This window comes from Tsuneonella troitsensis, from assembly GCF_001441535.1.
GTDB lineage: Bacteria > Pseudomonadota > Alphaproteobacteria > Sphingomonadales > Sphingomonadaceae > Tsuneonella > Tsuneonella troitsensis.
The window spans coordinates 281,560-339,230 of the sequence record NZ_LMAU01000002.1 but is presented as its reverse complement, the minus strand read 5'-3'; the positions used below and the strand labels follow the sequence as shown (position 1 = coordinate 339,230).

49 protein-coding genes (2 of these 49 only partly in view) are annotated in these 57,671 nt (G+C 63.3%); 27 read left to right on the top strand and 22 right to left on the bottom strand.

Annotated features, from left to right (window positions below):
• From AR323_RS05235 to AR323_RS05210, 6 genes are all read left to right on the top strand, one after another.
• Positions 1-659: the 3' portion of a lipoprotein-releasing ABC transporter permease subunit gene (locus AR323_RS05235; RefSeq protein WP_057882897.1), read on the top strand. 583 nt of this gene lie to the left of the window's left edge; only the last 659 of its 1,242 coding nucleotides appear in the window; the start codon falls outside the window, past its left edge; it ends in the stop codon at positions 657-659.
• Positions 652-1,329, top strand: coding sequence for an ABC transporter ATP-binding protein (locus tag AR323_RS05230; protein ID WP_057882896.1), 678 nt, complete (start codon positions 652-654; stop codon positions 1,327-1,329). Before AR323_RS05235 ends, AR323_RS05230 begins: the two co-directional genes overlap by 8 nt.
• Before the next feature lie 59 nt (positions 1,330-1,388).
• Complete coding sequence (locus AR323_RS05225; RefSeq protein ID WP_057882895.1) at positions 1,389-1,868, top strand: glutathione peroxidase; 480 nt, start codon at positions 1,389-1,391, stop codon at positions 1,866-1,868.
• A 66-nt stretch (positions 1,869-1,934) separates the two neighbouring features.
• A complete protein-coding gene (gene dnaE, locus AR323_RS05220) occupies positions 1,935-5,405 on the top strand; it encodes a DNA polymerase III subunit alpha (protein WP_057882894.1) in 3,471 nt (1,156 codons plus the stop codon).
• A 42-nt stretch (positions 5,406-5,447) separates the two neighbouring features.
• Positions 5,448-7,073 (top strand): long-chain fatty acid--CoA ligase, encoded by a 1,626-nt coding sequence (locus AR323_RS05215; protein WP_235510460.1) that lies wholly within the window; start codon positions 5,448-5,450, stop codon positions 7,071-7,073.
• Positions 7,070-7,294: a hypothetical protein gene (locus tag AR323_RS05210; RefSeq protein WP_057882893.1), complete on the top strand. Its 225-nt coding sequence runs from the start codon at positions 7,070-7,072 to the stop codon at positions 7,292-7,294. The genes AR323_RS05215 and AR323_RS05210 overlap by 4 nt, the downstream gene beginning before the upstream one ends.
• On the opposite strand, the gene AR323_RS05205 is transcribed toward AR323_RS05210, so the two are convergent.
• The 5 genes from AR323_RS05205 to tyrS all read right to left on the bottom strand — a co-directional run bounded on the left by AR323_RS05205 (position 7,291) and on the right by tyrS (position 11,880).
• Positions 7,291-7,986: a dienelactone hydrolase family protein gene (locus AR323_RS05205; protein WP_057882892.1), complete on the bottom strand. Its 696-nt coding sequence runs from the start codon at positions 7,984-7,986 to the stop codon at positions 7,291-7,293. The two genes, AR323_RS05210 and AR323_RS05205, sit on opposite strands and share 4 nt — an antisense overlap.
• Positions 7,983-8,903: a cysteine synthase A gene (gene cysK, locus AR323_RS05200; RefSeq protein ID WP_057882891.1), complete on the bottom strand. Its 921-nt coding sequence runs from the start codon at positions 8,901-8,903 to the stop codon at positions 7,983-7,985. The genes AR323_RS05205 and cysK overlap by 4 nt, the downstream gene beginning before the upstream one ends.
• Positions 8,900-10,189, bottom strand: a complete 1,290-nt coding sequence (locus AR323_RS05195; RefSeq protein ID WP_057882890.1) for an MFS transporter — start codon at positions 10,187-10,189, stop codon at positions 8,900-8,902. The genes cysK and AR323_RS05195 overlap by 4 nt, the downstream gene beginning before the upstream one ends.
• Before the next feature lie 64 nt (positions 10,190-10,253).
• A complete protein-coding gene (locus AR323_RS05190; protein WP_057882889.1) occupies positions 10,254-10,592 on the bottom strand; it encodes a PilZ domain-containing protein in 339 nt (112 codons plus the stop codon).
• 79 nt (positions 10,593-10,671) lie between these two features.
• The gene (tyrS, locus tag AR323_RS05185; protein WP_057882888.1) at positions 10,672-11,880 is read right to left on the bottom strand and encodes a tyrosine--tRNA ligase; all 1,209 of its coding nucleotides are present in this window, start codon (positions 11,878-11,880) and stop codon (positions 10,672-10,674) included.
• Between the two features lie 32 nt (positions 11,881-11,912).
• Between tyrS and AR323_RS05180 the strand changes: the two genes are divergently transcribed.
• From AR323_RS05180 to AR323_RS05170, 3 genes are all read left to right on the top strand, one after another.
• Positions 11,913-12,455: a DOMON-like domain-containing protein gene (locus tag AR323_RS05180; protein WP_057882887.1), complete on the top strand. Its 543-nt coding sequence runs from the start codon at positions 11,913-11,915 to the stop codon at positions 12,453-12,455.
• Complete coding sequence (locus AR323_RS05175) at positions 12,452-13,651, top strand: exo-beta-N-acetylmuramidase NamZ family protein (RefSeq protein WP_057882886.1); 1,200 nt, start codon at positions 12,452-12,454, stop codon at positions 13,649-13,651. Before AR323_RS05180 ends, AR323_RS05175 begins: the two co-directional genes overlap by 4 nt.
• Before the next feature lie 101 nt (positions 13,652-13,752).
• Positions 13,753-15,042, top strand: a complete 1,290-nt coding sequence (locus AR323_RS05170) for a spinster family MFS transporter (protein WP_057882885.1) — start codon at positions 13,753-13,755, stop codon at positions 15,040-15,042.
• Here AR323_RS05170 and AR323_RS05165 read toward each other — a convergent pair.
• On the bottom strand, positions 15,039-15,317 hold the full coding sequence (locus tag AR323_RS05165; protein ID WP_057882884.1) for a hypothetical protein: 279 nt from the start codon (positions 15,315-15,317) through the stop codon (positions 15,039-15,041). The genes AR323_RS05170 and AR323_RS05165 overlap by 4 nt on opposite strands.
• A gap of 86 nt (positions 15,318-15,403) precedes the next feature.
• Positions 15,404-16,585, bottom strand: coding sequence for a vWA domain-containing protein (locus AR323_RS05160; protein ID WP_057883180.1), 1,182 nt, complete (start codon positions 16,583-16,585; stop codon positions 15,404-15,406).
• Positions 16,586-16,716: 131 nt separating this feature from the next.
• On the opposite strand from AR323_RS05160, the gene AR323_RS05155 reads away from it, so the two are divergent.
• On the top strand, positions 16,717-18,114 hold the full coding sequence (locus tag AR323_RS05155) for a methyl-accepting chemotaxis protein (protein WP_057882883.1): 1,398 nt from the start codon (positions 16,717-16,719) through the stop codon (positions 18,112-18,114).
• A 9-nt stretch (positions 18,115-18,123) separates the two neighbouring features.
• Here the strand turns inward: AR323_RS05155 and AR323_RS05150 are convergent, their stop codons facing one another.
• From AR323_RS05150 to AR323_RS05130, 5 genes are all read right to left on the bottom strand, one after another.
• Complete coding sequence (locus AR323_RS05150; RefSeq protein WP_057882882.1) at positions 18,124-18,417, bottom strand: PilZ domain-containing protein; 294 nt, start codon at positions 18,415-18,417, stop codon at positions 18,124-18,126.
• A 78-nt stretch (positions 18,418-18,495) separates the two neighbouring features.
• Positions 18,496-19,347: an AAA family ATPase gene (locus AR323_RS05145; RefSeq protein WP_057882881.1), complete on the bottom strand. Its 852-nt coding sequence runs from the start codon at positions 19,345-19,347 to the stop codon at positions 18,496-18,498.
• Between the two features lie 97 nt (positions 19,348-19,444).
• Entirely contained in the window at positions 19,445-20,686 is a 1,242-nt protein-coding gene (locus tag AR323_RS05140; RefSeq protein ID WP_057882880.1) for a DUF3422 domain-containing protein, read from the bottom strand.
• 82 nt (positions 20,687-20,768) lie between these two features.
• The gene (parE, locus tag AR323_RS05135) at positions 20,769-22,745 is read right to left on the bottom strand and encodes a DNA topoisomerase IV subunit B (RefSeq protein ID WP_057882879.1); all 1,977 of its coding nucleotides are present in this window, start codon (positions 22,743-22,745) and stop codon (positions 20,769-20,771) included.
• Positions 22,746-22,801: 56 nt separating this feature from the next.
• Entirely contained in the window at positions 22,802-23,971 is a 1,170-nt protein-coding gene (locus AR323_RS05130; RefSeq protein ID WP_057882878.1) for a penicillin-binding protein activator, read from the bottom strand.
• A 39-nt stretch (positions 23,972-24,010) separates the two neighbouring features.
• On the opposite strand from AR323_RS05130, the gene rsmI reads away from it, so the two are divergent.
• From rsmI to AR323_RS05110, 4 genes are read left to right on the top strand one after another with little or no spacing between them, the layout of a single operon-like run.
• Positions 24,011-24,856, top strand: a complete 846-nt coding sequence (rsmI, locus tag AR323_RS05125; RefSeq protein WP_407701069.1) for a 16S rRNA (cytidine(1402)-2'-O)-methyltransferase — start codon at positions 24,011-24,013, stop codon at positions 24,854-24,856.
• The gene (locus AR323_RS05120) at positions 24,853-25,203 is read left to right on the top strand and encodes a YraN family protein (RefSeq protein WP_057882876.1); all 351 of its coding nucleotides are present in this window, start codon (positions 24,853-24,855) and stop codon (positions 25,201-25,203) included. Before rsmI ends, AR323_RS05120 begins: the two co-directional genes overlap by 4 nt.
• 10 nt (positions 25,204-25,213) lie before the next feature.
• Entirely contained in the window at positions 25,214-26,167 is a 954-nt protein-coding gene (gshB, locus tag AR323_RS05115; protein ID WP_057882875.1) for a glutathione synthase, read from the top strand.
• Between the two features lie 13 nt (positions 26,168-26,180).
• The gene (locus AR323_RS05110; RefSeq protein ID WP_057882874.1) at positions 26,181-27,683 is read left to right on the top strand and encodes a serine hydrolase domain-containing protein; all 1,503 of its coding nucleotides are present in this window, start codon (positions 26,181-26,183) and stop codon (positions 27,681-27,683) included.
• A 60-nt stretch (positions 27,684-27,743) separates the two neighbouring features.
• Here the strand turns inward: AR323_RS05110 and rplI are convergent, their stop codons facing one another.
• Genes rplI through rpsF form a run of 3 tightly spaced genes read right to left on the bottom strand, consistent with a single transcriptional unit; the run spans position 27,744 to position 28,958 of the window.
• Complete coding sequence (gene rplI / locus AR323_RS05105) at positions 27,744-28,355, bottom strand: 50S ribosomal protein L9 (protein WP_057882873.1); 612 nt, start codon at positions 28,353-28,355, stop codon at positions 27,744-27,746.
• 13 nt (positions 28,356-28,368) lie between these two features.
• Entirely contained in the window at positions 28,369-28,593 is a 225-nt protein-coding gene (rpsR, locus tag AR323_RS05100; protein ID WP_057882872.1) for a 30S ribosomal protein S18, read from the bottom strand.
• The gene (rpsF, locus tag AR323_RS05095; RefSeq protein WP_057882871.1) at positions 28,593-28,958 is read right to left on the bottom strand and encodes a 30S ribosomal protein S6; all 366 of its coding nucleotides are present in this window, start codon (positions 28,956-28,958) and stop codon (positions 28,593-28,595) included. The genes rpsR and rpsF overlap by 1 nt, the downstream gene beginning before the upstream one ends.
• Positions 28,959-29,156: 198 nt before the next feature.
• On the opposite strand from rpsF, the gene AR323_RS05090 reads away from it, so the two are divergent.
• A complete protein-coding gene (locus AR323_RS05090; RefSeq protein ID WP_057882870.1) occupies positions 29,157-30,125 on the top strand; it encodes a DUF808 domain-containing protein in 969 nt (322 codons plus the stop codon).
• Positions 30,126-30,129: 4 nt separating this feature from the next.
• Here AR323_RS05090 and AR323_RS05085 read toward each other — a convergent pair whose 3' ends face one another.
• Positions 30,130-31,548 carry a glutamate ligase domain-containing protein gene (locus tag AR323_RS05085; protein WP_057882869.1) on the bottom strand — a complete coding sequence of 473 codons (1,419 nt, stop codon included), beginning with the start codon at positions 31,546-31,548 and terminating at the stop codon, positions 30,130-30,132.
• Between the two features lie 59 nt (positions 31,549-31,607).
• On the opposite strand from AR323_RS05085, the gene AR323_RS05080 reads away from it, so the two are divergent.
• From AR323_RS05080 to dnaN, 4 genes are all read left to right on the top strand, one after another.
• Positions 31,608-32,441 carry an LD-carboxypeptidase gene (locus AR323_RS05080; RefSeq protein ID WP_057882868.1) on the top strand — a complete coding sequence of 278 codons (834 nt, stop codon included), beginning with the start codon at positions 31,608-31,610 and terminating at the stop codon, positions 32,439-32,441.
• 29 nt (positions 32,442-32,470) lie between these two features.
• Positions 32,471-33,409, top strand: coding sequence for an ACP S-malonyltransferase (gene fabD / locus AR323_RS05075; protein ID WP_057882867.1), 939 nt, complete (start codon positions 32,471-32,473; stop codon positions 33,407-33,409).
• Positions 33,409-34,161 carry a 3-oxoacyl-[acyl-carrier-protein] reductase gene (gene fabG / locus AR323_RS05070; protein WP_057883179.1) on the top strand — a complete coding sequence of 251 codons (753 nt, stop codon included), beginning with the start codon at positions 33,409-33,411 and terminating at the stop codon, positions 34,159-34,161. Before fabD ends, fabG begins: the two co-directional genes overlap by 1 nt.
• A 153-nt stretch (positions 34,162-34,314) precedes the next feature.
• Entirely contained in the window at positions 34,315-35,442 is a 1,128-nt protein-coding gene (gene dnaN / locus AR323_RS05065; protein WP_057882866.1) for a DNA polymerase III subunit beta, read from the top strand.
• 230 nt (positions 35,443-35,672) lie between these two features.
• Here dnaN and AR323_RS05060 read toward each other — a convergent pair whose 3' ends face one another.
• From AR323_RS05060 to AR323_RS05045, 4 genes are read right to left on the bottom strand one after another with little or no spacing between them, the layout of a single operon-like run.
• The gene (locus tag AR323_RS05060) at positions 35,673-37,427 is read right to left on the bottom strand and encodes an N-acyl-D-amino-acid deacylase family protein (RefSeq protein ID WP_057882865.1); all 1,755 of its coding nucleotides are present in this window, start codon (positions 37,425-37,427) and stop codon (positions 35,673-35,675) included.
• A 60-nt stretch (positions 37,428-37,487) separates the two neighbouring features.
• Entirely contained in the window at positions 37,488-38,807 is a 1,320-nt protein-coding gene (locus AR323_RS05055) for an FAD-dependent oxidoreductase (RefSeq protein ID WP_057882864.1), read from the bottom strand.
• A complete protein-coding gene (locus AR323_RS05050) occupies positions 38,804-39,622 on the bottom strand; it encodes an alpha/beta fold hydrolase (protein WP_123321819.1) in 819 nt (272 codons plus the stop codon). Before AR323_RS05050 ends, AR323_RS05055 begins: the two co-directional genes overlap by 4 nt.
• A gap of 44 nt (positions 39,623-39,666) precedes the next feature.
• Positions 39,667-41,397 (bottom strand): PHA/PHB synthase family protein, encoded by a 1,731-nt coding sequence (locus tag AR323_RS05045; RefSeq protein WP_235510459.1) that lies wholly within the window; start codon positions 41,395-41,397, stop codon positions 39,667-39,669.
• Positions 41,398-41,661: 264 nt separating this feature from the next.
• On the opposite strand from AR323_RS05045, the gene AR323_RS05040 reads away from it, so the two are divergent.
• The 5 genes from AR323_RS05040 (at position 41,662) to AR323_RS05020 (ending at position 50,176) form a co-directional block, all read left to right on the top strand.
• Positions 41,662-43,761: a putative bifunctional diguanylate cyclase/phosphodiesterase gene (locus AR323_RS05040; RefSeq protein ID WP_235510458.1), complete on the top strand. Its 2,100-nt coding sequence runs from the start codon at positions 41,662-41,664 to the stop codon at positions 43,759-43,761.
• A 39-nt stretch (positions 43,762-43,800) separates the two neighbouring features.
• A complete protein-coding gene (lepA, locus tag AR323_RS05035; protein ID WP_057882861.1) occupies positions 43,801-45,618 on the top strand; it encodes a translation elongation factor 4 in 1,818 nt (605 codons plus the stop codon).
• A gap of 10 nt (positions 45,619-45,628) precedes the next feature.
• A complete protein-coding gene (locus AR323_RS05030) occupies positions 45,629-46,357 on the top strand; it encodes a hypothetical protein (RefSeq protein WP_235510457.1) in 729 nt (242 codons plus the stop codon).
• 97 nt (positions 46,358-46,454) lie between these two features.
• On the top strand, positions 46,455-47,258 hold the full coding sequence (locus AR323_RS05025) for an outer membrane protein assembly factor BamD (protein WP_057882860.1): 804 nt from the start codon (positions 46,455-46,457) through the stop codon (positions 47,256-47,258).
• Positions 47,259-47,929: 671 nt separating this feature from the next.
• Positions 47,930-50,176 (top strand): EAL domain-containing protein, encoded by a 2,247-nt coding sequence (locus AR323_RS05020; RefSeq protein ID WP_057882859.1) that lies wholly within the window; start codon positions 47,930-47,932, stop codon positions 50,174-50,176.
• Between the two features lie 278 nt (positions 50,177-50,454).
• Here the strand turns inward: AR323_RS05020 and mfd are convergent, their stop codons facing one another.
• A complete protein-coding gene (gene mfd, locus AR323_RS05015) occupies positions 50,455-53,922 on the bottom strand; it encodes a transcription-repair coupling factor (protein WP_057883176.1) in 3,468 nt (1,155 codons plus the stop codon).
• A 350-nt stretch (positions 53,923-54,272) separates the two neighbouring features.
• Here mfd and AR323_RS05010 point away from each other — a divergent pair, with 350 nt between their 5' ends.
• Positions 54,273-54,842, top strand: coding sequence for a TMEM165/GDT1 family protein (locus AR323_RS05010; protein ID WP_057882858.1), 570 nt, complete (start codon positions 54,273-54,275; stop codon positions 54,840-54,842).
• Between the two features lie 16 nt (positions 54,843-54,858).
• Here the strand turns inward: AR323_RS05010 and AR323_RS05005 are convergent, their stop codons facing one another.
• Positions 54,859-55,128 carry an FAD assembly factor SdhE gene (locus AR323_RS05005; RefSeq protein WP_057882857.1) on the bottom strand — a complete coding sequence of 90 codons (270 nt, stop codon included), beginning with the start codon at positions 55,126-55,128 and terminating at the stop codon, positions 54,859-54,861.
• Between the two features lie 52 nt (positions 55,129-55,180).
• Between AR323_RS05005 and recG the strand changes: the two genes are divergently transcribed.
• Both recG and AR323_RS04995 read left to right on the top strand, forming a co-directional pair.
• Positions 55,181-57,241: an ATP-dependent DNA helicase RecG gene (recG, locus tag AR323_RS05000; RefSeq protein ID WP_057882856.1), complete on the top strand. Its 2,061-nt coding sequence runs from the start codon at positions 55,181-55,183 to the stop codon at positions 57,239-57,241.
• A gap of 15 nt (positions 57,242-57,256) precedes the next feature.
• Positions 57,257-57,671, top strand: the 5' portion of a protein-coding gene (locus AR323_RS04995) for an energy transducer TonB (RefSeq protein ID WP_057882855.1). Its footprint extends 362 nt past the window's final position; the window shows 415 of its 777 coding nt (coding positions 1-415); the start codon lies at positions 57,257-57,259; the stop codon falls past the right edge of the window.

Genomic DNA, 57,671 nt, shown 5'->3' with positions numbered 1-57,671 from the left:
TCTACGATTACGACAAGGCCTTCGTCGTCATGCCGATTGCCGACGCGCAGACCCTGATGCTGATCGGCGATACGATCGGGATGATCGAGGTGACGACCGAGGATGCAGACCAAGCGGCCGAGTACCTTGCGCCAGTGGCCCGGAAGCTGTCCGGCCAGGCCGTGGTCAACGACTGGAAGCAGATCAACGGATCGCTATTCGAGGCACTCGAAGTGGAGCGTGTGGCGATGTTCTTCGCCCTTTCGATGATCGTGCTCGTGGCGGCGTTCAATATACTGTCCAGCCTGGTGATGCTCGTGCGGGCGAAGACCCGCGATATCGCCATCATGCGCACGATGGGTGCAACGCGGCGATCCCTGCTCAAGATATTCGTTACCGCGGGATTTACGGTTGGTGCAGTGGGCACCGGGGGTGGGCTGTTGCTGGGCTTCCTGATCCTGACCTTCCGGCAGGGGATCGTGAACGTCATCCAGGTCGTGACCGGGCAAAACCTGTGGGACCCTTCGGTCCGGTTCCTGACCACCTTGCCCTCGCGGCCCGACCCTGCCGAAATCATCGGGATCGCGGTCCTTGCCCTCGTGCTGAGTTTCCTTGCCACGCTTTATCCCGCCTACAAGGCCGCGAGCACCGATCCGGTGCAGGTGCTGCGCTATGAATAACGGTCCGGTAGTCCGCCTCACCAAGCTGGCGCGCTCGTTCGAGCAGGGCGGGGAACGTATCGACGTGCTGCGCGGAGTGGATCTCGAAATCGCCCCGGGCGAGATTGTCGCATTGCTGGGTCCTTCGGGCTCGGGCAAGTCGACGATGCTGCAAGCAGTCGGCCTGCTCGAGGGGGGCTTTCGTGGCAAGATCGAGATTGCCGGGATAGATGCGAGCGCTCTTCCGCCGGAAGGCCGTACGCAACTACGCCGCAACCATCTTGGCTTCGTATATCAGTTCCACCACTTGCTGCCCGATTTCAACGCGACCGAGAATGTCGTGATACCGCAGCTCGTGGCGGGCCGGGCCAAGGCAGATGCCGAAGAACGAGCCCGGTCGATACTGGCTTCGCTCGGCCTGGAGCACCGTCTGACCCATCGGCCCAGCCAGCTATCTGGTGGCGAGCAACAGCGGGTCGCTGTCGGTCGCGCGCTGGCCAATCGGCCCCAGCTCGTCCTGGCGGACGAGCCGACCGGCAACCTCGACGAGCATACCGCCGACATTGTCCTGGAACAGTTCCTCGCGCTGGTTCGCGGCGAGGGCAGCGCCGCGCTCGTCGCAACGCACAATGAACGGCTGGCCCGCCGTATGGACCGAGTGGTCCGTCTCCACGATGGCTTGCTGCAATAGCGTGAGCGCTGTCTAAGGGTGCCCGGGTCCGATCGATTGCGTCACGAGGAGCTAGCCGGATGACCACCATCGCCGATTTCACCGTCCAGAAGCCCGACGGGACCCCGCTCGACCTTTCGGAAAAGCTGGGCAAGGTTCTTCTGGTCGTGAATGTCGCCAGCAAGTGCGGTTTCACCCCCCAGTACGAAGGTCTGGAAGAGCTTCAGCGGACCTACGGGGACCGGGGGTTCGAAGTCCTCGGTTTTCCGTGCAACCAGTTCGGCGCTCAGGAACCGGGCAATGCCGACGAGATCGCGAGTTTCTGCAAGCTCACCTACGATGTGACGTTTCCGGTTCTCGCCAAGGTCGAAGTCAATGGCGCTGGTGCCAGCCCGCTTTTCGACTGGCTGAAAGGTGAGGCACCGGGCCTGATGGGCAGCAAGGCGATCAAGTGGAACTTCACGAAGTTCTTGGTCGACCGCGAGGGGCACGTCGTGAAGCGCTATGGCCCCGCCGACGCGCCGAAGAGCATCGAGAAAGATATCCAGAAGCTACTCTGACATCTGTGGACAAGTCGCGACTGGCTTCCCTTTGCGAATCGGGGCGCGGTCCACCATCTTCAGGGCATGGCTTTCGCTCCCTTCGTTCCCCTGCGCGTCATGTCGAGCTACTCGATGCTCGAAGGGGCGATCGATCCCAAAGCCATAGCGCGCCTCGCCAAGGACCGGGGTTTTCCGGCAATCGCGATTTGCGATCGCAACGGGCTGTACGGCGTCGTCGCGTTTGCGAAGGCCTGCTTCGACCTCGGCATTCAGCCGATCATCGGAACACTCCTTGGAATATGCCGCGACGGTAGTCCCGAGACCATCGACTATCTCCCGCTCTACGCGCAAGATGATCAAGGCTACGCGAACCTTTGCCATTTGGTCAGCCGCGCGCACCTCGCACGCCCGCTCGAGCTGCCCGCCCACGTCTCGATGGACGACTTGGAGGGGCGCACGCAGGGACTGATCGCGCTTACCGGTGCAGGGGAGGGGGCGGTAACTCGCCTGCTGGCTGACGCCCGATCGGATGACGCCGAGGCGCTGGCGGAGCGCCTAGAACGCCTGTTTCCAGGCAGACTGTATGTCGAACTGGCGCGTCGAAGCGCGGCAGCTTGCGACAATGCCGAGGACGCGCTGCTAGATTTTGCCTACGCACGAAACTTGCCTTTGGTGTCGACCAATCCGGCGAACTTCGCCGATCCGCATTTTCACCCTGCGCACGATGCCATGTTGTGCATCGCAAATTCGACCCACATCGACGCGGCGGAACGCCCGCGCTCCAACCCCGAGGCGTTCGTCAAGTCTGCCCCGATGATGGAAGAACTGTTCGTCGACCTTCCCGAGGCGACGGCCAACACCCTCGTGATCGCGCAGCGCTGCGCTTTCGCCCCGCCCAAACGCGATCCGATCCTGCCGAGCCTGGCGGGCGACCTCGAGGGCGAGGCTCGCATGCTGGCGGACGATTCGAGGCGCGGACTTGCTGCTCGTCTGGAGAAATACGACGATCTCTCCGACGACGAGCTCAAGGTCTACGTCGACCGGCTCGAATTCGAAATCGACATCATCAACCAGATGGGATTTCCCGGCTATTTCCTGATCGTGGCCGACTTCATCAAGTGGGCCAAGGATAACGGAATTCCGGTGGGTCCGGGGCGCGGATCGGGTGCGGGCAGTCTTGTTGCCTGGGCTTTGACGATCACCGATCTCGATCCTATCAAGCTGGGACTGCTGTTCGAACGCTTCCTCAATCCCGAACGCGTCTCGATGCCCGACTTCGACATCGACTTTTGCGAAACGCGTCGCGGCGAAGTGATCCGCTACGTGCAAGCCAAATATGGCGACGATCACGTCGCGCAGATCATCACCTTCGGCAAGCTCAAGGCGCGCGCCGTCCTGCGCGATGCAGGACGCATCCTCCAAATGAGCTACGGCCACGTCGATCGCCTGTGCAAGATGGTGCCGAACCATCCGACCGACCCGTGGACCCTGCCGCGAACGCTCAACGGGGTGTCCGAGTTCAAGCGGGAGTACGACAACGACGACGATGTGCGCCGCCTGATCGACTTGGCGATGCAGCTCGAAGGCTATCCGCGCAACAGTTCGACCCACGCGGCCGGCGTGGTGATAGGCGACAGGCCGCTGGCTCAACTCGTCCCGCTCTACCGAGACCCCCGGTCGGACATGCCGGTTACCCAATTCGACATGAAACACGTCGAAAGTGCCGGGCTGGTCAAGTTCGACTTCCTGGGCCTCAAGACGCTTTCGGTCCTGCAGAAGGCGGTCGAGCTCCTTGCCAAGCGGGGAATCGAGATCGACCTGAGCGCGCTGCCGCTCGACGATGCGCAGGTCTACGAATTGATGAAGAGCGGTAACACGGTGGGCGTGTTCCAGCTTGAATCGGAGGGGATGCGCCGCACGCTGACCGCGGTGAAACCGACGAACTTCGGCGACATCATCGCGCTCGTCTCGCTCTATCGGCCGGGCCCGATGGATAACATCCCGCTGTTCGGAAAGCGCAAGGCGGGGGAAGTGCCGATCGAATACCCGCACCCGAAGCTCGAGGGTATCCTTTCCGAGACCTACGGGATCTTCGTCTACCAGGAACAGGTCATGCAGGCCGCGCAGATCCTGGCCGGTTACTCGCTGGGCGATGCAGACCTTCTGCGCCGCGCGATGGGCAAGAAGGTGCAGGCAGAGATGGACGCCCAGCGGCAGCGGTTCGTCGACGGGTGCGCGCAAGTCTCCCAAATTCCTGCGAAACGAGCGAACGAGTTGTTCGACTTGATCGACAAGTTTGCGGGATACGGCTTCAATAAGAGCCACGCGGCGGCTTATGCACTGCTGGCCTACCAAACCGGTTGGCTGAAGGCGCATTATCCGGAAGAATTCTACGCCGCGTCGATGTGCTTCGACATGCACCAGTCGGACAAGCTGGCGGCTTTCGTCGACGACGCCCGGCGCGCAGGAGTCGAAGTCGCTCCGCCAGATGTGAACCGCTCCGAGGCCGAATTCACCGTCGAGCGCACGGACGAGGGCTATGCATTGCGCTATGCGCTCGCAGGCATCAAGAACGTCGGCGAAAAGGCGATGGAGGCGCTGGTCGAAGAGCGCGAGGCGAACGGATGGTTCGATACGCTCGAGAGCCTGTTCCAGCGCCTGCCGAAGGGCTCGATGAATTCGCGCCAGCTGGAAGGCCTGGTTGCCGCAGGAGCGCTCGATGCACTCGAACCCAACCGGGCCAAGCTCTTCGCCAACGTCGACCTGCTCCTGGCCGTGAGCGATGCCGCCAACCGCGAGCGCGAGAGCGGTCAGGCGGCGCTGTTCGGCGGAGAGACACAGCCCGATACCGCGCTTCGATTGAAAGAAACCGAGGAATGGACCCGTGCCGAACGCATGGCCCGCGAACGCGATAACTTCGGATTCTATTTTTCTGCCCATCCGGTCGAGCAGTTTCGCGCCATCGCTTCGGCCAACGGAGCGCGTAGCTTCGCCTCTTTGATGGTCTCGGGCGGGCCGAGCGGAGGACGGGCGCCGGCGGTGATGGCCGCGATGGTCGAGAAGGTGAACCGGGGCCGCACCCGCAAGGGCAAGGATTTCGTTCGCGCGGATTTCTCGGACAGCACTGGCCAGTTCTCGGCGGCCTGCTTCGAAGAGTCGCTGGTCGCCAATTTCGTCAAGTGGGCGGATGAGGGCACTTGTGTGCTGCTCAACGTAGAACTCGACAGCCCCAGCCCCGACGAACCTCCGCGTGTGACGGTGCGCGGCGCGCGTCCCCTGCGGGACGTGAAGGCGGCGGCGCGGATGATGTTGAGCCTCGAGGCGCACCTGCCGGAAGCCATCGAAGCCCTCAGGGCGGAGCTCGTGCCGGGGCCCGATGGACAAGGCGAAGTTCGGGTTACGCTGCGCACAGGTGGCGAGGGGGAACCGATTGTCCGTATCGGTCGCAGCTACCAGCTTGACGGAGAACTAGCCGAACGCTTGGCAAGCATCGAGGGACTTGCCAATGTGCAGCTCACAACCCAGCGCGGCCCGAATCTGCGACTGGCAGCCTGAGCGGTCTTCCCGACCGGCGTCAGGCCGGAAGAGGAGATCGAAATGCAATTGTCCGCCCTTGGTGCGATGCAGGACTGGGACCTAGTGGTCACTCACCTGATCGACCACGCAGCCCGCGAATACGGGCAGCGCGAGCACGTGACTTATTGGGCTGACGGAACCGAAACTCGCACGACCTGGGCAGGGGTCCGCCACGATGCCTTGCGAATGACGCAGGCGCTGCGCGCTGCCGGTGTCCGCAAGGGCGATCGGATCGCGACGCTGGCGATGAACCACAGCCGCCATCTCGTTACGTGGTACGGCGCCGTGGGCGTGGGCGGTGTGCTCCACACGATCAATCCGCGCCTGTTCGACGACCAGCTCGAATACATCGTCACCCACGCCGAAGACCGCGTGCTGCTGTACGATGCGATGTTCCAGCCCATCGTCGACCGCATGCGCGACAAGTGGCCCTGCGTCGAAACCTACATCTGCTTCGATTCCGGCGAACACGCCCCGTCCTTCGAAGACTGGATCGGGGCGTACGACGGTCAGACCGAATGGGAGCCCGTCGAGGAGCGCGACCCGTGCATGCTTTGCTACACCAGCGGAACGACCGGCAATCCCAAGGGCGTTCTGTACGAGCATCGTTCGACGCTGCTCCACGCGATGGCAGGGGTGCAGCCCAACCTTTTCGACGCGGATTCGCGGACGGTGGTCCTGCCGGTGGTTCCGATGTTCCATGCAGCCAGCTGGGGCTTGCCGTGGGCCGGGACGATCCCGGGGATCAAGTTCGTCTATTCGCAGGTCAACGACCCCAAGATCCTGTGCGATCTGATGGACCGCGAGAAGGTGACCCATTCGGCAGGCGTGCCGACCGTGTGGCTCGCGATGTTCAATTACCTCGATTCGATCGGCAAGGACGTGCGTGACGTCGGCAAGCTGCGCCGTGCGATCATCGGGGGATCTGCGGCTCCGAGGTTCATGATCGAGCGCCTGATGAAGAACGGGGTCAGCGTCGCCCACGCCTGGGGCATGACCGAAACCAGCCCAATCGGCACGACAGGCTCACCGCCGGCCAATTGGGACGAATTGTCGTTCGACGAACAGGTCGAGCTTGTCATGAAGCAGGGTAGGCCGGCTTTCGGCGTCCAACTGCGCTGTGTCGACCTGGGAGATCCCACTAAGGTCCTGCCCCGCGACGGCGAGACGTCGGGCGCCCTTCAGGTGCGCGGCCCATGGGTCATCAAGCGCTATTTCAAGGCAGAAGAGGACGCGACCGACGAATATCAGTGGTTCGACACCGGCGACGTTGCCGTGATCCATCCGGATGGCACGCTGCAGCTAACCGATCGCACGAAGGACGTGATCAAGTCCGGTGGCGAGTGGATCAGTTCGGTCGAGCTTGAAAATGCGGCGGTCGGTCACCCGGCGATTGCCGAGGCGGCGGCGATCGGCATATCCCATCCCAGGTGGGATGAACGACCGATCCTCGTCTGCGTTGCCAAGCCCGATATGGTGGTGAGCGCGGACGAAATCCTCGACCATCTCCGCGACAAGGTCGCCAAGTGGTGGATGCCCGACGCAATCGAGTTCGTCGACGAAATCCCCCACACGGGCACCGGCAAGATCAGCAAGAAGGACCTGCGCGAGCGGTTCCGGGATTACAGGCTGGAGAGGGTCGAATGAGAACATTGCTGCGGACGATCGTTGCCGTGATCATCGGTCTGGCAACCTTGCTTGTTGGGCAGGCGGTGATCGAGAATGCCGCATGGTGGTGGACCAGTTCGACCGCAACGTTCGACGATCCGCTTTTGAATGCGATCAAGTTCGGCGTGTCTGCCGCCGCGGCGCTTGGCTTGGCGCTGGCGGTCGGCATTCCATCGTCGCGCCGTAGGCGTCTGGTCTAGCCGAACACTTCCTTGAACAACGAGAGCATCGCCGCCCAGCTTTGCCTGTCTGCACTCGGGTCGAAAGCCACCGGTCCTCCAGCGGGAGGGCGATTGGGATTGGTGAAGCCGTGCACCACTCGCGCGTACGAATGGAAATGCCAGTCCGCGCCTGCTCGGTCCATTTCTTCCCAGAACGCCATGACCTGTTCGCGCGGAACGAGAGGGTCGGCATCGCCGTGGCAGACGAGAATGCGTGCAGTGATCGCCCCCTGATCTGCAGGGGCACGTGTGTCGAGCAGGCCGTGAAAGCTTGCGACCACCGCCAGATCGGCTCCGTCCCTAGCCAGTTCGAGGACGGCCTGTCCGCCCATGCAGAAGCCAATCGCTCCCCGGCCTAGGCCGGGTGCTTCGCGGGTCAGGGCATCAAATGCGCAATGGAGGCGCTGGCGGTATCTGCGTGCATCGGCCCGCAAGGCGGTCGACAGCGCAACAGACGCGGCGAAATCTGCCGGCGTCTCTCCATAAAAGTCACAAACCAACGCGAGGTAGCCAGCATCCGCGAGCGCGCGCGCCTTCGCCTCGACCGCTGGGGTCGGATTCAGGATAGTCGGGAATACGGCAATGGCGGCCTTTGGTGTGTCCGCAGGACGGAACAGGGTTCCGCCCAGCGGTAGATCGCCATCGCGATATGCGACAGGCTCTTGGGTCACGCTTCGGGCAGGAAGTCGGGCACCGACAGATAGCGCTCGCCGGTATCGTAGTTGAAACCCAGCACGCGCGATCCGGGTTCGAGATCGGGCAGTTTCTGCGCGATCGCGGCGAGTGTCGCTCCGCTGGAAATGCCGACCAGTAAACCTTCCTCGACCGCGCTGCGGCGCGCCATGTCCTTTGCGGCGTCGGCATCGACCTGGATTGCTCCGTCGATGGCACGGGTGTGCAGGTTGCCCGGGATGAAGCCCGCGCCGATCCCCTGGATCGGGTGGGGCCCCGGCTGTCCACCCGAAATCACGGGTGATAGGATTGGTTCGACCGCATAGGCTTTCATGTCAGGCCATTCCGCCTTGAGTACCTCGGCGCAGCCTGTCAGGTGCCCGCCGGTGCCGACGCCGGTGATCAACGCGTCGATCGGCGCATCGGCAAAGTCGGCGATGATCTCTCGCGCCGTCGTGCGCGCATGGACCGCGACGTTGGCCGGGTTCTCGAACTGCTGCGGCATCCATGCACCGGGCGTCGAGGCGACGAGCTCGGCGGCTCGCTCGAGCGCGCCCTTCATGCCCTTTTCGCGCGGGGTGAGGTCGAACGAGGCACCGTAGGCGAGCATCAGGCGCCGCCGTTCGAGGCTCATGCTCTCGGGCATGACGAGGACGAGCTTGTACCCCTTTACCGCGGCAACCATCGCGAGGCCGATGCCCGTGTTGCCGCTTGTGGGTTCGATGATCGTGCCGCCAGGCTTAAGTGCGCCCGACTTCTCGGCGTCCTCGACCATAGAGAGCGCGATGCGATCCTTGATCGAGCCGCCGGGATTGGTCCGCTCGCTCTTCACCCAGACCTCGTGGTCCGGGAAAAGGCGTCCGAGGCGGATGTGCGGGGTGTTGCCGATGGTGGCAAGGACGCTTTCGGCTTTCATGGCAGGGCCTCCTGGGGTTTGTTCGTGTCCGCTTGTGGGGGCGGGTCGAAGGTCTTGGCAAGCCTGAGTTCGGGGAACAGGCGCGCCCAGTACAATGTAACGAATATGGCGGCGATTCCGCCGGTCACAACAGCAGCGACCGGTCCGATGACGGCGGCCAGAAGGCCGGACTCGGTCTCGCCCAATTCGTTCGAGGCAGAAATTGTGAGTGCAGACACCGCGCCCACACGTCCGCGCATTTCGTCAGGCGTATGAAGCTGAATCAGCGATTGGCGGATGTAGACCGAGACCATGTCGGCCGCCCCGGCGACGACCAGTGCGACAAGGCTGAGCCAGAAAATCTTCGAAAGCCCGAACGTGACGATCGCCAGCGCGAACACAATCACCGCGCCCAGCATCTTGACCCCGACGTCGCTCTTCATCGGAAAGAACGAGAACCAGATCGATGCGGCGGTCGCGCCGATACCCATTCCTGCTGCGAGAAGGCCGAAGCCATCCGCGCCGACCTTCAATATATCGCGAGCAAAGACAGGCAGCAGGGCGGTTGCCCCTGCGAACAGCACAACGAACAGGTCGAGCGTGATCGTCGCCATCACCAGTCGGTTGTCACGCACATAGCGGAAACCGTCGACCATGCGCTGGATCGGCCGTCGATCCTTCTGCACGGGCGGCTGTGCCACCGGGGATATCAGGAAAATGAGGAGCAGCGCGGCCGCGAACATTCCGGCGATCGACCCATAGGCAAGGTTCGGGTCGATCGCATAGAGCACGCCGCCCACGCTCGGCCCGGCGATCGTGCCGACCTGCCAAGCCATCGAACTGACCGCGATCGCCGTCGGCAGTACGGCTCGGGGAATGAGATTGGGTGCAAGCGCCGAATAGGCCGGGCCGGAGAACGCCCGCGCGATCCCGACGAACATTGCGGCCACGAACAGGAAAGGCAGCGACAGGCTTTCGGTCCACGTGAGGTAGCCGAGCATCGCCGCGTTGAGGGTCAGCAGCAGGGTGGTCCATCGGACGATCCAGCGCCGGTCATACGTGTCGGCGATCAGGCCGACGACCGGCGTCAGCAGGAACAGCGGTACGAACTGCACCAGGCCGATGATGCCCAGCAACAACGCCGACTGCTTGATGTCCATCGTCTCTCGGGCGAGGCTGTAGACCTGCCATCCGATGATGATGCCCTGAGCACTGATCGCGATCGTGCCGAGGAGCCGCGACAGGAAATAGGCGCGGAAATTCGCAATCGATAAGGGGTGCTCCGCGGTATTCACGGCACGCGCCATGGCACCGGGCGCCGCGCCTGCCAAGCAAGCGCTGCGCCTGTGCTTCTAACGATTTCTTGTCGGCTTAGCGCGCGCGGCGCAGGCGGGGGTTGGGCTGCAACGCTTCGATGATCCGAACGAAATCGTCTAGCCGGATGATCCGCTCGAACTGGAAGCCGGCGCGCTCGTCACGCGTCCAGATCACGTACGCCTCGATCCGCCCGACTTCGGGCAGGCGGATGATCACGCGATCGCCGCGCTGAAGGCCTTGCGAATCGTCCACCATGAAGCCGTGCGCTGAGATGTTCGCGATATGCAGCTTCAGGTCGCCGTGCAGCTGGTGCTCGGCGATGACCGGGTAGTCTACCGGATGCCGCGCCGCGCGCCGCAGATCGGTGACAGAAAGCTGAGCTCCGACAGACACTGTACCACGGCCCTCCGTTGCGTGTGGACCGGGCCGTGATGAACGATAATCGCTGATATTGGGTTAAAGCAGCTATCCGTCAGCCGAGAATTCCATGGCGCTTTTTGCCTAAGCTAAGGCGACCGGGGCGCGCAGCGGCACCCGGATCGGTCACCGTTTGCCCATCCAGCTTCACTGCGCCCTCGGCGATCTTGCGCTTGGCCTCGCCATTAGAAGCGGTGAAGCCGATGGCGGTCAGGGCCGAGGCAAACGTCATGCCGGGCTCAAGCGGCAGGGTGGGCAAATCCTTGCCCGCGCCGCCGTCGGCGAACGTCGCCGCAGCGGTCGCTTCGGCCGAGCGCGCCGCATCGTCGCCGCGGACCAAGCGCGTTACCTCATTGGCGAGGACGACCTTCGCGGCGTTAATTTCGCCTCCCTCGAGCGCCTCGAGGCGCTGAATTTCATCGAGCGGCAAGTCGGTGAACAACCGCAGGAACCGTCCGACATCGCGGTCGTCGACATTGCGCCAATATTGCCAGAAGTCCCACGATGGCAGCTGCGCCTCGTTCAGCCAGACTGCCCCGGCAGCGGTTTTGCCCATCTTGGCGCCGTCGGCAGTGGTGAGAAGGGGGGTGGTCACGCCGAACAGCTCGGCACCATCCATCCTGCGGCCCAGTTCGACACCGTTGACGATGTTGCCCCACTGGTCGCTGCCGCCCATCTGCAACCGCACGCCCATGGTGTGCGACAGGTGACGGAAGTCGTAGCCCTGCAGGATCATGTAGTTGAATTCGAGGAAGGTCATCGGCTGCTCGCGCTCCAGGCGCAAGCGCACCGAATCGAAGGTCAGCATCCGGTTGACCGTGAAATGCGTGCCGACCTGCTGCAGCAACTCGATGTAGCCAAGCTTTCCGAGCCAGTCGTGGTTGTTCACCATCACGGCGTCGGTCGGCCCATCGCCGAACGTCAGCAGCTTGTCGAACACGGTAAAGATGCCGGCGATGTTCTGCTCGATAGCCTCGTCGGTGAGCATCTTGCGGCTCTCGTCGCGCCCGGTCGGATCGCCGATCCGCGTTGTCCCGCCGCCCATCACCACGATTGGCTTGTGGCCGGTCTGCTGCAGACGCCTCAGCATCATGATCTGAACCAGGCTGCCGATGTGCAGCGAAGGCGCGGTTGCATCGAAGCCGATATATCCCGGCACGACTTGGCGCGCGGCAAGGGCGTCCAAGCCTGCCGCATCGGTCATCTGGTGGACATAGCCCCGCTCGTCGAGCAGGCGCAGCAGATCGGATTTATAGTCGCTCATGGCGGGCGGGCGGTTAGCACGGGGGCGGTCACATGCAAACGTATCGGTTGAAGGCGCATCTGGCGCACCCTCCCGCGCGGGTTACCGGAGTTGAGGGGCGGGTCATCGGTCTCGCCGACGACTGGCTGCGCGTCCGCTGGCGCGTCGACGGCGCGCGGGATCTGATCGTGCCGGCCTTCGCTGGGCGTGGGCGAGCCGACGAGTTGTGGAAGACAACGTGCTTCGAGCTGTTTCTGCGCTCCGACGGGCAGGACGGGTATGTCGAATTGAACCTGTCGCCCTCGGAACGATGGGCGGCCTACGATTTCTCGGCGTACCGCGCGGGTATGACCCAGCGACCGGCTTCCCGCGAACCCGACTGCACGATGCGGCTCGGAAGCAACTTCGCCATCTTCGACGCTGCGATCCCGCGCGACGTGCTGCCGGCATTGCCTGCAGCAGCTAACTTTGCCTGCGTGCTGGAGGAAGCTGGCGGAGCGCTAAGCTACTGGGCGCTCGATCATCCGGAAACGAAGCCCGATTTCCACTCTCCGGCTTGCTTCGCCGCCGTGCTTGCGCCACCCAAGCACGCATGAAATTCGGTATCGACCGGCTGCTGAGCGAGCCGGAACTGCTCAGGTCGCTGTCGGGCCGCCGGGTCGCGCTGGTGGCCCATCCGGCATCGGTGACTAGCGACCTCGTCCACAGCCTCGACGCGTTGATCGCAGCGGGCGTGAACGTGACCAGCGCGTTCGGCCCGCAGCACGGGCTGAAGGGCGACAAGCAGGACAACATGGTCGAAACGGGAGACGAGACCGATCCCGCTTACGGCATCCCGATTTTCAGCCTTTATGGCGAAGTCCGGCGACCATCCGGTCAGATGATGAGCACGGCGGATTTGTTCCTGTTCGACCTTCAGGACCTCGGCTGCCGGATTTACACGTTCGTCACCACGCTCCTCTACCTGTTGGAAGCGGCTGCAGCGCACGGTAAAGAAGTCTGGGTCCTGGATCGGCCCAATCCCGCGGGTCGTCCCGTCGAGGGTACATTGCTTGTCGCGGGCCAGGAAAGCTTCGTCGGTGCGGCCGAGATGCCCATGCGGCACGGTCTTACGATGGGCGAAATGGGCAACTGGTTTATTAGTCGCTTCGGTATCGACGTAGCATACCGGGTCATCGACATGCATCACTGGCTGCCCGAAGCGGGGCCGGGTTTCGGGTGGCCCATTAACCGGGTGTGGATCAATCCGAGTCCGAATGCTGTCAGCCTCAACATGGCGCGCGCCTATGCTGGCACGGTCATGCTGGAAGGGACCAACTTGAGCGAGGGGAGGGGAACGACACGTCCTCTTGAAGTGCTGTTCGGCGCGCCCGACCTCGATGCTGGGCAGGTCCTGGCCGAAATGGACCGCTTCGCTCCGGATTGGCTGACCGGTTGCGCCATCCGTCCTTGCTGGTTCGAGCCGACTTTCCACAAGCACGCCAAGTCTCTGTGCAGCGGATTGATGGTGCACGCGGAGCAGCAATTCTACAATCACGACTCGTTTCGACCTTGGCGGTTGCAGGCGCTCGCGTTCAAGGCAATCCGACGCCTTTATCCAGGATACGACTTGTGGCGCGATTTTGCTTACGAGTACGAGTTCGACCGCCTGGCAATCGACGTGATCAATGGCGGTCCTGCGTTGCGCGAGTGGGTGGACAACGCGACTGCCTCGGCAGCGGACCTCGACGCACTGGCTGAAAGTGATGAAGTGAAGTGGCGCGAGGAGGTCGCTCCTCTGTTGCGATACTGATTATTCGAAAACGTAGTTCGGGGGTTGACGGGGGGAAGCTAGTCGCGGACGTTCGGTTCTGAGACGGACCCAAGTCCGCACGTGGAGAGGATGGTCGTAGGATGGCGAGCATACCGTCGCAAGGAACCGCCGATCGCAACGTCAGGGTGACGCTGTGGATTCTGCTGATCGTCTACATTTTCAATTTCCTCGACCGGCAAATTGTGAATATCCTTGCCGAGCCGATCAAGGGTGAACTTGGGCTTTCGGATACGCAATTGGGGCTGCTCGCGGGACCGGCATTCGCCGTTTTCTACGCGCTGCTCGGTATCCCAATTGCACGCTATGCCGACAAGGAAGGCACAAACCGGGTCCGGCTGATCGCCGCCTCTCTGGCGGTATGGTCGGCGATGACGGCCGTGTGCGGCCTGGCGCAGAACTTCGTTCAGCTTCTCCTGGCCCGCATCGGTGTGGGAGTGGGCGAAGCCGGGTGCACGCCGGCCGCGCACTCGTTGATTACCGACAGTGTGCCGCCAGAGAAGCGTTCATCCGCCATTGCCTTCTATGGCCTTGGCGTGCCGGTCGGTTCGCTGCTTGGCCTGATAATCGGCGGTGTCGTCAACGACCTGTACGGATGGCGCGTCGCCTTGATGATGGTCGGGGCCCCGGGCCTATTGCTCGCGCTGGTAGTGCTGTACGTCATGCGCGACCCGCGCCACAGCCGTTCGGAACAGGCAATCGCAGCTGCAAGGGCGGTAGTCCCCTTGTCGACAAAGCAGGCCCTGCGCGAAATCTTCAGTTCGCGGGCGTTCGTCTACATCCTGATCGCCTCCTCGGTGGTGGCGACCCTGGGGTATGGCAAGGCGCTGTGGACGATCAGCTTCTTCATCCGCAGCCACGGCCTGTCGACGACCGAAGCAGGGCTGTCGATGGCGGTCGCTCTCGGTCTGGCCGGGGCGTTGGGCACTTGGCTCGGCGGCAAGATGGCCGACAAGTACGGACGGACGGACAAGAGGCACCTCCTGACCTTCCCCGCCTATGGCATGGCCATCGCGGCGCCCATCCTGTTTCTTGGCTATTACATGTCGGACTGGCGTCTGGCCGTCGCGTTGCTCATCGTACCGAGCATCCTGAACTCTGCCTATTACGGGCCGGCTTACGCGTGTGTCCAGGGACTGGTGGAGCCGAGAGCGCGCGCGGTGGCGGCGTCGATCATGCTGTTCGGGCAGAATCTGATCGGGTTGGGCCTAGGGCCGTTTCTCTTCGGCGTCCTCTCGGACATGCTCCAGCCCACCTATGGACAGGAAAGTGTGCGGTGGGTGCTCTACGGAGCTGCCTGGCTAGGCCTGATCCCGGCTTTCTTCTTCTGGCGCGCCAGCTTGCGGCTCAATGCGGAACTGAAGACTGGCTAGTCAGCCGGTTGCAGGCGAGGAGGGCCGGACGGTCGGGAGGGCGAGGGTCGCAGGTCGTTGATGTCGTTATGCATCTGCAGAACGGCGCACCCGTCGATCCGCTTGTCCACCGCTGCGATCAGGAGCGGCTTGTCCGGGCTGGCGGTTTCTTGCTGGAGCTTCGGTTGATCAAGCTCCTCGCGCACCCACTCGATCCTGTCGTCGCAATGGTCCTGCGTGTGCGACTTGGCCTCATCTGCCGTCAGACCGATTGGCCGGGGCGTGGATTCCGCCACGAACGGCGCGATCTACACCGTCATCGCAGCGATGAAAGGCAGCAAAATAAAGCGCATGGCAAACTCTCTTAGGCGCTGACTTTACCTCAACCTTGCTTGCGGCTCAATTCGCGCATCGCATCGTCCAGCCCGTCCAGCGTCAGCGGGTACATCCGATCGTTGACGAGTTGACGGATCAGCTTGGTCGATTGCGAATAGCCCCACTGCTGCTCGGGCACAGGATTGAGCCACACGGTCGCCGGGTAGGTATTGGTCACGCGGTGCATCCAGGTGGCGCCGGCTTCCTCGTTCATATGCTCCACGCTGCCGCCGGGATGGGTAATCTCATATGGACTCATCGCGGCATCGCCCACGAACACGATCTTGTAGTCGTGGCCATATTTGTGGAGCACGTCCCAGGTTTTCGTCCGCTCTGCCCAGCGCCGGCGGTTATCTTTCCATACGCCTTCATAAAGGCAGTTGTGGAAGTAGAAGAACTCAAGATTCTTGAACTCGGCGGTGGCCGCGCTGAACAGTTCTTCCACCAACTTGATGAAGGGATCCATCGACCCACCTACATCGAGAAAGAGGAGCAGCTTGACCGCGTTGTGCCGCTCGGGTCGCATATGGATGTCGAGCCAGCCCTGTTTGGCCGTGCCCTCGATGGTGGCATCGAGGTCTAGTTCGTCGGCCGCCCCGTCGCGGGCGAAGCGGCGCAGACGGCGCAGGGCCATCTTGATGTTACGGGTGCCGAGTTCGCGCGTATTGTCGAGATTTTTGAATTCGCGCTTTTCCCAGACCTTCAGAGCGCGCTTGTGCTGGCTTTCGCCACCGATCCGCACTCCTTCCGGATTGTAGCCTCCGTTGCCGAAAGGCGATGTCCCGCCGGTGCCGATCCACTTGTTTCCGCCCTCGTGGCGCTTTTGCTGCTCCTCAAGCCGCTGTTTAAGCGTCTCCATGATCTCGTCCCACGATCCGAGCCCCTTGATCGCCTCCATCTCTTCCGGAGTAAGGAACTTCTCGGCGATAGCTTTCAGCCAGTCTTCGGGAATATCGACCTGCTGCTGACCGTAATCGGTAAGCACACCCTTGAAGACCTTCTGGAAGACCTGGTCGAACCGGTCAATCAGCCCTTCATCCTTCACGAACGTCGCGCGGCTGAGGTAATAGAACGCCTCGGGCGTCTGCTCGATAACGTCTTTGTCGAGTGCTTCGAGCAGCGTGAGATGCTCCTTGAAGCTTGCCGGGATTCCGGCGGCGCGCAGCTCGTCGACGAAGTTGAAGAACATGACCTGGTGCATATCGCGCACGTCGCCCTTTCGCCAGCGCGATCGTCCGCGATTTGCCTTCGCCTGCTTAAACCTTCGCTAACCATGCCAACGCTATGCCTGCGGCTCGCGAAGGTGCGCACAGGGGACGCATGGAACATACAGCCATCAACATCGCCACCGGTCACGGTATCGAACGCATCTCGGCCAGCTGCGGCGAGGTCACCGTAGGTTGTACCGATGTCGCCGGCATCATCGAAGCGGTGATGACTTCGTCGCAGCGGCTGCGTTCAGAGCACTCGGCGCTGCAGGAGACCGTAGCGGCACTGGAAACGGATCAGTTGCGCGTGGCGCAGGCCAGCGACGAAGCGCGCCTTCTGTCGGAGCGTGCAATCGATCGCCTGGGCGAGGGATCGGCGCTGATTCAGTCGTCGCTCGGGCAGATCACCGAGCTGCTGGAACTGGTCGAAACCTTGACCCAGCACGTCACCGGATTCGCTGCCGCGATGGCGCAGGTTCGCTCGAGCGCGTACGAAATCGACCAGATTGCAGAAACCACCAACATCCTCGCGCTCAACGCCACTATCGAGGCGATGCGGGCCGGCGACGCCGGGCGCACTTTCGCTGTGGTAGCAAACGAGGTGAAGAGCCTTGCCAGCAGCACGCGCCGTGCCACCGAAGAGATCGGCCGAACGATCGACACTCTTGGCCGCGAGGCGGACGAGGTGATCTCCAAGATCGAGCATGGCGGAAAGGCGAGTAGCGAAGCGAAGCTATCGGTCGGACAGATCCAGCATACGATGCGCTCGGTCAACGAACTGATCGTCGAGGTCGACGGGCAGAATGACCAGATAACCCGCGCGACCGCCACGATCAGCGATCACGTCCATGCGGTTCAGGACGTGCTCGAATCCTTCGACCGCGCCGCGATCGACAACGAACACAAGCTGGCGGCAGCGCATACTCGGATCGAAAATCTGGAATTGACCGCGAGCGCTATGTTCGACGAATTGGTTAAAGCCGGATTGTCACCCGAGGACAGCCTGATGGTCGACAAGGCCCAGGCATACGCTCGCGAGATCGTCGCGATCGCCGAAACGGCTATTGCTGACGGACGCTTGACCGGTGCCGCGCTCTTCGACCGCGATTACCGCGAAGTTCCAGGCAGCAATCCGCCGCGGTTTCGCACGGCGCTGAGCGATTGGGCCGATCTACACTGGCGTCCGATCAACGACCGCGTGACGGCGGAGGGCGGTCCGATCAAGATGTGCAGTCAGGCGGACATGAACGGTTTCCTGCCGACTCACGTGTCGGATCGATCGCGGCAACCCACCGGAGACCTCGCACACGATACCAAGTTTTGCCGAAACGGACGCATCCTGTTCGACGCGATCGACCGCAAGGCAAAGGCCAGCACTGCGCCATTCATGATGGCGGTCTATCGGCAGGAAGGCGATGGCACGACCTACGAAATCGTCCGCAACGTCTATGTTCCGCTGGTTATCAACGGACAGCGCTGGGGCGATTTTGAACTCGCCTACGTGCTCTGATTGCTGGTTTCAGCGGGCGAGGCGAAGACGAATGTGATCGAACGTCGGCCCGTAAAGGCGCTGCTGGAATTCGACGCCGACATATCCGCTATCCTGCCAGCGAACAGTCGCCACGAACGGTCCGATCGTTTCGATCCGCATCGTGATTTCCATGCCTGGCTGCAGGCTGGAAAACTTGTCGAAGAAGCGGCAACCGGTTTCCGACAGGTCCTTGATGGGAATTTCCCGACGCGGGCCAGTGGCGGCTTTGTAGCTGCCCCATACCTCAAGCGGATGACGATCGGTGATGCGTGCGTCGGTCATTCGGCACCCTGGAATTCGCGATCCGGCCGCATGATAGCTTCAAAGTGACCGGTTGCAAAATCCGTAGTCTGACGGATGTCAGCTCCCCTGGCGCCTAGCCATGAAGGCCAGCCTTTCGAACAACATGACATCCTGTTCGTTCTTCAGGAGCGCGCCGTGGAGCGGTGGAATTGCCTTTGTCGGGTCTCGATCCTGTAGAACCTCCAGTGGCATATCCTCATTCAGCAGCAGCTTAAGCCAGTCCAGCAGTTCGCTGGTTGAAGGCTTCTTCTTCAGGCCAGGAACGTCCCGAATCTCGTAGAAGACATCCATCGCCTTGGTAACCAGGACCTTCTGGATGCCGGGATAATGGACCTCGATGATTTCCCGCATCGTGTCGCGGTCGGGGAACTTGATGTAGTGGAAGAAGCAACGGCGCAGGAAAGCGTCGGGTAATTCCTTTTCGTTGTTCGAGGTGATGACGACGATCGGGCGTTCCTGCGCGGCGATTGTCTCCTGCGTTTCGTACACGTCGAACCGCATCCGATCGAGTTCCTGGAGCAGGTCGTTCGGAAACTCGATATCGGCCTTATCGATCTCGTCGATCAGGAGGACCGGCAGTTCGGGCGAGGTGAACGCTTCCCAGAGCTTGCCGCGCTTGATGTAGTTGCGGATGTCGTGAACCCGCTCCTCGCCAAGCTGGCCGTCACGAAGCCGGGCGACCGCGTCGTATTCGTAGAGGCCCTGGTGCGCTTTGGTCGTCGACTTGACGTTCCATTCGATCAGCGGGGCACTAACCGCCTTGGCGATTTCGTAGGCCAGCACGGTCTTGCCGGTACCAGGCTCTCCCTTGACCAGCAGGGGGCGGCGCAAGGTAACGGCAGCATTGACCGCAACTTTCAGATCTTCGGTGGCGATGTAATTGCTGGTGCCTTCGAAGCGATCGACCATACCCATTCCTCTATGCAGCTTTACGCTTGCGTAAGACGGACGCGAAGGCAGGGCAAGGGACAACCGCGGGTCGATGCGGTTTGCGGCCAAAGGCTGATCAGTCGGAGGGTTTCGCCAGCAACACCTTGCGCGCAGTTCGCATCGCGAACCATATCGCCACTAGCACGAAGGGAATGGACACCCCGGTTACTAGTTCGACGTCGATAGATCGGTCGTAGCGCGATAGAGCTTTGGCCGCGTAGGCGACAAGTCCGACCGCGTAATAAGAGATGGCCACGATGGACAAACCCTCGACGACCTGTTGGAGCCGGAGCTGTTCGGTCGCGCGCCGTTCCATCGAAAGCAGCAGCTCGGCATTCTGACTTTCGATGCGGGTTTCGATGCGCGCGCGAAGCAGGGCGGTTAGGTCCGCCGCTCGCAGTGTCAGCTTCTCCAGCCGAGCGCCATGCGCCGCGCAAGTGCGTTCCGCCGGCAGGAAACGTCGACGGGTAAAATCGCTTAGCGACTGAAAGTTCTTCACCGGTATTGGCGCCAGATCGTCGAGTCGCTCCGTGACGAGCGAGGAGTAGGCCTTGGTAGCATCGAGGCGATAGCCGATCGCATTGCTCAGAGTCGCGAGTTCGAACGAGATCGAGGCAACCTTTTCCAGAAGTTCGTCATCGTGCGATTTGGGATCGGAAACCGACTCGGCGAATTCGCGCAACCGGGCTTCTATCGCGTCCAGCTGGGGCCATTGGGCACGCGCCTGCGGCAGACCCAGAAGGGCCATGTTCCGGTAATTGCCCAGTTCCTGCAACTGCTGGACGCGGCGCGATACCGTCACAGGGTCAACGCTGCCTGCAGATACCAGTAGCCGCCCGAACCCCTCGGTGTGGAGGCGGAAGTCTGACCAGAACTGGATACCCTCAGACGTGCGGCCGGAAACCGTCTCCGGCAGAGTGAACCCCATTCCGCCGAGCACCGCCTCGGCGTGCGCGGGATCCTTCACCAGCGTGATATGGGTCGCCCGGACGACCATGCCCGGCAGCGCATCGATCCAGTCGAGTACCGTATCGACGACGTCGGCGGGAGCACCTTCCGGCACAAAGGCCGCTATGCTCGAACCTTCGGTGTGCCGCTCCCACGCGAACTCGACCACGTTCGCAATTCTGCCGAAAGCGTGCCGCTCGCCTGCTTGGACCTGAGCGCCGCCATGCGCCAATATCTCTAGTTCGCCCGCCCGTTCGGACTGGTCGACGGTGCGGAGGACCTGCCAGACGGAGAGCGGAGCGACGAGCGCAGGCCAGCGCCGCAAATGCATCTCGTCGATGATCGTACGGCGTAAGCTGTGCTCGCGCATCGACGCACCTCCCCGTCAGTGTCGGTGAAGCTTAACAGAGGTTACAGCGAATAGCTTGCCCGACTTTCTCCGAACGGCGCCATCAAGCGTCGATAAGGTCGCGATCGAGGTCGCCAGCGTGGTTCTGGATGAAGTTGAAACGGTGTTCCGGATTTCGGCCCATGAGTTGATCGACCAGTTCCTTGATCGCGTGCCGCTGCTCGTGTTCGGGCGGAAGCGTGATGCGGATCAGGCTGCGGGTAGCCGGATTCATGGTCGTTTCGCGGAGTTGATTCGGGTTCATTTCGCCGAGGCCCTTGAACCGTCCGACCTCTACCTTCTTTCCCTTGAACAACGTCGCCTCGAGTTCGGCGCGGTGCGAATCGTCGCGGGCATAAGCGCTCTCCTTGCCCGCGGTCAGCCGATATAGCGGCGGTTGCGCAAGGAACAGGTGCCCCTTGCGGACCAGGTCCGGCATTTCCTGGAAAAAGAACGTCATGAGAAGGGTGGCGATGTGCGCACCGTCTACATCGGCGTCGGTCATGATGACGATGCGATCGTAACGGAGCTGGTCTGCGTTGCAGTCCTTGCGTGTCCCGCAGCCCAAAGCGAGGGCAAGGTCGGCGATTTCCTGGTTCGCGCGGATCTTGTCGGCGCTGGCACTGGCCACGTTGAGGATCTTGCCGCGAATCGGAAGGATCGCCTGCGTCTTGCGATCGCGCGCCTGCTTCGCGCTCCCGCCAGCGCTGTCGCCTTCGACGATGAACAGCTCGGTTTCGCCGTCGCCCTCTCCGGTGCAGTCGGTAAGTTTGCCGGGCAGGCGAACCTTCTTGGCGTTGGTTGCGGTCTTGCGCTTGATCTCGCGCTCGGCTTTGCGTTTCAGCCGTTCGTCCATCCGCTCGACGATTGAGCCGAGCAGCGCCTTGCCGCGCTCCATATTGTCGGCAAGGAAATGGTCGAAGTGGTCGCGTACCGCATTTTCGACGAGCCGCGAGGCCTCCGGCGACGTGAGGCGATCCTTCGTCTGCGACTGGAACTGTGGGTCGCGGATGAAGACGCTGAGCATGACCTCGACCCCGGTCATCACGTCGTCGGCGGAGATATCCTTGACCTTCTTCTGCCCGACAAGCTCTCCGAACGCCCTGATGCCTTTCGTCAGCGCCGCGCGCACGCCCTGTTCGTGGGTGCCGCCATCAGGGGTGGGCACGGTGTTGCAGTACCAGCTGAAAGCGCCGTCCGACCACAACGGCCAGGCGATCGCCCATTCGACGCGCCCTTGCTCGTCGGCGAAATCTTGGCGGCCGACGAAGGGCTGGGCCGTCACGCATTCCCGAGCGCCCACCTGTTCCGCAAGGTGATCGGCAAGCCCGCCGGGAAACTGGAACACGGCCTCGGCAGGAACGTCGTCCGACGCGAGCGAGGCAGCACACTTCCAGCGGATTTCGACGCCAGCGTAGAGATAGGCCTTGGACCGTGCGAGCTTGAACAGCCGCTTCGGACTGAACTGCCGATCGCCGAAGATCTCCGGGTCGGGGTGGAACGCGACCGTCGTGCCGCGGCGGTTGGGCGTCGGACCAAGCTTGCGGATCGGCCCGGTAGGCGCGCCCTTGGAGAATTCCTGGACGAACAGCTCCTTGTTCCGGGCTACTTCAACCCGCGTCATGTCGCTCAATGCATTGACGACCGACACGCCGACGCCGTGAAGGCCGCCGCTGGTTGCATATGCCTTACCCGAGAACTTGCCGCCTGAGTGCAGCGTGGTCAGGATCACCTCGAGCGTCGACTTGCCTGGGAATTTCGGATGCTCGTCCACCGGGATGCCGCGACCGTTGTCCGAGATCGTCAGGCGGTTTCCTTCGCCGAGTTCCACCTCGATCCGGTTGGCGTGCCCCGCGACCGCCTCGTCCATGGCGTTATCGAGAACCTCGGCAGCAAGATGGTGCAGCGCCCGGTCGTCGGTGCCGCCGATATACATGCCTGGCCGCCGGCGCACCGGTTCGAGCCCTTCGAGCACCTCGATCGAAGATGCATCGTAGGTGCCCGTTGTGGCGGCGGGGTTGGCAAACAGGTCATCGGACATGGGTGCGGCTATAGGCCCCGGTTTCACCGGCCTTCAACTGGTGTTGCAAATTATCGTCAGTCGCCGAACTTTGCCGGCGCCGCGTCCACCACCACGACCGATCCATCGCGCACTTCGCGGACTTCCATCGCCCGTTCAACCACCCCCGAACGCGTGAAGCGGAACGCGCCATCAAGCCCGAGAAAACCGCCGGAATCGCGAAGTCGGGAATTGGGAAAGCTGCGGCCCGGACGCCAGTCGCGGGCCACGCGCAGTGCCAAGAGGACCGCATCATAGCCCAAGGTGGACACGCGGTAGGGCGCGGCACCGAAGCGTCCGCGATAGCTGTCGGAGAAGCGTCTGAACCGCGCATCGGAAACTGCAGAGAACCAGGCACCTCTCAGGCCCGCCGTCCGGGTCACCTCGGGTTCGCCGCTCCACAATTCGGTGCCGAGGATTTGTGTAGCGCCTGCACCTCGTGGCCGCAGAACGGCCGCCGCTTGACCGGCAAGGCGCGCGCCATCGGCTATCAGCACGGTGTCGAAGCCGCCACGCTGGGCCAGACGCGTCGCTGAACTCACGATCGAAGTGTTACCGCGCGCATAGGTTTCGATGCCGGCCAAGGTTCCGCCGGAACTCGCTACCGCCGTTCGGAAGGCCGCTACGGCCCGTTGGCCGTATTCGCCTTCAGGCACGATCGCGGCAAACCGGCTTCGCCCTTTCGACCGCGCGTAGGCGACCGTGCGCGCAACCGATTGGTCGGGCGACTGGCCGATGACGAATACGTCGGGTCCGGCAATGGCGCTGTCATTCGAAAACGTGATAAGCGGCACGGCGGCGGGGCGGGCCTCGGACAGCACCTGCGGAACGTCCTCGGCCATGAGCGGGCCGAGGATTAGCTTGTTGCCGTCCGCCACGGCGCGGCGGGCAGCGGCGCGGGCACCCGCGGTTGTGTCGTAGGTGGTGATCCGAAGGTTATCTGCGTTCGTATCGAGCAGGGCCATCGTTGTCGCATTGGCAATCGACTGGCCCACCGCGCCGTTCGCGCCTGACATCGGAACCAGGAGCGCTACGCGGTGACGTGTTTCGTCGGTCGGTAGCGCTGAGCTTTCCGATGGCGTCGGCGTGGGGACCGGAGTCGGTCCGGTGGGGCCTGCACCGCCGCCCGGGATGAGTTTACAGCCCGCCAGCAGCATCGCCGCGCCTACCACGACGATCTTGCGCCGATCGATCCCGCCAATGTTCATGCTTGCCGCTCCCCGCGTGACTGGTCCATGAGGCGCGTCGTGTCCCACCATTCGACTGCGACCCTAAAGCCGGGCCTCTACATCGTCGCGACGCCGATTGGCAATCTCGGCGACATCACGGTTCGTGCCGCCGAAGTGCTCGCTGCCTGCGACGGCGTGGCGTGCGAGGATACCCGGGTCACGGGCAAATTGATGAAGCACCTCGGCCTGTCCAAGCCATTGTGGCGATACGATGATCACGCCAGCGACAAGGATCGAATCAGGCTGATCGAATCGATGTCGCTGCGGGCCGTTGCGCTTGTCAGTGATGCCGGGACGCCTCTCGTTTCGGACCCCGGATACCGCCTTGTACGGGAGGCGCGCGAGGCCGGTGTAGCGGTGACTTCGATCCCGGGACCCTGCGCGGTAATCGTGGGATTGACCCTGGCGGGGCTACCCAACGACCGTTTCATGTTTGGCGGTTTCCTGCCGGCAAAGGACAAGGCGCGGCGCGATGCTCTTGACGAACTTGGCTCCGTCCCCGCAACCTTGGTATTTTACGAAACGGCGCCGCGGCTTCTGCGCTCTCTCGAAGCTATTGGCGAGATTTTGCCCAATCGCGAAATCGCAGTGGCCCGCGAACTGACCAAGTTGCACGAGGAATGCCGCACTGGAAGTGCGGACGAACTCTCGAACTATTATGGCGCGCACCCGCCCAAGGGCGAAATCGTCCTACTTGTCGGTCCGCCACCCCCCCGCGACCCGTCCCCCGACGACGCCGAAGGCCAATTGATCGAGGCGCTGGAAACCCTGAAGCCCTCACAGGCCGCCTCCCTAGTGGCGAAGGCGACCGGCCTCGACCGAAGGGCCTTGTATGCACGCGCGCTGGAACTGCGCGGCGGATGAACCGCCAGCGAGCCGAGGCTGCGGGGCGAAAGGGTGAACTAGCCGCCGAATTCTATCTCAGGGCGAAAGGATGGTGTGTTCTCGCCCGTCGCCGCAAGACACCATTGGGCGAAATCGATCTGGTGGTACGCCGTTCCGGCGTGATCGCCTTCGTCGAAGTCAAATGGCGAAAACGGCCCGAAGAACTCGCCATCGCGATCGACGAATATCGCCTGCGCCGGGTGGCCGCGGCGGCGGAAGCGGTCGCGCACGAATATGCCACGAACGGCGAAGACCTGCGCGTCGACGTGATCCTGCTTGCGCCGGGGCGCATGCCGCAGCACATCGTCAACGCCTGGCAGCCCTGAGGAGCTTTGAATGACCCTGCGCGTCGCGGTCCAGATGGATCCGCTGGAGAGCATCAACATCGTCGGCGATTCGAGCTTTGCCTTGATGCTGAGCGCACAGACGCGCGGTTTCGAAGTGTTGCACTACGATGTGGGCGACCTGACGCTCGACGCTTCGAACCGCCTCGTCGCAAATGCTCGACCGGTCCGGGTGCAGGCCGTTGAGGGCGATCACTTCAGCGCCGGGGCGGTTCGGCGGATCGACCTCGGCCGGGACGTCGATGTCGTCCTTATGCGGCAGGATCCGCCGTTCGACATGGGCTATGTGACCGCGACGCATCTCCTCGAGCGGATCGAGACCGAAACGCTGGTCGTCAACAACCCGCGTTCGGTGCGCAACGCGCCTGAGAAAGTGATGGTGCTCGATTATCGGGAGTTCATGCCCCCCACCCTGGTAACCCGCTCGGTGGACGAGGTCCGCGCGTTCCAGCGCGAGCATGGCGCGGTCGTCATCAAGCCGATCCACGGGAACGGCGGCAAGGCGATTTTCCGGATTGCACCGGAGGGCGACAACCTGTCCGCGCTGTTCGAGGTATTCAACCAGACTTGGCCCGAGCCGCACATGGTCCAGCCCTTCCTTCCCGAGGTTGCCGAAGGCGACAAGCGCATTGTCCTGGTCGATGGCGAAGTGACAGGTGCGATCAACCGGAAGCCGGGTGAGGGCGAGTTTCGATCCAACCTGGCGGTCGGCGGGAGTGCGGAAGCGACTGCCCTTAGCCCGCGTGAAGAGGAAATCTGCGCCGCGATGGGGCCACGCCTCAAGGAACTCGGACTGATCTTCGTCGGCATCGACGTGATCGGCGGAAAATGGCTGACCGAGATCAACGTTACCTCACCCACCGGAATCGTCGCGATCGACCGCTTCAACGGGACCGACACTCCCGGAAGAATCTGGGATGCGATCGAGGCCAGACTTGGGCGTTAGGAGAGTAGAACGAATGGCCCTTCGTCACATCGTGTTGGCCGGCGCGCTTTCGACGGCAAGCACCGCGCTTTGGGCGCAGGAATCCGGGGCGACTTCGATTGACGGCCTGCTGAGTGAATTGCATTCGATCGTCGAAACCGACCGCGCCGCGAGCCATGTGCCGGGGACCGTCTATGGCATCGTCAAGGATGGCCGCCTGGTCTTCGTCGAAGGTCTGGGCACTCGCGATCCGCAAACTGGCGAGCCGGTCACCGCCGACACGCGCTTCCGTATCGCTTCCATGTCGAAGGCTTTCACAGCGCTCGCCATCCTGCACCTCCGCGATCTGGGTAAGGTCAATCTCGAGGCACCTGTCTCGCGGTACGTCCCCGAGATGGCAGGCTGGCAGCTCGCGACGAGCGATTCGCGCGCGATTACCGTCCGCGACCTCCTTCACCACACTGGGGGGCTGGTCGAAGACAATCCCTGGGGCGACCGGCAGCAAGTTCTCACCGAACAGGAGTTCTCGGCGCTGATGGCATCGGGAATGGAATTCGCGAACACGCCCGGAGCGGCGATGGAGTACTCCAATTACGGGTACGCCCTGCTCGGGCGGATTATCTCGAACGTCAGCGGCAAGAGCTATCAGAAGTACATCGTCGACACGATCATGTTGCCGCTTGGCATGTCCTCGACCACATATAACGTGTTTTCGAGCCCCGCAGGGTCCCGCGCGATCGGTTACCGGTGGCAGGACGATGGCTGGGTCCGCGAGCCCGACATGCGCGACGGCGCTTTCGGCGCGATGGGCGGGGTTGAGACGACCGCCAACGATTACGCGCGGTGGATGGCTTTCCTGCTTTCGGCTTGGCCCGCGAGCGACTCTCCGGAAAGCGGGCCGGTCAAACGCTCGACCGTTCGGGATCTCGTGTCGCTCGTAAGTTTCATGCCACCGATCGAACGCGCAGAGGCGCTGGGGCCGCCCTGCCGCCAATCGGTCGGGTATGGCGGCGGCCTGCGAGTGGTAGATGACTGTGACCTTGGCCGCGTGTTGACGCACTCGGGCGGTTATCCCGGATACGGTTCGCACATGGCTCTCTTGCCAGAGGCAGGGGTCGGCAGTTTCGTATTCAACAACGCGACGTACACGACGCTGGGGCTCACCAACTTCAAACTTATGCTGAAATTGCGACGCGAGGGCGCAATTCCGGACCGCGCAATCCCGGTTTCGGCAGGCCTCGCCCTGTCATATGCTTTGGCCAAGTCAGCTTGGGGCGCCGGTAGCGTCGAGGGCTTGCCGCTCGCTAACAACGTCGCCCCCGACCGCGACCTTGACCGTCGTGCCCGCGATATTGCCGAACTCAAAGAGGCGGTTGGCGCGTGCGATACTTCCTCGGCTATCGTGCCTAACTCAGCCATGGAGGGCCGGTTCGAATGGTCTTGCGAAAGGGGCAGGGTAGCGGGCCGGGTGCAGCGGGCACCGACGGCCGATCTGCAACTGCAGGTAATCTCGTTCGCACAAGTACACTCGCAATAGGCGCACAAAAAAAGGGGCGCCGGTTGCCCGCCGCCCCCTTTTTAAATTCAAGCGAAGAAATCAGCCTTCGTCTGAAGCCTCGGCGCGTTCTTCGATCAGGTCGGCAGGAATTTCCCCCGGCTCAAGCGAGGGATCGACGGCTTCGGTGAAGCCTTCGCTTTCCGAACGATCTTCCTCGGCCATGGCGCCGATTACATCGACACCTTGGCGCTGGAGCTCGGCCTCGTCGTCCGAACGGGCGACGTTTGCCTTGATCGTGACCATGACTTCAGGATGCAGCGCGATCGTGACGTCGTGGATGCCGAGCGTCTTGATCGGGTGACCCATCACGACCTGGCGCTTGTCGACCGTGTGTCCGGCAGCTTCCAGACCCTGGACCACGTCACGAACGTTGACCGAGCCGTAAAGCTGGCCGGCGTTCGACGACGCGCGGATCAGGACGATCTCGGCACCATCGAGCTTCTCGCCCGACTTTTCAGCGTCGGTACGGCGCTCGGCGTTTTCCTTTTCGAGGCGTTCGCGATTGGCTTCGTACACCTTGCGGTTCGCGTCGTTGGCGCGGAGCGCCTTCTTCTGCGGCAGCAGGAAGTTGCGGGCGTAACCGTCCTTGACGGTCACGACATCGCCCATGGCGCCCAGGTTGGCGACACGTTCGAGGAGAATGATGTCCATGTCGTCTCTCCTCTTACTTCACGATGTACGGCAGGAGGCCGATCTGGCGGGCGCGCTTGATCGCGGTAGCCAGCTCGCGCTGCTTCTTGCCCGATACGGCAGTGATGCGGCTCGGAACGATCTTGCCACGCTCGGACATGAAGCCCTGCAGCAGGCGCACGTCCTTGTAATCGATCTTCGGCGCGTTCTTGCCCGAGAACGGGCACGACTTGCGGCGGCGGAAAAACGGGCGGGCCATCAGTCGCGCTCCTCACGGTCGCGACGCGGCTTGCGGTCGCGGTCACCCTTGCGCATCATCACGCTCGGGCCGGTCTCGTGCTCGTCGACGCGCACGGTCAGGTAACGGATCACGTCTTCGTTGATCCGGGTCTGGCGTTCGAGCTCCGCCACGACGGCGCCGGGGCCCTCGATGTTCAGCAGCACGAAGTGCGCCTTGCGGTTGCGGTCGATCTTGTAGGCGAGGTTCTTGAGACCCCAGGTCTCGGTCTTGGTCACCTTGCCGTCGAGCTTCTCGACGATCTCGGTGGCCGTCGCGGCCAGCGCGTCGACCTGAGCCTGGCTCAGGTCCTGGCGCGCGAGAAAGATGTGCTCGTATAGAGCCATGTTCTTGCGTCCTTGTTCATGCCGATCGCTGGCTTGTCCGTCCGGATGACGGGGCCCCTCCGGCTTTCTTCGTTCCTTGCACGAGCCATTGCCCGGTCGCGAGGAAGGCGCGCACATAGCGGGATCGGGCACAAAAGCAAGCCTTGTGCGTCTGCGAACGGACGGGCAGTGCAGTCCGCAACTGGGGAGACTATATCAATGCCGGGCGGCCTCGTAGCACTGTTGGACGATATCACCGTCATCGCGAGGGTCGCGGCGGCATCGATCGACGACGTCGGCGTCGCGGTCGGCAAGGCGGGGTCCAAGGCGGCGGGGGTCGTTATCGACGACGCGGCCGTTACCCCGTCTTACGTGACGGGTCTGGATCCGGCGCGCGAGCTGCCGATCATCTACAAGATCGCGCGCGGGAGCTTGAAGAATAAGCTGCTTTTCCTGCTTCCGGGCGCCTTGCTACTGAGCTGGCTTTTGCCCCAAGCGATCACATACATCCTGATCCTGGGTGGAAGCTACCTTGCCTTCGAGGGCGCAGAGAAGGTTCTCGAGAAGCTTGGCGGCGCCAAGCACGGCAAGACGTTGGAGGATCCGATCGAGGATCCGGCGAAGTTCGAGGAGCAGCGGGTCGCCGGCGCCATCCGCACCGACCTGATCCTCTCGGCGGAGATCATGGCGATCTCGCTCAACGAGATTGCGTCGCTGTCCGACAGTTTCTGGATGCGCGCCATTGCCCTTGCGGCGGTTGGCATCGCTATCACTTTCGTGGTGTATGGCGCTGTGGCGCTCATCGTGAAAATGGACGACGTGGGCCTTCACATGGCCGAACGGGAATCGGCCGGTTCCCAAGCGATAGGCCGCTTCCTGCTTCGCGCTATGCCGGTCGTTCTCACGGCGCTTTCGCTGATCGGAACGATCGCGATGCTGTGGGTCGGGGGCGGGATCATCCTGCACAGCCTGCACGAACTGGGAATCCATGGTCCTTCTGATTGGGCCCACGGCATTCAGCACGCGGTCGAGGGGGTGACGGGTGGACTTGCGGGGATAGCGGGCTGGTTGACCTACGCGGGCATTTCGGCCCTGGTCGGATTGGTCCTCGGCCTTGTGATCGTGTTCGTTCTCCACAAAGTATTCAAGATGGGCCACGGCGTCGGAGCGAACGCCGAAGCGCACTGAACTGTCACGAGAGGCGTCGGAAAAGGGCGCGCGCAAATTCCGTAAGTGTGTCGTCTCGCGCGCCCATCACCACGATGCGGTCCCCCGGTTGCGCCAGTGAAACAATCCTCTCGGCAATGGCATCTCGCTCGGGGATGTATTCCGCACGGCCGCCTTTCGCTCCGATAAGTCGTACCACATGTTCGGAGCCGATCGTGCGGTCGACGGTCCCGCCGAAATAGACGGGATCGGACATCAGGGCTATGTCTTCAGGCCTCAATTCCCGCACAAAGGTTTCGGCCAGCTCCGCGCCCATCTGGCGCAGCGGACCGTAACCGTGTGGTTGAAAAAAGGCGATAATCCTGCCCCGTTGTTGGCGCAGGCTACGTAAGGTCGCCGCGCACTTTTCCGGGTTGTGCCCGAAATCGTCGATTACCGAGATGCCCGTTCGGGTCGTGCCGATAATGTCGAACCGGCGCGCAAGGCCCGTGAACGAAGCTAGGCACCGAACCGCGTCGGTGACGGGAACTCCGGCTGCGCTTGCCCCCGCGATCGCCGCAAGCGCGTTGGACAGGTTGTGCCGACCCGGCATCGCAAGCGCCAACGGATGGTGCGATCCGTCGCGCCGATCGACCACGGTCGCCGCGATAGACGTGGCCGCGAAGGTAATGGAGTCGGCTACGACTCCGATATCTGCCGACGTCGCCTCGATCCCGAAAACGACCCGGCTGGTCGCCGCATCTGCAAGTGCAAAGGCTTCTGGGTCGTCGGCGTTGACCGCAGTGGCTATCGATTGGCGAAGAAAGTCGCCGAACAACTGGCGCAATTCTTCCATGCTCCTGTGATCGAGGCTCACGTTGAGAAGGATTCCGACAGCGGGTTTGTAGAGAGCGATAGAACCGTCGCTCTCGTCCACTTCGCTCACGTAAAGTGTGCTGCTTCCGACATGCGCGCTGGCGAACGGATTGTCGGGCGAAATGAAGTTCTTCATCACCGCGCCGTTCATGATCGTCGGCTCGCGGCCGATGGCGTGGAGTATCCAGCCCAGCATCGCGGTTACGGTCGATTTGCCGCTGGTTCCCGCCACGGCAACCCCGGTTTCAGCGGCGTTGAAAAGCGCAGCATTCAGGTCTGCGCGGCTCATACGCCTGCAGCCAAGCTCTCGCGCCTTGACGATCTCGGCGACGGTGTCTTCCACTGCAGCGCTTGCAACGACGATCTGGTCCGCGCTGGCAACTCCGCTGCCATCCTGCGGGTAAAGCGCAAAGCCATTGCGTTCGAGCCAACCGAACTTGTCGCTGCTCCGCCCCTGATCGCGGCTGCGATCCGACCCGGCAACTTCGCCCCCCAGACCGTGTACGATCTGGGCGAGGGGGAGCATTCCCGATCCTCCTATGCCGCAGAAGAACCAGGAATGAGCGGCGGGATCGATCGTCGTGTCCATGAGCGGCAAGGTGCCTAGGCGGGGCTGACCGAATTGTGAAGCGCTGCTAGTGGTCGCAAATGACCCGTATCGCCATCTGCGCGCCGGCCACGCCGATCAGCCACACCGTCGCCGAGGCGGTCACAGAGCTTGCCTCTCGGGAGTTTCCCGACTTGGAACTGGCATTTCACGAACAGTGCTTTGCCGAGCAGGGACATTTTGCCGGCCCGGATCATGTACGGCTCGCGGCGCTCCTGGAATGTGCCAACGATCCTGGAACTGCAGCGGTATGGTTTGCAAAAGGGGGCTACGGCTCGAACCGCATTGCCCGCGAAGCGATCGCGGAGCTGGGCACTGGCGCAGCAGACAAGACCTTTCTCGGCTACTCCGACTGCGGCTTCCTTCTTGCCGGACTTTATCGCGAAGGGATTGGCCGACCCGTCCATGGCCCGATGCCGGTCGATATGCGGCGAGAGGGAGGGGAAGATGCCGTCCGCCGCGCGCTGGCCTGGATGTCCGGGAGCGACGACGGTCTCGAGCCGGAGATCGCGTCTGCCCCTGTCGCAGCTTTCAACCTAATGACGCTGTCCTCGATCCTAGGCACCAGTCTCATGCCCGATCTCGGTGGCCATGTCGTCATGGTCGAGGAGGTCGCCGAGCACCTCTATGCAATCGATCGCCTGCTTTTTCATGTCACCGCCAGGCTCGCCGACGCCAGGATTGCCGGCCTTCGCTTGGGTCAGGTTACCAACGTGCCGGAGAACGACCGGCCCTTCGGATCCGAGCCGGAAGAAATGGCGCGTTTCTGGTGCGAGCGGCACGGTATACCCTTTCTGGGGCGCGCCGAAATCGGGCATTCGGCTGCCAACATGATCGTCCCATTCGGGGTTGCGGCGGGTTCCACGCGCTCATAACGCGCGGGCTCGTTTGAGAGAGGATTGCGATGCGAGCGTTCGTTTTTCCCGGGCAGGGCAGTCAGAAGGTCGGCATGGGCGTCGAACTGGCGGGCGCCAGCCCCGTGGCACGCGAGGTCTTTCAGGAAGTCGACGATGCGCTTGGCCAGAAATTGTCGGCGATCATGGCCGAAGGGCCGGAAGACCAGTTGCTTCTCACTGAGAATGCGCAGCCTGCGATCATGGCGAATGCCATCGCGGTCCTGCGGGTGTTGCAGAAGGAAGGCGGCATCACGCTGACCGAAGTGGCCGATTGCGTCGCCGGACACAGCCTTGGCGAATACACTGCCCTTTGCGCCGCAGGATCGTTCACGTTGGCCGATACGGCTCGGCTGTTGAAGCTTCGAGGACAGGCGATGCAGGCCGCGGTGCCGGTCGGGGTCGGAGCTATGTGCGCACTATTGGGGGCCGACCTCGAGAAGGCGCAGGCGCTGGCCGATGCCGCTGCCGAGGGACAGGTTTGCCAGGTGGCGAATGACAACGATCCCACGCAGGTGGTGCTTTCCGGCCATCGCGAGGCGATCGAGCGCGCCGTAGCGATGGTGAAGGACCATGGAATCAAGCGTGGCGTTCTGCTCCCGGTATCCGCACCGTTCCACTGCGACCTGATGCGCCCTGCAGCCGATGCGATGGAGCGAGCGCTCGATCAGACGCCGCCCGGCGCGTTGCACCTGCCGATCTATGCCAACGTCACCGCTTCGGCAGTTGCCGATCCGGCCGAGGTATCGCGCCTCCTTGTAGAGCAGGTGTGCGGGCGGGTCCGGTGGCGCGAGAGCGTGCTTGCGATGCGCGCCGCGGGCGTCGAGCATTTCGTCGAATTGGGCGGCAAGGTCCTGGGTCCGATGATCGGACGCATCGACGCTGATGCGACCGTGACGAGTGTGGCTACCATGGCCGACATCGAAGCGCTGGCGAAGGAGATCGGATGATGTTCAACCTCGAAGGCATGACCGCCCTCGTCACCGGGGCCAGTGGCGGCATCGGCTCGGCGATCGCCTATTCGCTGGCCCGCCAGGGTGCGCGGATCGCTCTGTCCGGTTCCAATGGTGAAAAGCTGCGAATTTTCCGCGAGCAACTCAATCGCGAGCTCGGCGGCGATCACGTCGAGATTACCTGCGACCTGTCGAACACGACCCAAGTCGAAGAGCTCGTGCCTGCGACCATCGATACGTTCGGCAAGCTCGACATTCTCGTCAACAACGCGGGGATCACACGCGACAATCTGGCAATGCGAATGAAGGACGAGGAGTGGGACGCGGTGATCCGCATCAACCTCGAGGCGGCTTTTCGGCTCATGCGTGCTTCAGCCAAGCCGATGATGAAGGCGCGCTTCGGTCGGATCGTGACCATCACCAGCGTCGTCGGCGCGACAGGCAATCCGGGGCAGGCGAACTATGCCGCGGCCAAGGGCGGACTGACCGCAATGTCGAAGGCGCTGGCGCAGGAACTCGCAACGCGCGGGATAACCGTGAACTGCGTCGCACCGGGTTTCATTCGCACCGCGATGACCGACGCCCTGCCGGACGCGCAGAAGGAAGCGCTCAATGCGCGCATCCCGATGGGCCGGATGGGCGAGGGCGAAGATATCGGCGCCGCGGTTGCCTATCTCGCTTCCAGAGAGGCGGGATACGTCACCGGACAGACGCTGCACGTCAACGGCGGCATGGCGATGCTGTCCTGAGAGGCTTTATCCCCAAGGAATCGGCGCACCGCCACCTTGGTTCTTGCCCCGGGCGACCTCACCGCTAAGGATAATTCACGAATTTCCGGCGCTCGCAGGCGAATCCGGTCGCGGATTTGCCGGTGCGCGCGAGAGGGGTGAAAGTAAGGACCGATGAAGGCCACGATCGAACGCGCGACGCTGCTGCGCTGCCTGTCCCACGTGCAGTCGGTGGTGGAACGCCGCAACACTATCCCCATCCTTTCCAACGTCCTGATCGACGCATCGGATGGCGGATCGCTCAAGGTCATGGCGACCGACCTTGATCTTCAGGTCGTCGAGCACATGGCGGCCGCCTCGGTCGAGAGCCCGGGCGCGATCACGGTGTCGGCGCACCTCCTGTTCGACATCGCCCGCAAGCTTCCCGAAGGCAGCCAGGTGAGCCTGGAGACGGCGGACAACCGGATGGCGGTCAAGGCCGGACGCAGCCGCTTCTCCCTGCCGACACTGCCGCGCGACGATTTTCCCGTCATCGTCGAGGGCGACCTGCCGACGAGCTTCGAACTTCCTGCGAAGACGCTCGCCGAGATGATTGACCGCACGCGTTTCGCGATCTCGACCGAGGAAACGCGGTATTACCTCAACGGCATTTTCCTGCACGTTTCGGACGAAGATCAGCCTGTGCTCAAGGCGGCGGCCACCGACGGCCATCGCTTGGCGCGCTTCACGCTTCCCCGTCCCGACGGGGCGGAAGGGATGCCGGACGTGATCGTGCCGCGCAAAGCGGTCGCGGAACTGCGCAAGCTGCTCGAAGAATCGCTCGACGCGAGCGTGCAGATCAACCTTTCGGCCAGCAAGATCCGCTTCACGATGGGCGGAGAGGGCGGGGTAGTCCTGACCAGCAAGCTGATCGACGGAACCTTCCCGGACTATTCGCGGGTCATCCCGACCGGAAACGACAAGCTCCTCAAGCTCGATCCGCGCTCGTTCTACGAAGGCGTCGATCGCGTGGCGACCATTGCGACCGAGAAGACTCGCGCGGTCAAGATGGGCCTCGAGACCGACAAGGTCACGCTCTCGGTCACGTCGCCCGACAATGGCACCGCTGCCGAGGAAGTCCCCGCCGATTACCGCGCCGAGGCGATGGAGATCGGCTTCAACGCCAATTACCTGAAGGACATTCTCCATCAGATCGATGGCGACACGGTGGAACTCCACCTTGCCGACCCCGGCGCACCGACACTGATCCGCCAGGATGAGAAGAGCCCGGCTCTTTATGTCCTGATGCCGATGCGGGTCTGAAGAGACGCGCGGGTGCGTGTCACGCTTTTTGGGTACTTTCTAAAACTCGATAATCTCGAATTTTAGTTGTCTGACAACAGCTTAGGTCACGCACCTCTCACGGAAGCGTGACTTTAGCTTTTGCACGTCCAGGCTCATTGAGGACCGCTGGCTCTTCGACAGTTTGAAAGAACGGCGAACAGCTTGGCACCCCGAATCCTACATTGCCAGCGGCAACAGTGCGGCGCAGGTTATTCCGCAGCTTCGAGCATCTCCACGCGCTGCGGGCCGCGGATGAGGCCGCCGGGTGCCTCTCCGGTCCACTCGCCGTTCTGGAACGTGACGCGACCGTTCTTGATCGTCGCCACATAGCCGTCCGCCTTCTGCAACAGCCGCTTGCCGCCCGCCGGAAGGTCGAACGCCAGCCACGGTTTGCCCAGTTTGAGCCGGTTCAGATCGATCAGGTTGAGATCGGCGAGATATCCCGGCGCAATCACGCCACGGTCCTCCAGCCCGTAAAGGCGCGCGGTGTCGCGGCATTGCCGCTTGATCGCATGCTCGAGCGAGATCCGGCCTCCGCGCTTGCGGTCGCGAACCCAGTGCTGGAGCATGAAGGTGGGGCTGGCGGCATCGCAGATCGTCCCGCAGTGCGCGCCGCCGTCGGATAGCGAATTGACCGTGTCGTCAGCCACTTGCAGCACTTCGAGGAAATCGAGATTGCCGTCCGCGTAGTTGAGCAGCGGAAGGTAGATGAAGCCCTTTGCCTCGTCCCGGCACAGCAGGTCGTATGCGTATTCCTCCGGGGAAACTCCTGCGGCCGCGGCGCGCGTCTGGATGCTCGCATCGGCCTGCGGCTCATAATCGAAGTCGGGGTCCATCTCGAACTGCATGGTCCAGCCGCAGCACACGACCATGACCAGGCCCGCAATGTCGGGATTGACCTCGGAAAAGTCGTTCGCCTCGGCCAGCAGCCTGGCCTTGAAGACGGGATCGAGAAGGCGGGCCTTCTGTTCCTCCCACGGTAGGTCGGCGATCGCCTGCCAGCTCGGCCGCAGGCGGAAGGGATGGACGGTCCCTTGCCACGCCATGACGATGCCGTTGCCGCGCAGCGCAATCTGGGCGACGATATTCGCGCCGTTGTCGTTCTCCGCGCGCATGCAGGCGATCTGCTCTTCGAGCGGCATCTCCTTGGCAATCGATTGGAGCGCGGCATATGTGCAGGGCAGGCCGGTCTCGCGGCTCATCGCACCCATCCAGCCGAACTCGTCCCACTCGCGGCGCATGTCGCTCGCCATCTCGAACACGCCGTGACCGGCGCGGCCCATGGCCCGGCCGATCTCGATGAGCTCTTCTTTGGTTGCCGTGGTTCCGGGCACCACTTCGCCGTCGATCGAGCGGTGCAATACCGTGCGCGAGGTCGAGAAGCCGAGCGCACCGGCGCGCACGCCGTCCTCGACGATTTCGGCCATGCGAGCGATGTCGTCGTCCGTGGGGACAGCTCCGGGTTGCTCGCGGTCCCCGAGAACGTAAGCGCGCACAGCTCCGTGTGGAACGTGGGTTCCGACATCGACCGTTCGCGGCAGTTTCTCGAGCGCGTCGAGGTATTCCGGAAAGGTCTCCCAATCCCATTTCATCCCTTCGGCGAGCGCCGTGCCGGGGATATCCTCGACACCTTCCATCAGGCCGATCAGCCATTCGTGGCGATCGGGCGCGGCCGGAGCGAACCCGACACCGCAATTGCCCATCACGACGGTGGTAACGCCGTGCCAGCTCGACGGAGCCATTTCCTGGTCCCAGGTCGCCTGTCCGTCGTAATGCGTGTGGATGTCCACGAAGCCGGGCGTGACGATCAGGCCGGTGGCGTCGATTTCCTCGGCAGCCGAGCCTTCGACCTCGCCAACCTTCACGATCAGACCATCGCTTACGGCGACGTCACCGTTGAACTGCTTGCCGCCGGTTCCATCGACGATGGTGCCGTTGCGAATGACCAGGTCGTATCGGGGCATGACTTGCGCTCCTCTCTCCGGAGCCAAAGGTTCCACAATGCAACCGACGTGTCGAGTCCTTCAGCGGCTCGCGCGGATCATGCTTTCGATGTCGACGAACTTTTCGCGGGGAGCGCCTTCGCGGGCGGCCTTCGCTTCGGCTTCCTCGATCTTCTTCCAGTCGCGGAAGGTTACCACGTCGATCCCGCGCTCGGCTGCAAGGCGATCGAAACCGGCGCGCCCTTCGCGAGCCGCGCCGGAAATTGCTCCGCTCGCCAAGTCCTCTTCGATTCGCTCGACGACGCCATATCCGTCGGGTCGGTTGGTGCCGATTGTCCCCGTCGGGCCGCGCCGGGCCCAACCGACAGCATACAGGCCGGGCAGGATGCGTCCCTGATCGTTGGCGAAGCGCCCGGCGCGTTCGTCGAACGGCACGCCGGGGATGGGGGAACTGCGGTAGCCAATGCACGAGACGACCATATCGGCGGGGATCGTGTACGTTTCCCCTGTTCCGATCGCCTTGCCGGCTTCCACGACCGTGCGCTCCACCTCCACGCCCTCGACCTTGCCCGAGCCTGTCAGCCGGACGGGAGAGGCAAACATATCGAAGTCGATTTCGATCGGCTTGTCGGCCCGCTCGCTTTCCGGGATGGCTGCGAAGCTGCGCAAGTGCGTCACCGATTTGCGGAGACCGGGTTCGAGAAAGGCATCATCGGCCTCCTCCGGCAGGTCGGCGGGATCGACACGCGGGGTCGCTTGGTCGAGGTGCATCAACTCGCCAAGTTCCTTGGGCGTCATCATGATCTGGTGCGGCCCGCGGCGTCCGACGATGGTGATCTGCCGGATGTTGGACGCGGACAGGGCGTTCAGAGCGTGGCCGACGATGTCGCTGCCGTCGAATTCCCGGCCCTTCTTGGACAGAATCCGGGCCACGTCGAGCGCGACATTGCCCATTCCGATCACGACCGCGCTGCGCCCCGACAGATCCGGGGCAAGGCCCGCGAACTGAGGGTGACCGTTGTACCACCCGACGAAAGCGGCGCTGCCGAATACGTTGCCCAGATCTTCGCCCGGTACTCCGAGCGGTCGATCGTGCGGAGCACCGGTAGCGAAGACGACCGCGTCGTAGAGCGCCTCGAGTTCGCCGACCGTGATGTCCTTGCCGACCGTCACGTTGCCCACGAAGCGGACGTTGTCGCTAAGCGCAGTGCCTTCGTAGCGGCGGCTGACGCCCTTGATCGACTGGTGATCGGGCGCCACCCCCGTCCTGATGAGACCGTAAGGGACGGGCAGGGTGTCGAACACATCGACCCGCACATCGTCGCCCCATTTCTTCTGTGCCGCTTCGGCGGTGTAGTAGCCCGCAGGCCCCGAACCGACGATGGCGACGTGGCGCGTCATGCAGCCCTGCGCCGCTCCTGCGCTTGGTCCTCGCGGTCGAGAAAGGCGCGGATGCAGCTGACCGACTGTTCGCGGTGGCTGAGCAGGAACAGATGCCCGCCGCCTTCGAAAATCTCGAGTTCGCTGTTGGGAATGAGGCTGTGAATGAATCGACCGTTGATCAGCGGCACGATCGCATCCTCGTCGCCCATCATGATCAGCGTTGGCTTCTTCAGGAAGGGCAGGGCGGGCGCGCTGGTCCAGCCGAGCATCGCAATCAACTGGTACAGGTAGCCCCGGCGTGTCGGCGGGGTCAGGCGGCCGATGTGCGACGATTTGCCGGCGGTCTCACCGAGCGCGTCGCCGTAGAGGGTGGCGAAATGCTTTTCCATGAACGCCGCGTCCACGTATCGACGCGGGTCGGCCATCTTGCTGAGCGCCGCCGGACTGCCCGGCACCATCAGCATGCCCATGCTGGTCGCACAGAGGATGAGGCGGCGCACCCGGCCGCCGTGCTGGAGCGCGAAATGCTGCGCCATGGCTCCGCCCCAGCTGACGCCCATGACATCGACTTGCTCGAGATTCAGCTGGTCCAGAAGCTGTGCGGTCGTCCACGCCATCGTGAAGGTATTGTACGGCACCACCGGTTCGGGGGACCCGCCCACTCCGGGCATATCGAACATGATGAAGCCGCGGTCGTCCAGCGCCTCGGCCAAAGGTGCCACGGCCTCGATATTCGCGCCGATGCCGTTGAAGAACAGCACGGGCAGATGCTCCGAAGGCATGTCGAGCCGCCAGGTGGCGACGCGCAATTCGCGGCCGCCAACGGCCCTCATTCGCACGTCGGCGGACGACATTGGATCGGTCAAATCTATACCCTTCAAGCTTGTTCGAGTACGTAGAGGCCGGGTGCGGGATCGGTCGGCTCGAAACCCTTGCCGCCCAGGTTTCTGGGCGCCTTTTTCATGGGTCCCGAGCGCTTTTGCACCCATTCCATCCAGAATGGCCACCAACTGCCAGCCACTTCCTCCGTTCCCGCGAGCCACTCCTCCGCAGTTGCCGGCAGATCTCCACCGCTCTTCTGGACGTAGTAATTCGCCTTGGGATTGCCCGGAGGATTGAGGATCGCCTGCATATGTCCCGACTGGCTGAGGACATAGGTCACATCGTCGGATCCGAACAATTGGGTCGAGCGGTAGGTCGCTCGCCAGGGAGTGATATGATCGGTCACTCCGCCCAGAACGAACAGGTCGGCTTCGACCTTGCTCAAGTCGAGCATGTGGTCCGCGATCTCGATTTCGCCGCGTTTGGTGAAAGCGAGCGTTTCGAACAGGGTGAGGAAATCGCCCATCAGCGTCGCCGACAGGTTCGTCGCGTCGGCGTTCCAGAACAGCACATCGAATGCCGGAGGATCGTCCCCAAGCAGATAGTTGTTGATGACGTAGTTCCAGATCAGGTCGTTCGGCCTTAGCCAGGCGAACCCGCGGGACAGATCGTCTCCCTTGATGATCCCGGCCTTGGCCGCCCGCTTCTTTGCCAGCGCCAGGCCATTGTCGGTCATCAGCGAACCGGCTTCGATGTCGCCCTGCTGCGGGTGCAGCACGCACACCATCAGGGTCAGCGTTCCGAGCAGGTCGCTGCCGTCTGCGGCCAGCTTGCTAGCAAGCACCGATGCGGTCTGTCCGCCCGAGCATCCGGCAGAAACGTTGACCTTGTCGCTGCCGGTGATCCGGGAAACCGCCTCCATCGCCTGCTGGCAGCTGGCGACATACTCCGCCATGCCCCAGACGCCCTGATCCTTCGTCGGGTTCTTCCAGCTGATGACGAAAGTCTGGATACCGTTGTCGAGCTGATACTTCACCACCGACTTCTCGGGACTGAGGTCGTTGATATACATCTTGTTGATCTGCGGCGGGATGGTCAGCTGCGGGATGGCGTGAACCTCGTCCGTAGTCGGCGCGTACTGGATGAGCTCCATCATCTCGGTGCGGAGGACCACCGAGCCCTTTGATGTCGCTACGTTTTCGCCGATCTTGAAAGGCTTCTTGTTGACCTGGCTGACCATGCCCTTGTTGTGGACCATGTCGTCGTAGGCGTTCTTGAGCCCCTTGATCAGGGAAAGACCGCCGCTGTCGACCAGCCGCTTTTGCGCGGTGGGATTGCCCCAGAGCGTGTTCGTCGGCGCGAGCGCATCGATGATGATCTGGCTGATGAAGTTGGCCCGGTCCCGCTCGATCGCGTCGAGTTCAAGCTCGCCGAGCCAGTTCTTCATGCCCTTCTGCACGGCCAGGTAGTACTGGGCGCCTGCCCGCAGGAACGGATTGAACTGCCAGGCGGGATCCTTGAATCGCTTGTCCTTGGGATCCGGCGCCAGATCGCTCTGCCCGGTCATGATCTTGATCATGTCCTCGCCCATTGCCTGGGCATGGCGCATCGTGCGTTGCGGGTCGGTGGCGGTTTCGCGGAGGAGCAAGGCAACGGCGCCGGCGATGTCTTCTCGTACCAGGCCGACCATCGGCCCGAGCGAAGTGGTTGATTGCGCTGCCTCGTCTTCCAAACGCGTGCCCATCAACGTCTCTCCCACGCGATCGCCATTTACCCGTCGGTTCATGCACGGCGGCTCATCCATTGGCAAGCCACGCCTAATTGCCGAAAGAAGCCGCGCGTCGGACGGTTGCAGAAGCTTCGCAAAATCAGCGATTTCGTAAGCCGTGGTTAGCAAAGGCTTCACGGTTTCGGTCGTACCGCGAGTCACGAACATTCGGGGACGCGGCCGGTCGAGATGCCATTGAATTCATTTTTTAATCGCCGCGCGAAAGACCCCTCCGATCGCACGCGCCCTTCGGACGCAACCGATCCTGGAAGCAGGCTGGCGTTGCTCGATCAGTTCGAGGAGGCGGGACTCGGTTGGTTCTGGGCTACCGACGCGTCGGGCAGGATCAGTTACCTGTCTGCCAGTGCGGCCCGTCAGCTCGGCAAGTCGCAAGAGGAAGTCGTCGGACTGCAGATTTCTGCGTTCTTCCTCCCTGACAAGGATGGCGACGGAGATCGCACGGAGCGGCCGCTTGCCTTCCAGTTACGCGCGAAGAATTCGATCTTCGAGCTGCCGGTGCGCATTGCGATTGCCGACTCGGAAATCTGGTGGTCAATCAATGCCCGGCCGCAGACCGACGCCAATGGCGATTTCCTGGGCTATCGCGGAAGCGCGAAGGACGTCACTGCGGTTCGCGAAAGCCAGCTCGATGCCTCGCGCATGGCCCAATACGATTCGCTGACCGGGCTGGCCAATCGGCACCGGATGACGAAGCGGCTGACCTCCACACTGGCGGCCTATCAAACCTCGAAGCGCAGTTGCGCCCTGATGATGCTGGATCTCGATCGTTTCAAGCAGGTGAACGACACACTCGGCCACCCTGCCGGCGACGAACTTCTCAAGCAGGTTTCGCAACGGCTCGAGCGGATCATCGCGGGGCGCGGCGAAATCGGCCGGGTTGGCGGTGACGAGTTCCAGGTCATGTTGCCCGATATCGACGACCGGGGCCGGCTTGGCGAAATCGCTCACAGCGTTATCCAGATGATCTCGCAGCCCTATTCGCTCGACGGTAGCCGGGCGATCATCGGCACGTCGGTGGGCATCGCCATCGCACCGTACGACGGACTGGAAACGGACGAGCTGGTCAGCAGCGCCGACCTTGCGCTGTATGCCGCAAAGGGTGGTGGGCGAGGGCAGTATCGCTTCTTCTCGAGCGAACTGAAGGACGGCGCCCGTTTGCGTCGCCAGATCGAGGAAGACCTGCGCGACGCGATCCTGACCGACCAGCTCGAAGTCCACTACCAGCCAATCGTTCGCGCGGCGGACAACCTGGCAACCGGCATGGAAGCTCTGGTGCGCTGGAACCATCCCGAACGGGGGTTCATCAGCCCGGCCGACTTCATTCCGGTGGCGGAAGAAACCAACCTCATCAATGCGGTGGGAGAATGGGTTCTTCGGCGCGCCTGCGAGGAAGCCACCCAGTGGCCGGAAAAGCTGCGCGTTGCAGTCAATGTTTCGGCAATCCAGTTCGCCAGCACCGATCTTCCCAAGCTCGTCCGATCCGCGCTCGAACGAACCGGGCTCGAGCCGGAACGGCTCGAGCTGGAGATTACGGAAAGCGTATTCCTCGGCGACCCGCAGGGCACGCGGGCGATGCTCAAGAATTTGAAGAAGCTCGGGGTGCGCCTTGCGCTCGACGATTTCGGGACCGGCTATTCCTCGCTCGGCTATCTCAGCAGCGCGCCGCTAGACAAGATCAAGATCGACCGCAGCTTCGTCGTCGGCGCGACCGACGACGACAGCAACAATGCCGCAATCATCACCGCGATCGTCAGCCTTGCCAAGGCTCTCAAGATGGAGTCGGTCGCCGAGGGCGTCGAGGCGATGGACGAGCTGAAACTCCTGCGCGAACTTGGAGCAAGCCATATCCAGGGTTGGATTTTCTCGAAGGCGTTGAGCCAGGACGAATTGCTGGCACGCATTGCCGACGGCGGCCTGAAGTTCGAGCCAAGCGGTCCGGCGGTCCACCGGGCCGATCGGCGTTCCATGTATCGCAAGGTCGGCGTCATCCACGAAGACCACCGGTACGAAGTCGTCATCCGCAATCTGTCGAAAACGGGTGCAGGCATCGAAGGCTTGCTCGATGTACCACTCGGCACCCGCCTCGTGCTCGATCTGGGCGACGGTCAATTGGTGGTGGCGAACGTGACCCGCTCCGAAGGGTACGCGCAAGGCTTGAAGTTCGAAGACAGCCTCATCAGCGACGGGTCCGATGGGCTTTGTACCAGGCACCGAATCAGCCCTTATGCGCTCGCGGCTGCTGGCATGCCGCTGGCTGCTCTGCCGCCGGGCCACTACATCCCGCCGCATCAGGAAGGCGGACCACGCAAGGCACCGGCCTTCATGCAAGTCGACATGGCGAAGACCAGTCGTGCCGCGTAGCTGCTGACAGCGGGCATCTGCGCGGCTAAGGGCGCGGCGATGACCGACCTTTCACTGATACGCAATTTTTCGATAATCGCCCACATCGACCATGGGAAGTCGACGCTTGCCGACCGTTTGATCCAGGCCACGGGCGGGTTGACCGACCGTGAGATGTCCGAGCAAGTCCTTGATAACATGGACATCGAGCGAGAGCGTGGGATCACCATCAAGGCGCAGACCGTCCGGCTGTCCTACACCGCCAAGGACGGGCTGACCTATGAGCTCAACCTGATGGACACCCCCGGCCACGTCGACTTCGCCTACGAGGTCAGCCGCAGCCTCGCCGCGTGCGAAGGCGCGCTGCTCGTCGTCGATGCCGCGCAGGGAGTCGAGGCGCAGACGCTCGCCAACGTCTACCAGTCGATCGAGCACGACCACGAGATCGTGCCCGTCATCAACAAGATCGACCTGCCCGCCGCCGAGCCCGAAAAAGTCCGCGCCGAGATCGAGGACATCATCGGCATCGACGCAAGCGACGCCGTGCTCACGTCGGCCAAGTCCGGCATCGGCATCGAGGAAACGCTCGAGGCGATCGTGGCCAAGATCCCGCCGCCCACGGGCGACCGCGCCGCGCCGCTGAAGGCGATGCTCGTCGACAGCTGGTACGATCCCTACCTCGGCGTCGTGATCCTCGTGCGCGTGATCGACGGGGTCATCCGCAAGGGCCTCTCGGTCAAGTTCATGCAGGGCGGGACCGAGCACCTGATCGACCGGGTCGGCGCCTTCACCCCGAAGCGCATCGACCTGCCCGAGATCGCGGCGGGCGAGATCGGCTTCATCACCGCCCAGATCAAGGAGGTCGAGCAGGCCCGCGTCGGCGACACCATTACCACGGTGAAGGGCGGGGCGACCCAGGCGCTCCCCGGCTACAAGGAAGTCCAGCCGGTCGTGTTCTGCGGCCTGTTCCCGGTCGACGCGGCGGACTTCGAGAAGCTGCGCGAAAGCATCGGCCGACTGCGCCTCAACGACGCGAGCTTCTCGTTCGAGATGGAGAGCAGCGCCGCATTGGGCTTCGGCTTCCGCTGCGGCTTCCTCGGCCTGCTGCACCTGGAGATCATCCAGGAACGGCTGACCCGCGAATACGACCTCGACCTCATCACCACCGCGCCGTCGGTGATCTACCGCATACAGCTCCGCGCCAGCCGGACCGACGACGCGCGCGAGATCCTGCTGCACAACCCGGCCGACTATCCCGATCCCAGCCGGATCGAGAGCATCGAGGAACCGTGGATCAAGGCGACGATCTACACGCCCGACGAATACCTCGGCTCGATCCTCAAGCTGTGCCAGGACCGGCGCGGCATCCAGACCGGCCTGACATACGTGGGCGGCCGCGCGCAGGTGAGCTACGAGCTGCCGCTGAACGAGGTGGTGTTCGATTTCTACGACCGACTGAAATCGATCAGCCGCGGCTATGCCAGCTTCGATTATGAGCAGATCGGCCTGCGCGAAGGCGACCTCGTGAAGATGAGCATCCTCGTCAACAACGAGCCGGTCGACGCCTTGAGCCTGATCGTCCACCGCTCGGTCGCCGAAGCGCGCGGCCGCGGGATGTGCGAGCGTTTGAAGGACCTCATCCCCCGCCACCTGTTCAAGATCCCGATCCAGGCCGCGATCGGCGGCAAGGTGATCGCCCGCGAAACCATCGCCGCCCTGCGCAAGGACGTGACCGCCAAGTGCTATGGCGGCGACATCAGCCGCAAGAAGAAGCTGCTGGAGAAGCAGAAGAAGGGCAAGGCCCGGATGCGGGAATACGGCAACGTCTCGATCCCTCAGGAAGCTTTCATTGCCGCCCTGCGGATGGGGGAGGAATGACACCCTGCGCATGATGGATTTCAGCAGCTGGCAGGGCATCCTGACCACGCTGATCGGGCTGACGCTGATCACCGTGATCGGCGTCGGTATTCGCCTCGTCATCATGATGCGCGTGCAAGAAAAGCGCCAGCGCGCCAACCGCCAGATCAACGAGCGGGTCAAGACGCTGATGGCTGCCTACAAGACGCTGGGCGGATCGTTCACCGGCGATCTCTCGGTCGATCCAACGCACCTGCGCGACCTGCGCCGCCGCGCCGCGGAGGATGGGGGCGATAGCGCCGCTGGCGAGGGCATTGCGACGAACGACGTTCCGATCGACCTGTCCGCAGAGGCGCAGGGCGGATCGGACCGCGCCCGCCGCATCCGCGACGCGGTGGAGAGCGCGCTGTCGGATATCCTTCTGCTGGGAACCGAAGAACAGGTCCGGCTTGCCGGCGAGGCGATTGCCGAACTGGTCGCCGGCCGCCGCGTCCACACCCACGCGCTGGTGGTGTCGCTGCGCGACTTCATCCGCGCCTCGCTCGATCTTGCCCCGATCCCGGCCTCCATCGCCGACAAGCTCCCCGCCCAAGGCCCGACGCGTCCCTCGGGCGGAGGCGGCAGCGGCAGGGGCGGCGGCGGCGACCGACAGGGCGGAGGCCGCGGGCAAGGCGGCGGCGGAGCCGGTGGCGGCGGCATGGGCGGCGGAATGATGGTCGGCGGAGGATTGGCCGCCGGCGCGGGGCGGGATGGGGAGTAGGTGAGTTCCCGCGTGTAGGAAAGTGACGGGGAATGGAGAGGGAAGGAGCGGCCCTTTCACTTTGCGTTCACGCGGGGGGCGGTTATAGGCGCCCCTCATGCACATCCGCTCACGCTCGCGCGCCAAACTCGCCCTCTCCGCCGCCGCCCTGGGCTGCGCCACGCTGATCCTGTCGGCCTGTGCCGGCGGTTCCCGGCCGGGAGATACGGCGTATATCGCGCGCGATGTCGAATCGCTCTATGCCGCCGCCAAGGGCCGGCTCGATCGCGGGCAGCCCAAGGTCGCCGCCGCGCTGTTCGACGAGGTGGAGCGCCAGCATCCCTATTCGCCGTGGGCCCGCCGCGCGCAGCTGATGAGCGCGTTCAGCTATTATGTGGCCGCCGATTACACCAAGTCGGTCGAGAGCGCGCAGCGCTTCCTGTCGATCCACCCCGGCAACCGCGATGCGCCCTATGCCTATTACCTGATCGCGATCAGCTATTACGAGCAGATCAGCGACGTTACCCGCGACCAGAAGGTGACCGAACAGACGCGCACCGCGCTGCAGGAACTGATCCGCCGCTATCCCGCGTCCGAATACGCGAGCGACGCCAAGCTGAAGCTCGACCTGGTCGAGGATCACCTTGCGGGCAAGGAAATGGAGATCGGCCGCTACTACGAACGGAGCGGCAACTGGTTGGCGGCGCAAATCCGTTTCCAGAACGTCGTCACCAATTTCCAGACGACCAGCCACGCACCCGAAGCACTCTATCGCCTCGTCGAAACCAACCTTGCCCTCGGCGTGCCCGAGGAAGCGGTGAAGAACGCCGCGGTCCTGGGAGCGAACTATCCCGGCAACGAGTGGTACGAGAAGGCCTTCGAACTGGTGCAGGAACGTGCCCAGGGCGTCACCGCGAGCTGACATTCGGCAGATTCGGTCGGCCGCTCGGCCGGCGGCAGTCGTTGCTCCTTCGACCTAGGTTTCGAGCTTTTCGCACCGCGAAGGGCACGTCCGCGCTGTCATCTCGCCCCCGAGCGGTCTGCTTTCGACCGTCGCGAGAGATATTCGCCACAGGCTCGGTAAGCCGATCGAAACCTTGTGCGGCAAGGTTTCGCACTGAATTCCACGCGCTGCGATAATCATTGGGAACTGCGATCAAGCAGCGTCTCTTGGCATATCGACGCGATGCGTGAACGATATGTCGCGCATCGTTGCATCGTAAAATCCTGTAATCGAACGGTATTTCGCTTCGCGCTCGTCGAAGACACGGGCAAAACCGTGACACCGATGGCATGCTCGTCGAAGCACGCGCGTCCTCTGCCAACGGTTACCCCGTTAACCATCGTCTCCCGCGTATTCGGACAAGCGGTGCCATCGCACGCTCTCAATTCGGCAATCAGGGTTACGAATTCTTTTCGATTTCATCCGATAGCGATGTTTCGGACCGCAAAAATCAAGGAGGCCGCGTGCCGCCTGACGTGTTGATCGCAAGCGAAAGTCGCCCACAACCAGCGTTTCTCGCGGGGCTGTGGGCGCGTCTTCGGAGGCGATCGGCGAAAACTGCAGATCAAGGTGGCGGACGTAACCAGCAATTGCGCGACCCGCGACAGCGCATCGCGCTGTGGGCGATCGTCATCGGGCTACTTCTGGGGTTCTTCCACGTTCCGCAGCCGCTCGAAGACTTGTATCATCTGTCCCGCGACACCGTCCGCATGCGTCCAGCAGACGGTCAGACCGTTCTGGTCATGATCGACGACAAATCGCTCAGCGAAATGGGCGTCACCGACCCGAGGCGCAGCGACGACGCCAGCCTTGTCGACAGCTTGTTCGCTGCCGGCGCGAAGCGCGTCGTCTTCGATCGTGCGCTGGCCGATGCGTCCAGCGAAGCGGAAGACGCCCAACTGGCCGCCGCCCTCGATCGGCATCGCGGCAAGGTATTCATCGGGTCCACTCCCGTCATTGCCAGCGGCTTCGGGACGACCTCTCAATTGTTGACCCACCCGCGCTTTCGCGAAAAGGCAGAGATGGTCTCGATGGTCGGCCACCAGCGCGTCTTCGGTCTAGCCTGGGACCTTCCGACAAGTTCGGTTATTCTGGGAGAGCGACGCAAATCGATTTCGGCGCTGCTGGCCGGGGTGGACGAAGCGGATATTACCTACCGGCCCGATTTCTCGATCGACTTCGACACGATCCCGATGATCAGTTATGTCGATGTTCTGCGCGGCCGAGTTTCTGCAGAGACATTCGCAGGGCGGGATGTCGTCATCGCCCCCGCCAACCGTACCTCGCCCGATCTTTATCAGATGCCGACGCGTGGTCTGGTTGCCGGCGCGCAGATTCATGCCGTCGGTGGGCAGACGCTGAAGCGGGGCCTGCCTCGCGACTGGGGGTGGTTGCCTGCCTTCGCCGTCGTTTCGGTGTTTCTGCTGGCACAGGCTCGCAAGAACAACCCCTCGCGCCGCGCTCCGGTAATGGTCGGTGGGCTGATCCTGTTTGCACAGGCCGCACTCGATGTGATGATGATCAACACTGATGTGTTATCCGCAATCGTCGCGCTCGCGGTCGGCTCATTCCGCCTCCGCAATCATGCCCGCTCGACTTATCGGGGAAGCACCGGTCTGGTCCGGATCGAAAACTTCCACGATTCAAGGGTCGCGAGCGATTACGACGTGGTCGCGCTGAAGATCCGCAATTTCTCGACGATCAGCGCCTGCCTGTCGCCGGAAGAGGTCGACGCGCTTCTGATCAAGGCGCAGGAAATGCTGCGAGCCTCCGAAGCGTGCACGAAGTTCGCATTCGATAAGGACACCTTTGTCTGGAAGCGCCACAAGCTGGATGAGGCAGATCGGGAGGATCACCTGCGGGGTATCCACGCCCTGTTCCGCCGGAGCATTTCGGTTGGGACGCAGGCCCCAGATGTTGCGACCGCGATCGGGCTCGACCCGAATTATTCGCTCACTCTTCGCGAGCGGACCGAAAGCGCGATGCAGAGCGCGGAAGACGCAGCTCACCATGGCCGCCTGTTTCATATCGCGGAGGTCGACGACAGCGAGGATCGTGCCTGGCGGGTGCAGTTCCTGTCCGAACTGGAGCGTGCGATCGCGAACGAGGAAGTCGACGTCCGCTTTCAGCCGAAGGTCGATCTTGGATCCGGCGCCGTCGTGGGCGCCGAAGCCCTTTTGCGGTGGCAGCACCCGCGCAGGGGAGCGATTGAGCCCTTCCAGATCATCTCCTATGCCGAAGAGCATAACCGCATCGACATAATTACGAATTTCGTACTCGATCGCGCGATGTGCGAAGGAAAGCGTGCGCTTGCAGTCAATCCCGATTTCAAGATTGCCGTCAATGTGTCGGCCCTTGATCTCAGGGACCCGAGATTCCCGCAGACGGTGGGATCACTCCTCGCAAAGCATGCGTTCCCGCCGTCGAGCCTCATTCTCGAGATTACCGAGACCGCGCCGATCGACAGCGATCGTCTTGCGGGGATCGTTCTCGTGGAACTGAAGCGTATGGGCCTTGGTCTTTCGGTAGATGACTTCGGCACGGGACATGCGTCGCTTCACTATTTGCGCCAAATCCCCAGCGACGAGGTCAAGATAGATCGCAGCTTCGTTTCCAACATCGAACACTCGGCTGAAGATCGTGCGCTGGTCAAAACCGCGGTCGAGATGATCCATTCGCTCGGCCGCGTAGCCGTTGCCGAAGGAATCGAAAACGAGGCAGTCGCTCGATTGCTCATCGAAATGGGTTGCGACACCGGTCAAGGCTTTCTCTATTCGAAAGCCAGGACGATGGACGACCTGCTTCGAAGCCTGCACGAAAGGTCTCTAGCCGCCTAGCCCTTGCAAAACTTTTACTTTCTGTTAACCCTCACTGTTAGCACGATCGGTGCAAACAGGAGGTCGTTATGTCGATTTGGGGCTATGTGACTTGGTTTCTCGGCGGCCGCTGAGTTCCGGTGTGTGTTGAAAAAACCCCGGTTTTCCGGGGTTTTTTTATGTCTGACGACTGGATGACCTAGTGGATCCGGATTTCGGAAAGGGTGATATTCCGAATGCCGAATCTGTTGCGAATCATGCTTTAGAAAGAGTGAAGATTCGCCGTCGCGACTTCGCGATCACGCCGCTTTTTTCTGTTTCAACGCTCGTGACGCGATCCCGCTGAGACCCTTCGTAAGCTGATAAAGGCCGTTGAGGCGGCTTTGCGGATCGCCCCATGCACGCGCCAGGACGAGCTTCATATCGGGGCGCAACTTCGCATCGGGCCCGACGCGGTCGACCCATGCAATCAGGCCGGCGGGATCGGGGAAGTCGTCCTTGTGGAAGGTCACCAGCGTGCCGCGCGCGCCGACATCGATCTTGGCGATGTTGGCAACGATGGCCTGGTGCTTGATCTCGATCAGCTTCACGAGGTTGGCAGTCGGGGCGGGCAGCGGTCCGAAGCGGTCGATCATTTCGGCGGCGAGGCTCTCGATTTCGCCCTGGTCGCGCGCATCGTTGAGGCGGCGATACAGGCCCATGCGCACCGCGAGATCGGGCACGTATTCTTCCGGGATCATGATGGGGGCATCGACCGTAATCTGCGGGCTCGGCCCCGCCTCGCGCTCGAGCCCGATATCGCCGGCCTTAGCGGCCAGGATCGCGTCTTCCAGCATCGCCTGGTACAGTTCGAAGCCGACCTCGCGGATGTGGCCCGACTGTTCGTCGCCCAGCAGATTGCCGGCGCCGCGAATGTCGAGGTCGTGGCTCGCAAGCTGGAACCCGGCTCCGAGCGAGTCCAGATCGCCCAGTACCTTGAGCCTTTTCTCCGCCACTTCGCTCAGCGCGGTATCCTTCGGCGTTGTCAGATAGGCATAGGCGCGCAGCTTCGAGCGCCCGACGCGGCCGCGTAGCTGGTAAAGCTGGGCGAGGCCGAAGCGATCCGCTCGGTGGATCACGATCGTGTTGGCGCTGGGAATGTCGAGGCCGCTTTCGACGATCGTGGTCGAAAGCAGCACCTCGTACTTGCCTTCGTAGAACGCGCTCATGCGTTCCTCGACCTCGGTCGGGCTCATCTGGCCGTGCGCGCTGATCGCCTTCACCTCGGGGACGTGCTTGTGCAGCCATTCCTCGACTTCCGGCATGTCCGCGATGCGGGGGACAACGATGAAGCTCTGCCCGCCGCGATGATGCTCGCGCAGCAGCGCCTCGCGCATCACCATGTCGTCCCATTCCATAACGTAGGTTCGCACCGCGAGCCGGTCGACCGGCGGGGTCTGTATGGTCGAAAGCTCGCGCAACCCGCTCATCGCCATCTGCAGCGTGCGCGGGATCGGCGTGGCGGTGAGAGTGAGGACGTGGACGTCGGCGCGCAACTGCTTGAGCTTTTCCTTGTGCGTCACCCCGAAACGCTGCTCCTCGTCCACGATCACGAGGCCGAGGTTCTTGAACGCGGTCGTCTTCGACAAGATCGCGTGGGTGCCGATCACGACGTCGATATCGCCCGATTTCAGGCCTTCGCGCGTGTCGGCCATCTCCTTCGCGGTGACGAGCCGGCTGAGGCGACCCACCTTGAGCGGGAATCCGGAGAAGCGCGCCGAGAAGTTCTCGTAGTGCTGGCGGGCGAGCAGGGTGGTCGGCGCGACCACGGCGACCTGCCGCCCACTCATCGCGGCGGCGAACGCAGCGCGCAAGGCGACCTCGGTCTTGCCGAAGCCGACGTCGCCGCAGACGAGGCGGTCCATCGGCTTGCCGCTGGCCAGGTCTTCGAGGACTTCCTCGATCGCGCGGTCCTGGTCGTCGGTCTCTTCCCACGGAAAGCGGTCGACGAACTGGTTGTAGCTGGCCTCGTCCTTGTCGATTACGGCCGCCTGGCGCAGCGCGCGAGCGGCGGCAGTGCGGAGCAGTTCGTGCGCGATCTCGCGGATGCGCTCCTTCAGCCGGGCGCGTCGCTTCTGCCATGCCTCTCCGCCGAGGCGGTCGAGCGCGACCATCTCCTCGCTCGAACCGTAGCGGCTGAGAACCTCTAGGTTCTCTACGGGCACGTAGAGCTTGTCGCCACCGTGGTAGGCCAGCATCACGCAGTCGTGCTTCGACTTGCCGACCGGGATGGCTTCCAGCCCGAGATACTTGCCGATGCCGTGGTCGATGTGGACGACGAGGTCCCCGGCATTGAGGGCCTGCAGTTCGGCCAGGAAGGCGTCGGCGCTCTTGCGCTTCTTCTTGCGGCGCACGAGCCGGTCGCCCAGCACGTCGGCCTCGGTGATCAGGTCGATCTGGTCGTTGGCGAAGCCCGCCTCCAGCGGCAGGACCAGCGCGACCGGCTTGCCTCTGGCCGACAGACCGAGTGCTTCCTGCCAGGTTTCCGCCAGTTCCATCGGCGCGCCGGCCTCGCCCACGATCGACGCGATGCGGGCGCGGCTGCCTTTCGAATAGGTCGCCAGCAGCGGCTTCTTCCCGGCCTTCCCTGCAGCCTTGAGGTGATCGGCCGCGGCGGCATAGACGTTGTCGCCGCGCGCCCGCTCCGGCGCGAAATCGCGGCCCGACTGGAACCCGAAGTCGATGACGGTGCCGCTCTCCGGTTCGGCGAAGATCGAAGCGCGGTGGACTGGCCGTTCCCATAGAGCGTGGGTGAATTCGTCCTTGCCTAGGTAGAGCGCCTCTTCCGGGAGAGGGCGGTAGGTCCCTTCCTCGCGCTGGCGGTGATAGTCGGCGATATCGGACAGGCGCTCGTCGGCGGCCGACAGCGCGGCGTTGTCGATCACGAGAAGATCGGCCTCGTTCAGGTGATCGAACAGCGTGGACAGCCGCTCCTCGAACAGCGGGAGCCAGTGCTCCATTCCGGCCAACCGGCGACCGTCGCTGATCGCCTGGTAGAGCGGGTCCTGCGTCGCATTGGCGCCGAAGCGCTCGCGGTAGCGCGAGCGGAAGCGCTTGATCGTATCCTCGTCGAGCAGCGCTTCGCTCGCCGGGATCAGCAGGTGCCGGTCGATGACGCCGGTGGTCATCTGGGTGTTGGGATCGAACAGGCGCAGCGATTCGAGATCGTCGCCGAAGAAGTCGAGCCGCAGGCCGGCATCGAGCCCGCTGGGAAAAAGGTCGAAGATCGAGCCGCGCACCGCGAACTCGCCGTGATCGATCACGGTATCGGTGCGGTTGTAGCCCCGCCGCTGCAGCAGGCCGATCAGCGCCTCGCGCGCTATCGTCATCCCCGGCTTCAGTTCGCGCACCGCCTCGCGCACGCGGAACGGGGTCAGGACGCGCTGGAGCAGCGCGTTGACGGTCGTGACGAGCAGCTGGCTGCCGATCTTGCCCGCCTGCAGGCGATGCAGCGCGGCCAGTCGCCGCGCGCTGACCGACAGGGCGGGGCTGGCACGGTCGTAGGGCAGGCAGTCCCATGCGGGAAACTCGATTACCTCGAGCTCTGGCGCGAAGAAGCGCGCGGCGTCCGCGATCCCGCTCATCGCCGCGTCGTCGGGCGCGATGAAGACCGCGCGGCCCTTCGCTGCGCGCGCCAGGTCCGCCAGCACCAGCGGCTGTGCGCCGCGCGGGATGGACGACAGCGTCAGCGGAGCGGTGGCGGCGAGGATCTTCGTGATATCGGGCATGTCGTATCCAAATTGCCGGGGCCGCGCGCCGTTCCGCACACGCGCGAAAACCCGCCCGAGGGGTTCGGGCAGGGGACGGGTGAGGCCCTCACATAGGGCCGAACGGGAATTATCCAACCGCCATTGCGCAGTGATTGAAACGAGAATGTCGGCCTGCTAGAGGCGCCGCGTCATCTGGGGAGTAGCGCGCCGCTCACGCGGTTCCCTCGCGTCAACATGCTCGGCCGAGAGGTCGTGGCGCAGGGGAGCGGAATTTCCGCTCGGGCAAGACCAATGGCACCTGACTCCTGTCCGGCCGGGCGGGAGCGCGGGTGTCGTTGCAGTCTCGAAGCCCGGCCCGGAGACATTCATTGGAAGCTGTCCTTACCTCCACCGCCGTCGTCGCTCTGGCCGAAATCGGCGACAAGACGATGCTGCTGGCGATCGTCCTGGCCGCGCGTTTCGGGAAGCCGCTGCCGATCGTGATGGGCATCCTTGTCGCCACGCTCGCCAATCACGGGATCGCCGCCTTCCTGGGCCAGACGGTAGCGTCTTTGCTGGAAGGCCCCTGGTTCCGCTACGCGGTCGGCGCGGGCTTCGTCGCGATGGCGATCTGGACGCTCGTTCCCGACAAGCTCGACGAATCGGAGGAACCGAAGGCTCCGCGCTTCGGGGCGTTCCTGACCACGACGGTCGCATTCTTCATCGTCGAGATCGGCGACAAGACCCAGGTCGCCACCATCGCGCTGGGCGCGCAGTTCCAGGATGTCGTCGCGGTCACTATCGGCACCACGCTCGGCATGATGCTGGCGAACGTCCCGGCTGTCTATCTCGGCAATGCGCTCGTCGAGCGCGTGTCGATGAAGCTCCTTCGGGCGATCGCGGCGACGCTGTTCCTCGGGATCGGCATCTGGGTCATCGCCGATGCCGCGATGATATGACGAGGGCCCGGCGCGCTCAGGGCATCTCGACGTAATCGAGGCGCTGCATCGCGGTCATCTGATCGCCGACGAGTTCGGCGGGAACCGGCTGCGAGCCGAGCGCCCACGCCATGACATCGACGTCGTCTTCCTCAAGCAACGCTTCGAACCATGAGAGCGCCGCTTCGTCCCAGCCCGCATGGTAGCGGTCGAAGAATCCGCCGATCATGTAATCCGCTTCGCGCGTGCCGCGGTGCCAGGCCCGAAAGCGCGCGCGAGCAAGGCGTGTGGAAAAGTCGGCGGTCATGGCGCGCGGGTAGGGCACTCGCCATGTCGGTTCAACACGGTATATCCGCCCCATGCGCCCCGACGTGCTCAATCCGCTGTTCGCCGAGATCGACACGCTCGAAGGCGTCGGGCCGAAGCTGAGCAAGCCGCTCGAGAAGCTGGGCCTCACGCGTATCCGCGATGTGGCATATCACCTCCCCGATCGCTTCGTGACGCGGCGCCCGGTCGAGAACCTGGACCAGGCCAGCGTGGGCGAGCAGATCGTCGTGGCGCTAACCGTCACCGAACACCGGTCGAGCAGGACCGGACGCGGCCCGTACAACGTGCTGGCGACCGACGCGCTCGGCAACGTCTGTTCGATCACCTATTTCGGCCGGGCGAGTTTTACCGCCAAGAAACAGCTTCCGGTGGGTGAAAAGCGGTGGGTGGCGGGCCGGCTCGACCAGTACGGCCAGGTGCTGCAGATCGTGCATCCGGATCATGTCGCTGAGGACAGCGCCGGGCTGCTGCGCACGCTGAACGAGCCGGTCTATGCCCTGTCCGAAGGTCTGACGCAGCCGAAGGTCGCCAGCCTCGTCGCGCAATCGCTCGCCCGCTTGCCGACGCTGCCCGAATGGATCGAACCCGGCCAGTTCGCCAAGATGCAGTGGCCCGCGTGGGGCGACGCACTAAAGTTGGCGCACAAGGGGGAACATCCCGCGGCGCGTGACAGGCTCGCCTATGACGAGCTGCTCGCCAACAGCCTCGCACTCATGCTCGTGCGGGCCGACAATCGTCGGCGGCGTGGGCAGGCGCTGATCGGTGACGGAGCACTGCGCGGGAAGCTGGACCTGCCGTTCCCGCTGACCGGTGCGCAGCAGCGCAGCATCGCCGAAATCGAGGGCGACCTTGCGCAGGACGTGCCGATGCTCCGTCTGCTGCAAGGCGACGTGGGCAGCGGCAAGACCGTCGTCGCGCTGGAATCGATGCTGATCGCGGTCGAGGCGGGCGCGCAGGCGGCCTTGCTCGCGCCGACCGAAATCCTCGCGCGCCAGCATTTCGAGACCCTGCGCCGGATGCTCGCACCCACCGGCGTCGAGATCGCGCTGCTGACGGGGCGGGACAAGGGCCGCGCGCGCGAATCGATCCTGATGGGACTGCAGGACGGGTCGATCCAGCTCGTCGTCGGAACCCACGCGATATTCCAGGACACGGTATCCTACCGCAATCTCGGCTTGGTCGTCATCGACGAGCAGCACCGGTTCGGCGTCTCGCAGCGGCTCATGCTCGCACAGAAAGGCCGCGTGACCCCGCACACGCTGGCGATGACCGCGACGCCGATCCCGCGCACGCTGACGCTGGCCCAGTACGGCGAGATGGACGTGAGCCGCCTCGACGAGATGCCGCCGGGACGCCAGGCGATCGACACGGTCGTGATCAGCACCGAGCGGACCGGCGAAGTGATCGATCGCCTTGCGGCGCAACTCGATGCCGGGGCACAGGCCTATTGGGTCTGCCCGATGGTCCGCGAGCTGGAAACCGAGGACATCGCGGCAGCCGAGGCGCGCTTCGCGGCTCTCAGGGAGCGGTTCGGGGATGCGGTGGTCCTCGTCCACGGCCAGCTCAAGCCAGAGCTGAAGGACGCCGGGATGGAGCGGTTCGCTTGCGGAAACGCCCGGCTGCTCGTCGCGACCACGGTGATCGAGGTCGGCGTGGACGTGCCCAATGCCACGCTGATGGTGATCGAACAGGCCGAGCGGTTCGGCCTTGCGCAGCTGCACCAGTTACGCGGACGGGTAGGGCGCGGCAGCAAGAAGTCGGTCTGCCTGCTTCTGCGCGGCGATGCGCTGAGCGAAACCGGCAAGCAGCGCCTTGCCCTGATGCGCGAGACGCAGGACGGATTTCGACTTGCCGAGGAGGACCTTCTGCTGCGCGGTGGCGGTGAATTGCTGGGTACGCGGCAGTCCGGCGATACGCCCTTCCGGGTTGCCGAGCTCGACCAGATCCAGCGCCTTCTGCCCATCGCGCACGAGGACGCGCGGCTGCTGATGGAGCGCGACGGCGGTCTGGCGAGCGAACGGGGAGAGGCGGCGCGGGTGCTGCTATACCTGTTCGAGCGCGACTGGGGCGTGCAACTGCTGCGCGGCGGTTGACCGGGCACGCATTCAGTGCCGATCAATCGGCTGCCGGCTAGCGGCGCGACGATGTACGTCTCGCAGCCCCCGCGTACTGTCTCGGCAGCGGTTTCCGCCGTGCTGACGGGTGCCATCATCGCGCTGCTGGTGTTCGGCTTCGGACCTGTGCGAAAGGCGGTTTCCGTGCCGGGTATGGTGTCGATCGACTTCAGCGAACCGCCGCCGCCGATCCCCAAACCCAAGGAGCGGCCCGAGCGGCGGCGCGCGGAAAAGGCGGCGCCCAAGGATGAGGCGGGCCAGCGCAACCTCCGCAACCGGGCCACCGCGATAGTCGCGCCCCCGGTGGTGCCGTTGATAGTCCCGCCGCCGGTCGTCACCGCGCCGCAAGCCGACATCGGCAGCGCGGCCCAGACCGGTGCCTCGCCGCTACCCGGCCCGGGACGCGGCG

What these genes read in the sequence shown, in the direction of transcription:
- AR323_RS05080 (WP_057882868.1), top strand. Translation starts at nt 31,608, where the DNA reads ATGACCCGTATCGCCATCTGCGCGCCGGCCACGCCGATCAGCCACACC.
- AR323_RS05045 (WP_235510459.1), bottom strand. Translation starts at nt 41,397, where the DNA reads ATGAACCGACGGGTAAATGGCGATCGCGTGGGAGAGACGTTGATGGGC.
- dnaE (WP_057882894.1), top strand. Translation starts at nt 1,935, where the DNA reads ATGGCTTTCGCTCCCTTCGTTCCCCTGCGCGTCATGTCGAGCTACTCG.
- AR323_RS05060 (WP_057882865.1), bottom strand. Translation starts at nt 37,427, where the DNA reads ATGCCCCGATACGACCTGGTCATTCGCAACGGCACCATCGTCGATGGA.
- AR323_RS05050 (WP_123321819.1), bottom strand. Translation starts at nt 39,622, where the DNA reads ATGAGGGCCGTTGGCGGCCGCGAATTGCGCGTCGCCACCTGGCGGCTC.
- AR323_RS05160 (WP_057883180.1), bottom strand. Translation starts at nt 16,585, where the DNA reads ATGTTCTTCAACTTCGTCGACGAGCTGCGCGCCGCCGGAATCCCGGCA.
- rplI (WP_057882873.1), bottom strand. Translation starts at nt 28,355, where the DNA reads ATGGACATCATTCTCCTCGAACGTGTCGCCAACCTGGGCGCCATGGGC.
- AR323_RS05090 (WP_057882870.1), top strand. Translation starts at nt 29,157, where the DNA reads ATGCCGGGCGGCCTCGTAGCACTGTTGGACGATATCACCGTCATCGCG.
- AR323_RS05130 (WP_057882878.1), bottom strand. Translation starts at nt 23,971, where the DNA reads ATGAACATTGGCGGGATCGATCGGCGCAAGATCGTCGTGGTAGGCGCG.
- AR323_RS05055 (WP_057882864.1), bottom strand. Translation starts at nt 38,807, where the DNA reads ATGACGCGCCACGTCGCCATCGTCGGTTCGGGGCCTGCGGGCTACTAC.
- AR323_RS05230 (WP_057882896.1), top strand. Translation starts at nt 652, where the DNA reads ATGAATAACGGTCCGGTAGTCCGCCTCACCAAGCTGGCGCGCTCGTTC.
- AR323_RS05140 (WP_057882880.1), bottom strand. Translation starts at nt 20,686, where the DNA reads ATGCGCGAGCACAGCTTACGCCGTACGATCATCGACGAGATGCATTTG.
- recG (WP_057882856.1), top strand. Translation starts at nt 55,181, where the DNA reads ATGCGCCCCGACGTGCTCAATCCGCTGTTCGCCGAGATCGACACGCTC.
- fabG (WP_057883179.1), top strand. Translation starts at nt 33,409, where the DNA reads ATGTTCAACCTCGAAGGCATGACCGCCCTCGTCACCGGGGCCAGTGGC.
- mfd (WP_057883176.1), bottom strand. Translation starts at nt 53,922, where the DNA reads ATGCCCGATATCACGAAGATCCTCGCCGCCACCGCTCCGCTGACGCTG.
- dnaN (WP_057882866.1), top strand. Translation starts at nt 34,315, where the DNA reads ATGAAGGCCACGATCGAACGCGCGACGCTGCTGCGCTGCCTGTCCCAC.
- AR323_RS05120 (WP_057882876.1), top strand. Translation starts at nt 24,853, where the DNA reads ATGAACCGCCAGCGAGCCGAGGCTGCGGGGCGAAAGGGTGAACTAGCC.
- AR323_RS05210 (WP_057882893.1), top strand. Translation starts at nt 7,070, where the DNA reads ATGAGAACATTGCTGCGGACGATCGTTGCCGTGATCATCGGTCTGGCA.
- AR323_RS05085 (WP_057882869.1), bottom strand. Translation starts at nt 31,548, where the DNA reads ATGGACACGACGATCGATCCCGCCGCTCATTCCTGGTTCTTCTGCGGC.
- rpsR (WP_057882872.1), bottom strand. Translation starts at nt 28,593, where the DNA reads ATGGCCCGCCCGTTTTTCCGCCGCCGCAAGTCGTGCCCGTTCTCGGGC.
- AR323_RS05175 (WP_057882886.1), top strand. Translation starts at nt 12,452, where the DNA reads ATGAAATTCGGTATCGACCGGCTGCTGAGCGAGCCGGAACTGCTCAGG.
- fabD (WP_057882867.1), top strand. Translation starts at nt 32,471, where the DNA reads ATGCGAGCGTTCGTTTTTCCCGGGCAGGGCAGTCAGAAGGTCGGCATG.
- AR323_RS05030 (WP_235510457.1), top strand. Translation starts at nt 45,629, where the DNA reads ATGATGGATTTCAGCAGCTGGCAGGGCATCCTGACCACGCTGATCGGG.
- tyrS (WP_057882888.1), bottom strand. Translation starts at nt 11,880, where the DNA reads ATGAGCGACTATAAATCCGATCTGCTGCGCCTGCTCGACGAGCGGGGC.
- AR323_RS05155 (WP_057882883.1), top strand. Translation starts at nt 16,717, where the DNA reads ATGGAACATACAGCCATCAACATCGCCACCGGTCACGGTATCGAACGC.
- AR323_RS05005 (WP_057882857.1), bottom strand. Translation starts at nt 55,128, where the DNA reads ATGACCGCCGACTTTTCCACACGCCTTGCTCGCGCGCGCTTTCGGGCC.
- gshB (WP_057882875.1), top strand. Translation starts at nt 25,214, where the DNA reads ATGACCCTGCGCGTCGCGGTCCAGATGGATCCGCTGGAGAGCATCAAC.
- parE (WP_057882879.1), bottom strand. Translation starts at nt 22,745, where the DNA reads ATGTCCGATGACCTGTTTGCCAACCCCGCCGCCACAACGGGCACCTAC.
- AR323_RS05025 (WP_057882860.1), top strand. Translation starts at nt 46,455, where the DNA reads ATGCACATCCGCTCACGCTCGCGCGCCAAACTCGCCCTCTCCGCCGCC.
- AR323_RS05145 (WP_057882881.1), bottom strand. Translation starts at nt 19,347, where the DNA reads ATGGTCGATCGCTTCGAAGGCACCAGCAATTACATCGCCACCGAAGAT.
- AR323_RS05180 (WP_057882887.1), top strand. Translation starts at nt 11,913, where the DNA reads ATGCAAACGTATCGGTTGAAGGCGCATCTGGCGCACCCTCCCGCGCGG.
- AR323_RS05110 (WP_057882874.1), top strand. Translation starts at nt 26,181, where the DNA reads ATGGCCCTTCGTCACATCGTGTTGGCCGGCGCGCTTTCGACGGCAAGC.
- rpsF (WP_057882871.1), bottom strand. Translation starts at nt 28,958, where the DNA reads ATGGCTCTATACGAGCACATCTTTCTCGCGCGCCAGGACCTGAGCCAG.
- cysK (WP_057882891.1), bottom strand. Translation starts at nt 8,903, where the DNA reads ATGAAAGCCGAAAGCGTCCTTGCCACCATCGGCAACACCCCGCACATC.
- AR323_RS05170 (WP_057882885.1), top strand. Translation starts at nt 13,753, where the DNA reads ATGGCGAGCATACCGTCGCAAGGAACCGCCGATCGCAACGTCAGGGTG.
- AR323_RS05195 (WP_057882890.1), bottom strand. Translation starts at nt 10,189, where the DNA reads ATGGCGCGTGCCGTGAATACCGCGGAGCACCCCTTATCGATTGCGAAT.
- AR323_RS05150 (WP_057882882.1), bottom strand. Translation starts at nt 18,417, where the DNA reads ATGACCGACGCACGCATCACCGATCGTCATCCGCTTGAGGTATGGGGC.
- AR323_RS05225 (WP_057882895.1), top strand. Translation starts at nt 1,389, where the DNA reads ATGACCACCATCGCCGATTTCACCGTCCAGAAGCCCGACGGGACCCCG.
- lepA (WP_057882861.1), top strand. Translation starts at nt 43,801, where the DNA reads ATGACCGACCTTTCACTGATACGCAATTTTTCGATAATCGCCCACATC.
- AR323_RS05215 (WP_235510460.1), top strand. Translation starts at nt 5,448, where the DNA reads ATGCAATTGTCCGCCCTTGGTGCGATGCAGGACTGGGACCTAGTGGTC.